The 46,301-nt window shown below is 35.5% G+C and carries 42 protein-coding genes, 1 pseudogene and 1 other annotated feature; of the genes and pseudogenes, 5 read left to right on the top strand and 38 right to left on the bottom strand.

Annotated features, from left to right (window positions below):
* From CD036_RS08750 to CD036_RS08780, 7 genes are all read right to left on the bottom strand, one after another.
* Positions 1–736 (bottom strand): polysaccharide biosynthesis protein (locus tag CD036_RS08750; protein WP_373364868.1); only part of this gene is annotated, 736 nt, incomplete at its 3' end.
* 10 nt (positions 737–746) lie between these two features.
* Positions 747–2,504 (bottom strand): polysaccharide biosynthesis protein, encoded by a 1,758-nt coding sequence (locus CD036_RS08755; RefSeq protein WP_239441202.1) that lies wholly within the window; start codon positions 2,502–2,504, stop codon positions 747–749.
* Positions 2,505–2,567: 63 nt separating this feature from the next.
* A complete protein-coding gene (locus CD036_RS08760; RefSeq protein WP_002509434.1) occupies positions 2,568–3,335 on the bottom strand; it encodes a tyrosine-protein phosphatase in 768 nt (255 codons plus the stop codon).
* A complete protein-coding gene (locus CD036_RS08765; protein ID WP_103388461.1) occupies positions 3,328–4,020 on the bottom strand; it encodes a polysaccharide biosynthesis tyrosine autokinase in 693 nt (230 codons plus the stop codon). The genes CD036_RS08760 and CD036_RS08765 overlap by 8 nt, the downstream gene beginning before the upstream one ends.
* A 16-nt stretch (positions 4,021–4,036) precedes the next feature.
* Positions 4,037–4,705: a Wzz/FepE/Etk N-terminal domain-containing protein gene (locus CD036_RS08770; RefSeq protein ID WP_021459836.1), complete on the bottom strand. Its 669-nt coding sequence runs from the start codon at positions 4,703–4,705 to the stop codon at positions 4,037–4,039.
* A 237-nt stretch (positions 4,706–4,942) separates the two neighbouring features.
* On the bottom strand, positions 4,943–5,449 hold the full coding sequence (locus CD036_RS08775; protein ID WP_021459835.1) for a GNAT family N-acetyltransferase: 507 nt from the start codon (positions 5,447–5,449) through the stop codon (positions 4,943–4,945).
* Positions 5,450–5,465: 16 nt separating this feature from the next.
* A complete protein-coding gene (locus CD036_RS08780; RefSeq protein WP_021459834.1) occupies positions 5,466–6,038 on the bottom strand; it encodes a GNAT family N-acetyltransferase in 573 nt (190 codons plus the stop codon).
* 230 nt (positions 6,039–6,268) lie between these two features.
* On the opposite strand from CD036_RS08780, the gene CD036_RS08785 reads away from it, so the two are divergent.
* Positions 6,269–6,766 (top strand): hypothetical protein, encoded by a 498-nt coding sequence (locus CD036_RS08785; protein ID WP_021459833.1) that lies wholly within the window; start codon positions 6,269–6,271, stop codon positions 6,764–6,766.
* A gap of 105 nt (positions 6,767–6,871) precedes the next feature.
* Here the strand turns inward: CD036_RS08785 and CD036_RS08790 are convergent, their stop codons facing one another.
* Entirely contained in the window at positions 6,872–8,062 is a 1,191-nt protein-coding gene (locus CD036_RS08790) for a glycine C-acetyltransferase (RefSeq protein WP_021459832.1), read from the bottom strand.
* A gap of 189 nt (positions 8,063–8,251) precedes the next feature.
* On the opposite strand from CD036_RS08790, the gene CD036_RS08795 reads away from it, so the two are divergent.
* A complete protein-coding gene (locus tag CD036_RS08795; protein ID WP_103388462.1) occupies positions 8,252–9,427 on the top strand; it encodes a M20 family metallopeptidase in 1,176 nt (391 codons plus the stop codon).
* Between the two features lie 105 nt (positions 9,428–9,532).
* On the opposite strand, the gene tuf is transcribed toward CD036_RS08795, so the two are convergent.
* The 28 genes and pseudogenes from tuf to CD036_RS08940 all read right to left on the bottom strand — a co-directional run bounded on the left by tuf (position 9,533) and on the right by CD036_RS08940 (position 40,817).
* On the bottom strand, positions 9,533–10,720 hold the full coding sequence (gene tuf / locus CD036_RS08800; RefSeq protein WP_002509426.1) for an elongation factor Tu: 1,188 nt from the start codon (positions 10,718–10,720) through the stop codon (positions 9,533–9,535).
* A 215-nt stretch (positions 10,721–10,935) separates the two neighbouring features.
* A complete protein-coding gene (gene fusA, locus CD036_RS08805) occupies positions 10,936–13,026 on the bottom strand; it encodes an elongation factor G (protein WP_103388463.1) in 2,091 nt (696 codons plus the stop codon).
* A gap of 120 nt (positions 13,027–13,146) precedes the next feature.
* Positions 13,147–13,617, bottom strand: a complete 471-nt coding sequence (rpsG, locus tag CD036_RS08810) for a 30S ribosomal protein S7 (RefSeq protein WP_002509425.1) — start codon at positions 13,615–13,617, stop codon at positions 13,147–13,149.
* A gap of 70 nt (positions 13,618–13,687) precedes the next feature.
* Complete coding sequence (gene rpsL, locus CD036_RS08815) at positions 13,688–14,101, bottom strand: 30S ribosomal protein S12 (protein ID WP_002509424.1); 414 nt, start codon at positions 14,099–14,101, stop codon at positions 13,688–13,690.
* Positions 14,102–14,197: 96 nt separating this feature from the next.
* A pseudogene (locus CD036_RS08820) lies at positions 14,198–14,453 on the bottom strand (ribosomal L7Ae/L30e/S12e/Gadd45 family protein).
* 141 nt (positions 14,454–14,594) lie between these two features.
* Positions 14,595–18,185, bottom strand: a complete 3,591-nt coding sequence (gene rpoC, locus CD036_RS08825) for a DNA-directed RNA polymerase subunit beta' (protein ID WP_167868140.1) — start codon at positions 18,183–18,185, stop codon at positions 14,595–14,597.
* 187 nt (positions 18,186–18,372) lie between these two features.
* A complete protein-coding gene (rpoB, locus tag CD036_RS08830; protein WP_103388464.1) occupies positions 18,373–21,924 on the bottom strand; it encodes a DNA-directed RNA polymerase subunit beta in 3,552 nt (1,183 codons plus the stop codon).
* Between the two features lie 201 nt (positions 21,925–22,125).
* Positions 22,126–22,737 (bottom strand): class I SAM-dependent methyltransferase, encoded by a 612-nt coding sequence (locus tag CD036_RS08835; protein ID WP_002509419.1) that lies wholly within the window; start codon positions 22,735–22,737, stop codon positions 22,126–22,128.
* 231 nt (positions 22,738–22,968) lie between these two features.
* Positions 22,969–23,337 carry a 50S ribosomal protein L7/L12 gene (gene rplL, locus CD036_RS08840; RefSeq protein WP_002509418.1) on the bottom strand — a complete coding sequence of 123 codons (369 nt, stop codon included), beginning with the start codon at positions 23,335–23,337 and terminating at the stop codon, positions 22,969–22,971.
* A gap of 40 nt (positions 23,338–23,377) precedes the next feature.
* On the bottom strand, positions 23,378–23,878 hold the full coding sequence (gene rplJ / locus CD036_RS08845) for a 50S ribosomal protein L10 (RefSeq protein WP_002509417.1): 501 nt from the start codon (positions 23,876–23,878) through the stop codon (positions 23,378–23,380).
* Between the two features lie 73 nt (positions 23,879–23,951).
* Positions 23,952–24,094, bottom strand: a sequence feature (ribosomal protein L10 leader region).
* Between the two features lie 87 nt (positions 24,095–24,181).
* Positions 24,182–24,877, bottom strand: a complete 696-nt coding sequence (rplA, locus tag CD036_RS08855; RefSeq protein ID WP_002509416.1) for a 50S ribosomal protein L1 — start codon at positions 24,875–24,877, stop codon at positions 24,182–24,184.
* Positions 24,878–25,094: 217 nt separating this feature from the next.
* On the bottom strand, positions 25,095–25,517 hold the full coding sequence (gene rplK / locus CD036_RS08860; RefSeq protein WP_002509415.1) for a 50S ribosomal protein L11: 423 nt from the start codon (positions 25,515–25,517) through the stop codon (positions 25,095–25,097).
* Between the two features lie 157 nt (positions 25,518–25,674).
* Positions 25,675–26,223, bottom strand: coding sequence for a transcription termination/antitermination protein NusG (nusG, locus tag CD036_RS08865; RefSeq protein ID WP_002509414.1), 549 nt, complete (start codon positions 26,221–26,223; stop codon positions 25,675–25,677).
* Between the two features lie 14 nt (positions 26,224–26,237).
* Complete coding sequence (secE, locus tag CD036_RS08870; protein WP_103388465.1) at positions 26,238–26,417, bottom strand: preprotein translocase subunit SecE; 180 nt, start codon at positions 26,415–26,417, stop codon at positions 26,238–26,240.
* Between the two features lie 93 nt (positions 26,418–26,510).
* Positions 26,511–26,654, bottom strand: a complete 144-nt coding sequence (gene rpmG / locus CD036_RS08875; RefSeq protein ID WP_002509412.1) for a 50S ribosomal protein L33 — start codon at positions 26,652–26,654, stop codon at positions 26,511–26,513.
* A gap of 126 nt (positions 26,655–26,780) precedes the next feature.
* Positions 26,781–27,347 (bottom strand): sigma-70 family RNA polymerase sigma factor, encoded by a 567-nt coding sequence (locus CD036_RS08880; protein WP_167868137.1) that lies wholly within the window; start codon positions 27,345–27,347, stop codon positions 26,781–26,783.
* A gap of 81 nt (positions 27,348–27,428) precedes the next feature.
* Complete coding sequence (locus CD036_RS08885; RefSeq protein WP_103388467.1) at positions 27,429–27,956, bottom strand: NYN domain-containing protein; 528 nt, start codon at positions 27,954–27,956, stop codon at positions 27,429–27,431.
* Positions 27,956–28,702 (bottom strand): 23S rRNA (guanosine(2251)-2'-O)-methyltransferase RlmB, encoded by a 747-nt coding sequence (gene rlmB, locus CD036_RS08890; protein WP_002509409.1) that lies wholly within the window; start codon positions 28,700–28,702, stop codon positions 27,956–27,958. Before rlmB ends, CD036_RS08885 begins: the two co-directional genes overlap by 1 nt.
* A 4-nt stretch (positions 28,703–28,706) precedes the next feature.
* The gene (locus CD036_RS08895) at positions 28,707–29,057 is read right to left on the bottom strand and encodes a Mini-ribonuclease 3 (RefSeq protein WP_082435643.1); all 351 of its coding nucleotides are present in this window, start codon (positions 29,055–29,057) and stop codon (positions 28,707–28,709) included.
* A 40-nt stretch (positions 29,058–29,097) separates the two neighbouring features.
* Entirely contained in the window at positions 29,098–30,498 is a 1,401-nt protein-coding gene (gene cysS / locus CD036_RS08900) for a cysteine--tRNA ligase (RefSeq protein ID WP_002509407.1), read from the bottom strand.
* A complete protein-coding gene (cysE, locus tag CD036_RS08905; protein ID WP_002509406.1) occupies positions 30,482–31,132 on the bottom strand; it encodes a serine O-acetyltransferase in 651 nt (216 codons plus the stop codon). Before cysE ends, cysS begins: the two co-directional genes overlap by 17 nt.
* Positions 31,133–31,432: 300 nt before the next feature.
* Positions 31,433–32,890, bottom strand: coding sequence for a glutamate--tRNA ligase (gltX, locus tag CD036_RS08910; protein WP_002509405.1), 1,458 nt, complete (start codon positions 32,888–32,890; stop codon positions 31,433–31,435).
* Between the two features lie 377 nt (positions 32,891–33,267).
* Positions 33,268–34,329 carry a PIN/TRAM domain-containing protein gene (locus tag CD036_RS08915; protein ID WP_103388468.1) on the bottom strand — a complete coding sequence of 354 codons (1,062 nt, stop codon included), beginning with the start codon at positions 34,327–34,329 and terminating at the stop codon, positions 33,268–33,270.
* Between the two features lie 64 nt (positions 34,330–34,393).
* Complete coding sequence (gene radA / locus CD036_RS08920; RefSeq protein ID WP_103388469.1) at positions 34,394–35,761, bottom strand: DNA repair protein RadA; 1,368 nt, start codon at positions 35,759–35,761, stop codon at positions 34,394–34,396.
* Between the two features lie 530 nt (positions 35,762–36,291).
* Positions 36,292–38,763, bottom strand: coding sequence for an ATP-dependent Clp protease ATP-binding subunit (locus tag CD036_RS08925; protein WP_021459824.1), 2,472 nt, complete (start codon positions 38,761–38,763; stop codon positions 36,292–36,294).
* A 13-nt stretch (positions 38,764–38,776) separates the two neighbouring features.
* On the bottom strand, positions 38,777–39,787 hold the full coding sequence (locus CD036_RS08930; RefSeq protein ID WP_103388470.1) for a protein arginine kinase: 1,011 nt from the start codon (positions 39,785–39,787) through the stop codon (positions 38,777–38,779).
* Entirely contained in the window at positions 39,780–40,337 is a 558-nt protein-coding gene (locus tag CD036_RS08935; protein ID WP_103388471.1) for a UvrB/UvrC motif-containing protein, read from the bottom strand. The genes CD036_RS08930 and CD036_RS08935 overlap by 8 nt, the downstream gene beginning before the upstream one ends.
* A gap of 18 nt (positions 40,338–40,355) precedes the next feature.
* Positions 40,356–40,817: a CtsR family transcriptional regulator gene (locus tag CD036_RS08940; RefSeq protein WP_103388472.1), complete on the bottom strand. Its 462-nt coding sequence runs from the start codon at positions 40,815–40,817 to the stop codon at positions 40,356–40,358.
* A gap of 157 nt (positions 40,818–40,974) precedes the next feature.
* Between CD036_RS08940 and CD036_RS08945 the strand changes: the two genes are divergently transcribed.
* Together CD036_RS08945 and CD036_RS08950 are read left to right on the top strand one after the other, a co-directional pair.
* A complete protein-coding gene (locus tag CD036_RS08945) occupies positions 40,975–42,189 on the top strand; it encodes a NupC/NupG family nucleoside CNT transporter (RefSeq protein ID WP_103388473.1) in 1,215 nt (404 codons plus the stop codon).
* A 379-nt stretch (positions 42,190–42,568) separates the two neighbouring features.
* On the top strand, positions 42,569–42,757 hold the full coding sequence (locus CD036_RS08950; protein ID WP_002509397.1) for a hypothetical protein: 189 nt from the start codon (positions 42,569–42,571) through the stop codon (positions 42,755–42,757).
* A gap of 114 nt (positions 42,758–42,871) precedes the next feature.
* Here the strand turns inward: CD036_RS08950 and pdxT are convergent, their stop codons facing one another.
* Together pdxT and pdxS are read right to left on the bottom strand one after the other, a co-directional pair.
* On the bottom strand, positions 42,872–43,447 hold the full coding sequence (pdxT, locus tag CD036_RS08955) for a pyridoxal 5'-phosphate synthase glutaminase subunit PdxT (RefSeq protein ID WP_103388474.1): 576 nt from the start codon (positions 43,445–43,447) through the stop codon (positions 42,872–42,874).
* A gap of 1 nt (position 43,448) precedes the next feature.
* Complete coding sequence (gene pdxS, locus CD036_RS08960) at positions 43,449–44,336, bottom strand: pyridoxal 5'-phosphate synthase lyase subunit PdxS (protein WP_002509395.1); 888 nt, start codon at positions 44,334–44,336, stop codon at positions 43,449–43,451.
* A 97-nt stretch (positions 44,337–44,433) separates the two neighbouring features.
* On the opposite strand from pdxS, the gene pdxR reads away from it, so the two are divergent.
* Positions 44,434–45,807, top strand: a complete 1,374-nt coding sequence (pdxR, locus tag CD036_RS08965; RefSeq protein ID WP_002509394.1) for a MocR-like pyridoxine biosynthesis transcription factor PdxR — start codon at positions 44,434–44,436, stop codon at positions 45,805–45,807.
* Positions 45,808–46,301 lie beyond the last annotated feature (494 nt).

Raw genomic sequence — 46,301 nt, forward strand, 5'->3', positions numbered from 1 at the left:
TATATGCTTCAAATAATTGTAAAAGTGCTGTCGCAAGGTCTCCAACTGTTGAACTCGGTGCTTTTTGAACCATAATGTCTCCATTTTGTGCGTGCTCAAATGCATAAATCACTAATTCAACGGCTTCTTCTAAAGTCATTAAAAACCTTGTCATATTTGGATCTGTTATTGTTAATGGTTCTCCAGCTTTAATTTTTTCTATGAAGAGAGGAATGACTGAGCCTCTTGAAGCCATCACATTACCGTACCTAGTACCACAAATTAATGTTTGCTCACTATCCACATTTCTAGATTTAGCTACAAATATTTTTTCCATCATTGATTTAGAAATGCCCATTGCATTAATCGGATAGGCAGCTTTATCTGTAGATAAACAAATTACTTTTTTTACATTATGACGAATAGCATTTTGTAGTACATTTTCAGTACCGAGTATATTTGTTTTAACAGCTTCTATTGGGAAAAATTCACAAGAAGGCACTTGTTTTAAAGCTGCTGCATGAAATACAAAATCTACATTTCTCATAGCAGTTTCTACACTACGTGAATCTCTCACGTCACCTATATAAAATTTTAATTTAGGGTGATTGTACTTTTTTCTCATATCGTCTTGCTTTTTCTCATCTCTTGAAAACACTCTAATCTCTTTAATATCTGTTTCAAGAAATCTATCCATAACGGCATTACCAAATGACCCTGTTCCACCAGTGATTAATAGCACTTTATCTTTAAACATATTAATTCTCCTATTCATTAGCAATCTGGATAATTTTTTCTTTAGAAAAGTTATTTACTAAATCATTTATGATTTCGTCTACTTCTACTCGAGAGAAGAATTTCACTTTACCTCGATAGATTTTTTCATATACTTGTTCTGGATGTATTTCACCCTCATTCAGTAACTCTTCGTATAGCTTTTCTCCTGGTCTTATACCAGAAAATTCAATACCGATATCTTCTTCTTTTTTACCGCTTAACCTAATAAGATTACGCGCTAAATCTACTATTTTTACTGGTTTTCCCATATCGAGTACGAAAACTTCTCCGCCTTGTGCTAAGGCACCAGCTTGTAATACTAATCTTGATGCTTCTGGTATCGTCATAAAATACCGCGTCATTTCTGGATGCGTTACAGTAACCGGGCCACCCGCTTCTATTTGTTGCTTAAATAATGGAATTACTGAACCTCGCGAACCTAACACATTACCGAAACGGACAGCGACAAAGTCTGTTTGTGATGTTTTGTCGTTCAAACTTTGTATAACCATCTCTGCAACTCGCTTTGTCGCTCCCATAACGTTCGGTGGGTTTACTGCTTTATCTGTAGAAATCATGACAAACTTTTTCACAGCTGCATGTTTCGCTGCTTCTGCAGTATTTTTCGTTCCTAGTACATTATTACGTAATGCTTCTTGTGAATTATATTCCATCAGTGGAACGTGTTTATGTGCTGCTGCATGATACACGGCATACGGTTTGTAGTAATTCATCACTTCAAATAATCGCACTCTATTTTGCACATCGGCTATTACAGGTTCAAACTCAATTTCCCCTGCATACTGTTTGGACAATTCTTGGTGTATTAAATAAATACTATTTTCACCATGTCCTAACAACACGACTTTGTTCGGGCTAAATTTACAAACTTGGCGACAAATTTCTGAGCCTATAGAACCACCTGCACCGGTAACTAATATCGTTTTATGCGTTAACTCCTGTGATATCATTTGCATATTTAGTTCTACTGGGTCCCTCCCAAGTAAATCTTCAACTTCTACCTTTTTCAGTTGATTAACTTCAATTTCTCCTGCCATAACTTCCTCAATATTAGGCATTCTTAATAACTCAACACCTTCAATATTGCAGATATTATTAATTTCTTTTAGTCTCTTTTGATTAACTGTAGGTATTGCTATAATAATTTTTTTGATGTTAAATTTCTTTACTAACTCCGGAATATCAGCTATCGTTCCCTGTACTTTAACTCCTTCAGTAATTGCTATTTTGTACTTTTTCGGATCATCGTCTACTGCCAATACTGGTTCTAATTTCATCTCAACACTTTTCAACATTTGACGAATCAACATCGAACCTCCTTGGCCAGCACCGACAACTAATGTAGGTTTTTTATTATATGCTTTGCCACCAAAGTGTTTACTTGATACTCTCCAACATAAACGAGAACCACCAATAAATATTAAATGCATCATCCATGTAATAAAATACAACCTAATAAATGGACTTTGCGCTGTTAAGATTGCTACGATAATCATTGTGCTCACAATAGATGAAGTTACCGCTTTCACAACTAACAAGAGTTCACCCACACTAGCATACTCCCATGCCCGATGATATAAGTTAAAAGCCAAGGCAAAAATGTGATGCGATATTAACAACGACAGCGCTGATAACATTAATAATTTAATAGAATAACTTTCAAAATATGGCTGTAAGATAAAATAACTTACAAAGACTGAGAAAGTTACTATTATTGAATCAATCATAATTAATATTAATAACCGTAATCTTGCAGAAATGTGCGTCACTATAATCCCTCATTCAATTTACTAAGTTAGTCCAAACCATTTTTTCTCTTTATATCCCTGAGTTGGCTTAAATTTGGATATGTGTACATCCCTAACCACCTTTTGTGCATTTGTTAAAAAATTAGTTAATTCACCATGATACTGCTTCACCTTACGGTCCTGAAATAAGCTACGCATCAAAAATGGACGATGTATGGCATGATGTGCATCGGAACCTACAAAATGTACTAAATTGTTATCTATCATTTGAAATGCTAACTTTTTAACGTTTTTACCAAAAACACCTACTAACGATCCAGAAGTCAATTGACTTAAAGCTCCCATGTTAATTAGCTCAAATAATACATCAAGATTTTGACTCATTTCTTTATTTCTTTCTGGATGTGCAATGATTGGTATATATCCTTTATTTTGTAATTCATAAAATAGCTTATGCGTATAATACGGCACTTCGTTCGATGGAAATTCAATTAATAAATAACGTGAATCATTAATTCCTTTAATAGTTCCTTGTTCTAGCTCAGTAATAATTTGATCTGTCAATCGAATTTCCTGTCCCGCATAAAAGTTAATGTTCAATTGTTTTACTTCTTCATGATTTTGTAATTCCAACAACTTTTCTTCAACACAGTGCATAGTCGTTGAATATTTAGGATGTAAATGATGAGGCGTCACTATTATTTCAGTTACTCCTTCTGTACGTGCTTGTTGTAGCAGTTTACTCGCTGCTTCAATATTTTGTGGTCCATCATCAACATCAATTAACACGTGATTATGAAAATCAATCATTACTATCATCTCCGTAATAATAGTAATTTGACGATTTATCTTTCGGCATTTTATTTAATACAACACCAATAACTTTTGCTCCTGATATTTCTATTAATTCTTTAGCTTTTTTCACTTCATTTTTATCATTCTTTTCGCTATCAATGACTAAAATACAATTCGCCACATTGATAGCGTATAGTTGAGCATCAGTCACACTCGTTACCGGTGGTGTATCGATCACAATAAAATCAAACTCTTGCTTTAGTTGCTGGTATACTGTTTTAAATTTTTCTGAACCAATTAACTCAGATGGATTCGGTGGTATCGGACCAGAAGTTAGTACAAACAAATTTGCAACGAACGTCTCTTTGACAGCATCTTGATACATTGCCCTACCTAACATATAGTTTGATAATCCATTATTGTTCGTTACATCAAAAACATAATGTTGCGTCGGTTTACGCATATCACCGTCTATAAGTAATGTTTTATAACCTGCTTGCGCATATGTAATTGCAATATTTGCTGCAATCGTACTTTTTCCTGCTGCAGTTTTTTCTGAGGCAACTATGATATCTGTAATTTCAGCATTTGCATTCGAAAACATAATATTCGACCTTATTCCTCTAAACTTTTCACTAATCGTTGATTTGGGTTGATCATATGTGTACAGGGGTGTTATATTTTTATTCTTTTTAGCCATAGCTGAGCAACCTTCCTTATTTGAATTTTTGTATAGCGCCTAGAACTGGTAAGTCCAATTCCGTTGCTACATCTACTTCTGTTTTTATACGTTTATCAAATAATTCTTTTAGCACAACAGCAAACAGCGCTACTAATAATCCCGATGTCCATCCGATAAATAAATTTACAAGTGGTTTAGGTGCAACTTGTATGGCGGTCCCATTAGCTTTAGATAAAATTGACACATTATCTATATTCATAATGTCAGTCACTTCATCACTAAATACCTGTGCAATAGTATTAGCAATTTTTTCCGTTTCCTTCTTATTTTCACTTTGTATATTAATGTTTAATAATTGCGTTTCAGCCTGATTTGACACAGTTAACATTGCAGCAATATCGTCCGCACTATATTTTTTGCTTAGTTTTCTGGCAGAGGCCTCTAAAATACGAGGACTTTTAATAATTTCATTATATGTATTTACTAATTGAATATTGCTTTGTACTTGTTGCGGATTAAATTGCTGACCATCACTTTCTTTTTGATTAACCAAGACTTGGGTAGAAGCTTCATATTTGGGAACCATAATAAAAAAAGTAATCATTGCACTACTAATTAAAAATAAAAGTGGCACTAAACATAAGAACTTTAAGTTTTTCTTTATTATGTCTTTTAACTTCATCAAATCTAATGTTTTTTCCATATTTACCTCCATTAATCATGTTTTACAATTGATTAAATGCCATCCATTTTGTAATATCAATATTTGCTCACAATTTTTATTGCGAACCATATTGTAATTTACAAATATGTTGCATTAAAATTTTACCTGAATATACTTTCAAGCTGTGGTAAATTTTAAAATAAGCAAAAAAAAGGAAGCACTTAATAAAAAAGTGCTTCCAAAAAAATGTGTAATTCTTATTTTGTTGTAAATTTATTATGCAATGTCGAATAAGAAACGTCGTGTTGTTGTACCATCTTCTTTTGTATATGGTTCGATTTCTTCGCCACCGTTATGCTCAATGACTGACAATGAAATTTCATTATCTGCATTGCAAGTAATTAAGGCTTCTTGTACGCCAATACGTGATAAATAATCTAAAGCTTTCTTCAAGATTTTATTACCATAACCTTTACCACGATATTTTTTGCGTATGCCGTAACTAACGTGACCACCGACTTTTTTCAATGAATCATTTAAATGATGTCTAATATTAACTGCACCGATAATTTCTTCATCATCAATTAAGAAGAATGTTGTGTTATCCACTGTTTCATCGTGTGTTTTATTATGTGCTAGTTCATGCACTAATTCTTCGAAACAACTATATTTTGTAATACTTGTAATCGATGGAACGATTTGCTCATCATTATCTATCCATTCCTTCATATAATTACAATATAAAGATTCATCTGACATTGCCAACTCTCTAAATTCAGCCATGCTGATGTGCCTCCTTCTAACTACTTATATCATTATTATGTGTGTTTAAATAATAAACAAAATGATCCGTCCATTGACCATTTTCAAATATAAATCCCTTACGTATACACTCAAAATGGAAGCCCACTTTTTCTAATAGCTTTTGTGATGGTTCATTATCAAGATTGACATGTGCTTCTATTCTATGAAAATGTAATATCTGTTGTGCTTGTGCCACGATTTCAACTAGTGCTTCATAGGCATAGCCACGTCTCCAAAATTGGTTGTGAATAAAGTAGCCTAATTCTGCCCATTGAAAATTGTCCCTACTTAATGTTTTCAAATCTATCATTCCGATATGTTGCCCACGTTTATCAAAGATAGCAAAATAATAAATATCATCTTCTTTTATCGCTTCTTGTTGGTTACGCACAAGTGTGTAAAACCATGATTCGGTCTTCTCTAATAAATCAAGTTGTCCCTTATCATATTTATATTGTGCTGGCTTACTGTTACTATAACCGTTATACCATGAATGATAGTCATTTTTTTCCAACGGTCTAATGATAAGACGTTGTGTCTGAAAATGCAACCTTAAATTGTATTTCATTTAGTTATTCCCCTTTTAAAATAAAAAACCACAATTTTCTGTATATTGCACACCGTTAATTAAGCTAGTTGACCCTATCATACTACTTTCTAATTTGTTAGTAAAAAATTCCGCCATGCTTACTTTTTTTCGAGATGGGTATACTGATAATAAGTAATTTTACACTTATAAACATTGATATTTTCCTTGTTATAACATGCTAGAACCAAGCATTTAAGGAGGTTGTTACAATGAATAAACATCTGTCTAATATTTTATTCACATTCTTTGGAATTTTAGCTTGGTTGGCAACGATGCTGATTTTTATTTTACCAACACTAACACCATATCAATCTTACATCGAGAGTCAAAGTGGCTTATCTGAAGGTTGGATTGTTGTATTGCTTGTACTCATTACATTATTTTATATCTTTATCTTAGTGTTAGACTTATTTAACTCAGTCGCTACACAAGCATTACAATTTGTGTTACTTACGTTAGTAATTGTATGTGCGTTACCATCCATCACAGCATTTATTATCATTTCATTTATTGTTGATATCAGTATCATTCAAATTTTCATACCAATCGTCCTCATTATATTTACGATTTTATTGCATGTCGTGTGGTGTACTATACCATTTCTACAAACTAAAGAGGCAAAAGAAGCTAAAGCACAACAAGATGCAAAACAACGTGACGATACTAATACTGCCAAAGATTCCATTACTAAACGACATGCCCATTAGTCACATGATAACAAAGAAGCTAGAACAATTGTCTGTTCTAGCTTCTTCTTATAGTCATTATTCATTTATTACAGCAAAAATTTCTATGAAATATGCTCAATTAATCTATTCAATAATATTTAATTCTTTTCCAACTTTTTCAAATGCTGCAATGGCATCATCTAACATCTCTTTAGTATGTGCTGCAGTTGGCATATTACGTACACGTCCTGTGCCTCTTGGTACAGTTGGGAATACGATTGATTTTACATAAACACCTTCTTCTTTCAGTTTATTACTGAAATCTTGTGTTTTCTGTTCATCACCAATAATGACTGGTGTAATCGGCGTTTCTGATTGACCAATATCAAAGCCTAATTCTTTTAAACCTGCTTTTAAATAATTGCCATTTTCCCATAATTTATCATGTAATTCAGTTGAAGCCATTAATTTTTTAACAGCTTCTGTGATCGCTTTTGTATCTCCAGGAGCTAATGAAGTAGAGAATAAGAAAGGTCTTGATTGTACTTTTAACCAATCGATTAATGATTGAGTACCTGCCACATAACCGCCTACAACACCAATTGCTTTTGATAATGTGCCGATTTGGAAATCAATTTTGTCTTGTAAACCGAAATGTTTTACAGTACCAGCGCCGTTACCCATAACACCTGAACCATGTGCATCATCAACATAAGTTAACAATCCAAATTCTTCAGCGATTTCTACGATTTCTGGTAATTTTGCAACATCTCCATCCATACTAAAGACGCCATCTGTAATATACATTACTTTATTATATTGTCCTGATTCCACTGCTTCTTTTGCTTTGGCACGTAAGTCTTCCATATCAGAATGATTCACACGGATAATTTTAGCTTTTGATAAACGGCAACCATCAATAATAGAAGCATGGTTTAATTCATCTGATAAAATAGCGTCATTTTTATTCATTACTGCAGATATCGCAGCCATATTACAATTAAAGCCAGATTGATAAGCAATAGCTGCTTCTGTTCCTTTAAATTGCGCCAATGTTTGCTCTAATTCATCATGTAAATCTAATGTCCCATTGATTGAACGTACTGCACCTGCACCCACACCATGCGTATCAATGGCATTTTTAGCTGCTGTTTTTAAGTCTTCATCTGTCGCTAGTCCTAAATAGTTGTTTGATGATAGATTAATATAGTTTTTACCATTAATTTTAATTTCAGCGCCATTCGCACCTTCAATTGTGTCTATTTCGTTGTAGAGTCCATTATCTTTTAAATAATTAATATTCTCTGTTAAAAAGTCATTCAGTGATTGTACCACTGTGATTCCCCCTTTGAGTTGTCTATGTACTTAACCCCATCATATCGCATTTTGATTTAAGTTAAAAGTACTAAATACGGCATTGAAAATTAATTCTAAAGATAATATTTTAACTCGTGCTCTATAGGCTTTAGAAGGAAAATGTTATACTGAAGTCATATGAAAATAGAATAGGAAGAAGGGTTGAAATTGTTTGATTGGTATCAACTAGCAAATATGAAAGAAAATAGAATGATTCAAATTCGCAGATATCTCCATCAATATCCTGAGTTATCATTCGAAGAAGAACATACGTATGATTTTATTTTAAATCAATTAAGCCAATTATCGTGCGATATACAATCACCTGTTGGCCGTAATGGTATCGTTGCAAGATTTTCAGGCAAAGGTGATGGTCCAGCAATCGCTTTACGTGCCGATTTTGACGCTTTACCCATAGATGAATTAACGAATTTAGACTTTAAATCAAAGCATCCTGGAAAAATGCATGCATGTGGACATGATGGCCATACAGCTATTTTATTAGGTGTGGCTGAACTTATAGACGAACACCGCAATAACCTAAATGGAGATGTCGTACTGATTTTCCAATATGGTGAAGAAATAATGCCTGGTGGTTCTCAAGAAATGATTGATGCTGGCTGTTTACAAGATGTAGATCGTATATATGGAAACCATTTATGGAGTGGCTATCCTACTGGTGCTATCTATTCACGCAATGGCGCGATGATGGCTTCACCTGATGAATTTAATATTAAGATTCAAGGACAAGGTGGTCATGGCGCTAAACCACACGAAACAATAGATCCTGTAGTCGTTATGGCTGAATTTATTTTAAGCGCACAAAAAATCGTTTCACGTACGATAGACCCGGTTAAACAAGCCGTAGTGAGTTTTGGAATGATTAAAGCTGGCGATGCTGACAATGTTATCCCTGACGCTGCTTATTGTCGTGGCACAGTACGCACTTTTGATACAGAAATACAGCAACATGTTATTGAACGATTGGAAAAAATATTAGAAGGTTTAGCAGTCGCGAACGACATCACATATACCTTTGATTATATTAAAGGGTATTTACCAGTGCATAATCATCCACAAGCTTATGATGTCGTACAAGCTGCTGCAGATCAATTAAATTTCCGTTTTAATAATGCTGAGTTGATGATGGTCGGAGAAGATTTTTCTCATTATCAACGCGTACGTCCGGGTGCTTTTTTCCTCACTGGTTGTGGAGACGAAACCAAAGGCACAACTGCGCCACATCACAGTCCGTATTTTGATATTGACGAATCTGCGATGAAATATGCAGTCAGCACCTTTTTAAAAATTTTAGAACTAGAGCAAGTCATTATAACTAAATAATACTTCAGAAGATAGGTACAACAATGCTACCTATCTTTTTTGAATACAAAAAAAGCCTCCAATAATGGAGGCTTCAAACTACATCTATATTAGATAAAGTTTAAATTATTTTTCGATTACAGTAACAACGCCTGATCCAACAGTACGTCCACCTTCACGAATTGAGAAACGAGTACCGTCTTCGATAGCGATTGGAGAAATTAACTCAACGTCCATTTCAACGTTATCGCCAGGCATAACCATTTCAGTACCTTCTGGTAAGTTAACAACACCAGTTACGTCAGTAGTACGGAAATAGAATTGTGGGCGGTAATTACTGAAGAATGGAGTATGACGTCCACCTTCGTCTTTAGATAATACATAAACTTCAGCTTTGAATTTAGTATGTGGTGTAATTGATCCAGGAGCAGCTAATACTTGACCACGTTGGATGTCTTCACGAGCAACACCACGTAATAAAGCACCAATGTTGTCACCAGCTTCAGCGTAGTCTAATAACTTACGGAACATTTCTACACCAGTAACAGTTGTTTTGCTTGAATCTTCTTGCATACCAATGATTTCAACTTCTTCGCCGACTTTGATTTGTCCACGTTCAACACGGCCTGTAGCAACAGTACCACGACCAGTGATTGAGAATACGTCCTCAACTGGCATCATGAATGGTTTGTCAGAGTCACGTTCTGGAGTTGGGATGAAATCATCAACTGATTGCATTAAGTCTAAGATTTTTTGCTCGTAGTCAGCGTCGCCTTCTAGAGCTTTAAGAGCAGAACCAGCGATTACAGGTACATCGTCACCTGGGAAGTCATATTCGCTTAATAAGTCACGAACTTCCATTTCTACTAATTCTAATAATTCTTCATCGTCAACCATGTCAACTTTGTTTAAGAATACTACTAATGCTGGAACACCAACGTTACGTGATAATAAGATGTGTTCACGAGTTTGTGGCATTGGGCCGTCAGCAGCAGATACTACTAAGATACCGCCGTCCATTTGAGCAGCACCAGTGATCATGTTTTTAACATAGTCAGCGTGTCCTGGGCAGTCAACGTGAGCATAGTGACGTTTTTCAGTTTGATATTCGATGTGTGAAGTATTGATTGTAATACCACGTTCTTTTTCTTCTGGAGCGTTGTCAATCATGTCATATGATTGAGCTACAGCGTCACCATTTTTTGCTAATACAGTTGCGATAGCAGCTGTTAATGTTGTTTTACCATGGTCAACGTGACCGATAGTACCAATATTGGCATGTTCTTTTGAGCGATCAAATTTTTCTTTAGCCATTATAAAATCTCTCCTATTCTCTTAGAAAATATATTTAATAATTATCTCTCATGACAGTTTCTCACCATCATGAGAAGACAGATAACAAGTTGATGCAAAGGAACATAGTTCCTTTATAATGCATTTAGACCAAAAAATCAATTCAAACAATTGGATGGCTTATAATTAAGCTTATTTTGTATTTTACCGACGTTTGTCGTACAACACAAGTTTAATTATTCAGCTTGGTTTCCACTGTTTTTCTTGATAATCTCTTCAGAGATTGATTTTGGAACTTCTGCATAGTGGTCAAAGTACATAGTATAAGTACCGCGACCTTGAGTGTTTGAACGTAATGATGTTGCATAACCGAACATTTCTGAAAGTGGTACAAATGCGTTAACAACTTGTGCGTTACCGCGTGGTTCCATACCATCTACACGTCCACGACGAGATGTTACGTCACCCATGATGTCACCCATGTACTCTTCAGGCATTTCGATTGTTACTTTCATCATTGGTTCTAAGATAACTGGATCACATTTTTTAGCAGCTTCTTTAAGTGCTAATGATGCAGCAATTTTGAAGGCCATTTCAGATGAATCGACATCGTGGTATGAACCATCAAATAATTTAGCTTTAACATCAATTAATGGATATCCAGCTAATACACCATTTTCCATTGAATCTTTAAGACCAGCTTCAACAGATGGAATGTATTCACGAGGAACTACACCACCAACAATGGCATTTTCAAATTCGAAACCTGCGCCAGTTTCGTTAGGCGTAAATTCGATTTGAACGTCACCATATTGTCCACGTCCACCTGATTGACGAGCAAATTTACCTTGAACTTGTGCTGATTGCTTGAATGTTTCACGGTAAGAAACCATTGGCGCACCAACATTACATTCAACGTTAAATTCTTTCTTCATACGGTCTACTAAGATATCTAAGTGAAGTTCACCCATACCACCGATGATAACTTGTCCAGTTTCTTCATCTGTGTGAGCATGGAAAGTTGGATCTTCTTCTTGTAATTTAACTAAAGCAGTAGTCATTTTATCTTGGTCTGCTTTAGATTTTGGTTCTACTGATAAGTGAATAACTGGCTCTGGGAAGTCCATTGATTCCAAGATGATGTCATTTTTCTCACCACATAAAGTATCACCAGTACCTGTATCTTTAAGACCTACCGCAGCAGCGATATCGCCTGAGTATACAGTGTTTAATTCTTGACGAGAGTTAGCGTGCATTTGTAATAAACGACCTACACGTTCACGTTTATTTTTCGTTGAGTTTTTAACATATGAACCTGATGTTAACGTACCTGAGTACACACGGAAGAATGTTAATTTACCAACGTAAGGGTCTGTCATTACTTTGAATGCTAATGCAGCAAATTCTGCATCGTCATCCGCTCTAGCAATAACTTCTTCGTCAGGATCTTCAGCACGGTGACCAATGATTGGTTTAACATCTAATGGTGATGGTAGGTAGTCAATTACAGCATTAAGCATTAATTGAACACCTTTGTTTTTGAATGCTGTACCAACTAGTACTGGGTAGAATTCTACATCAGTAGTTGCTTTACGGATAGCAGCTTTCAATTCATCAATAGTGATTTCTTCATCACCAAGATATTTTTCCATGATGTCTTCATTAGTTTCAGCAACGGCTTCAATTAAGTTAGCACGTGCTTCATCTGCTCTGTCTTTTTGATCTTCAGGAATTTCAATTTCTTCAATTTCAGTTCCTAAGTCATTGTTGTATTTGAAACATTTCATTTCTACTAGGTCAATGATTGCTTCGAACTCATCCTCTGCACCAATTGGTAATTGGATAGGTTGTGCATTCGCTTGTAAACGGTCATGAATAGTGCTAACTGAATATTCAAAGTTTGCACCTAACTTGTCCATTTTGTTTACGAATACAATACGAGGTACACCATAAGTAGTAGCTTGACGCCAAACTGTTTCAGTTTGTGGTTCAACACCTGATTGAGCATCAAGTACTGTTACCGCACCGTCAAGTACACGTAAAGAACGCTCAACTTCAACTGTGAAGTCTACGTGTCCTGGTGTATCAATGATATTTACACGGTGATCATCCCACTGTGCTGTTGTTGCAGCTGAAGTGATAGTGATACCACGATCTTGTTCTTGCTCCATCCAGTCCATTTGTGAAGCACCTTCATGTGTTTCACCGATTTTATGGATTCGGCCAGTATAGTAAAGAATACGTTCTGTCGTAGTTGTTTTACCAGCATCAATGTGAGCCATAATACCGATATTACGAGTTCTTTGTAAAGTAAATTCTCTAGCCATGTATTTTTTCTCCTTCCAGTATTACTGCGAATAAATACTATAAATATGGCGATGCCCTAAGCACGAGCCACAGATAGTAAACTATCAAATTGGAACATACTCAGGGTAAAAACTACCATCTTACCAGCGATAGTGAGCGAACGCTTTGTTTGCTTCAGCCATCTTGTGTGTATCTTCACGTTTCTTAACTGCGCCACCTGAATTGTTAGCTGCATCTAAGATTTCGTTAGCTAAACGCTCTTCCATAGTTTTTTCACCACGAAGACGAGCATAGTTTACTAACCAACGTAATCCTAATGTAGTACGACGTTCTGGACGAACTTCTACAGGTACTTGATAGTTAGAACCACCAACACGACGAGCTTTAACTTCTAATACTGGCATGATATTTTCAATAGCTTCTTCAAATACTTCTAATGCATCTCTACCACTACGTTCTTGAACTAGTTCGAAAGCATTATAAAGAATTCCTTGAGCTGTTCCACGTTTACCATCTAACATAATTTTGTTGATCAATTTTGTAACTAATTTTGAGTTATGAATTGGATCTGGTAATACGTCTCTTTTTGGGACTGATCCTTTACGAGGCATAATGTAAGTCCTCCCTTCCTATTATAATATATTTTGAGATTTTATAAGTAAAATTTACGAAATTTTAAACTTATTTTTTAGGTTTCTTAGTTCCGTATAATGAACGACCTTTTCTACGTCCATCAACGCCTGAAGTATCAAGCGCACCACGTACGATATGATAACGCACACCAGGTAAGTCTTTTACACGTCCACCACGTACAAGTACAACACTGTGTTCTTGTAAGTTATGTCCGATACCAGGAATGTATGCATTTACTTCAATGTTATTTGATAAACGCACACGTGCATATTTACGTAACGCTGAGTTAGGTTTTTTAGGTGTCATTGTACCAACACGAGTACAAACACCACGTTTTTGAGGTGAATTTAAGTCAGTAAATTTTTTCTTTTTACTGTTAAAACCTCTGTTTAAAGCTGGTGAATCAGATTTTTTACCTTTACTTTGTCTTGGTTTACGCACCAATTGGTTAATAGTTGGCATTTAAAATGTCCTCCTCTCTTCTTTTTTAATCCCACACATCCAGGTGGTTCATTTTTAGGTTAAATAAAATTTAGTAAGAATATCTTCTCACTAATCTCATTTTAGTAATGCAACAATAGAAGCATTAACATTAATCCCTACACATTCTCCTAAAGCTTGTTTGCTCGCAAAAAAATGATATAGGCATTGTTTGTAGATTGATTTGGCTTAACACGCGAGAAAGTACATAAACTTCTACGTCTTCAGCGATAATCAATGATGTAACTTGATCGTTGCTCAGCGCTTTCAGCGTCTGTCTCTGACCAATAACATAGTGTTGTTTGTTAAAGCGTGCAACTTTTTCATTAGACATAAAATATCCTCCAAAGTTCTGCTTGCATCAACCTTAATAATAGTAACATCTACATGGTGTCACGTCAACTATAAATAGACTTTATTATCAAAAAAACAAGTGACCGATTAAGGCATCGGTCACTATGTTTTATACACCTTGTTATTCAGTAATAATAGCTTCTTCTATTTCTTGTTCCGGAGCAGCTTTATCGTATTTAACGTCTCTATAACGTCTCATACCTGTACCTGCTGGAATCAATTTACCGATAATAACATTTTCCTTCAAGCCAAGTAAGTTATCACGTTTACCTTTAATTGCAGCATCTGTTAGGACACGAGTTGTTTCTTGGAATGAAGCCGCAGATAAGAAGCTTTCAGTTTCAAGAGATGCTTTCGTAATACCTAATAATACTGGTTTAGCTGTTGCTGGACGTTTACGTTCTTTGAACGCTTCACGGTTAGCATCAGTAAAGTTGTGAATGTCTACTAATGAACCAGGTAATAGTTTCGTATCGCCTGCTTCAATGATACGTACTTTACGTAACATTTGTCTTACCATAACCTCAACGTGTTTATCGTCGATTTCAACACCTTGCATACGGTAAACTTTTTGAACTTCTTTTAGTAAGTAGCTTTCAGTTGCGTTCAAGCCAGCAACAGATAAGAAGTTTTTCGGTTCAATTGAACCTTCAGTTAATACTTCTCCACGCTCTACTGCTTGTCCAACTTCTACTTTCAATCTTGAAGTACCTGAAGCAAGGTAAGATCTAGTTTCATTATTACCTTTAATGACAATTTCTTGTTGACGGTCTTTCGCTAGTTTAATGTCTTCTACCGTACCTTCGATATCAGTGATTACCGCTTGTCCTTTTGGATTACGCGCTTCAAAGATTTCTTGGATACGAGGAAGACCTTGAGTGATATCGCTACCTGCTACCCCACCTGTGTGGAATGTACGCATTGTAAGCTGTGTACCAGGTTCACCGATTGATTGGGCTGCAATTGTACCAACTGCTTCACCAACTTCGACTTTTTCACCTGTAGCAAGGTTTTTACCGTAACATTTTTCACATACACCATGACGTGTATTACATGTAAATGCTGAACGGATATACATTTCTTCAATACCAGCATCTGTAATTTGTTTAGCGATATCTGCAGTAATTAATTCGTCTGGACGGATGATAATTGCATCTGTTTCAGGGTGACGAATTGTTTCTTTAGAATAACGACCTTCGATACGCTCGATGAATGGTTCAATCATTTCAGTACCTTCTTTGATGTCTGAAACAAGTAAACCACGGTCTGTACCACAATCTTCTTCACGGACAATAACATCTTGAGCCACATCAACAAGACGACGAGTAAGGTAACCTGAATCGGCAGTTTTCAGTGCTGTATCGGCAAGACCTTTACGCGCACCGTGAGTAGAAATAAAGTACTCTAATACTGTTAGACCTTCACGGAATGATGATGTAATTGGTAACTCAATAATTTTACCGGATGGCGCAGCCATGAGTCCACGCATACCTGCTAACTGTGTAAAGTTAGATGCGTTACCACGGGCACCAGAGTCACTCATCATGAAGATAGGGTTTGTTTTATCTAATGACTGCATTAATTCACCTTGAATCTTATCTTTGGCGTCTGTCCAAATTTCGACTACTCGGTTATAACGCTCATCTTCAGTAATTAAACCACGATTAAATTGTTTTGTAATACGTTCAACTAATTCTTCATGTTCATCTAAAATATCTTGCTTGTCTGGTAATACCACAATATCAGATACACCAACAGTAATACCCGCTTTAGAAGAGAACTTAAATCCTAAGTCTTTCATTCTATCAAGCATCATTGATGTGTCAGTGATGCTAAAGCGATTGAACACTTCGGCAATGATATTACCTAAGAATTTTTTGTTGAATGGATCAACAAGTGGTTGATCTTTGAAGTATTCTTGTAATCCGCCTTCACCTAGTTCAGTTGCAGAAACAAAGTACTTATCTGGTGTTTTATCTTCTAAATTAGCTTGTGAAGGTTCATTAATATAGGCGAATGAATCAGGAATAATCTCATTAAATATCACTTTACCTACAGATGTTGTCAAGATCTTACGATTTTGTTCTTCTGTAAATGTTGGATTATTAAATGATTGTGCGTGCACACCAATACGTGTGTGTAAGTGCACATAACCATTAGCATACGCTTTTAATACTTCGTTAGTATCGTTGTAAATTGTACCTGTATTCACAGCATCTGCACGTTCTAATGTTAAATAATAGTTACCTAATACCATATCCTGTGATGGTGTAACAACTGGTTTACCATCTTTAGGGTTTAAGATATTTTGTGCAGCTAACATTAACATACGTGCTTCAGCTTGTGCTTCTTTAGATAAAGGTACGTGAACAGCCATTTGGTCACCATCAAAGTCAGCGTTATAAGCCGTCGTTACAAGTGGATGTAAACGAATCGCACGACCTTCAACTAATGTTGGTTCAAAGGCTTGGATACCTAATCTGTGAAGTGTAGGCGCACGGTTAAGTAATACTGGGTGTTCTACGATAACATCTTCTAAAACATCCCATACTTCATCGTCCATGCGTTCAATTTTACTTTTGGCATTTTTAATATTCGTTGCAATTTCACGTTGTACTAATTCTTTCATAATGAATGGTTTGAATAATTCTAATGCCATTTCTTTAGGTAGTCCACATTGGTACATCTTCAAGCTAGGTCCTACTGCAATAACAGAACGGCCTGAATAGTCAACACGTTTACCTAATAAGTTTTGACGGAAACGACCTTGTTTACCTTTTAACATATGTGACAATGATTTTAATGGACGGTTACCTGGACCAGTAACTGGACGGCCACGACGACCATTATCAATTAAAGCATCTACTGCTTCTTGTAACATACGTTTTTCGTTTTGTACGATGATGCCAGGAGCACCTAAGTCTAATAAACGTTTTAAACGGTTATTACGGTTAATAACACGACGATATAAATCGTTTAAATCACTTGTAGCAAAACGTCCACCATCTAATTGAACCATTGGTCTGATCTCTGGTGGAATAATTGGTAATACGTCTAAAATCATCCAAGCAGGATTATTACCAGAATGTCTAAATGATTCAACAACTTCTAAACGTTTAATAGCACGAGTCAATCTTTGCCCTGTAGCTGATTCAAGCTCATCACGTAAGTGTTTTAATTCATCATCTAAATTTATTTCTGCTAATAAATCTTTAATACCTTCAGCACCCATTTTAGCGCTAAATTGGCCTGGGAATTTATCATAATACTCTCTGTATTCTGCTTCAGAAAGTAATGTTTTCTTCTCTAAACCTGTTGGTCCTGGGTTAACTACCACATAAGACGCGAAGTAAATAACTTCTTCTAATGCTCTTGGTGACATATCTAATAAAAGGCCCATACGACTTGGGATACCTTTGAAATACCAAATATGTGATACTGGTGCTGCTAATTCAATGTGTCCCATGCGTTCACGACGCACTTTAGATTTAGTTACTTCCACACCACATCTGTCACAAACCATGCCTTTATAACGCACACGTTTGTATTTACCACAACTACATTCCCAGTCTTTTGTAGGTCCAAAAATTCTTTCACAGAAAAGACCATCTTTTTCTGGTTTAAGTGTACGATAGTTTATTGTTTCTGGCTTTTTGACTTCACCAAAAGACCAAGATCTGATTTTTTCAGGTGAAGCAAGTCCTATTTTCATATAATGGAAATTATTTACATCAATCAAGGAGCCTACCTCCTTCAATTTAGATTAACTGTGCAAATTGATTGATTGGCTTATATCAACAAAATGAATAATAAAAGTGTCAAGTTGCGTATACATAGCACGATAAACGCGCTATGTACGACAACCTGTGAATTTATTCTTTATTTAGTCTTAAATACAATTAGTCAGTGATTTCTTTTTGTGATTCTGGCGCGCCTTGTTGTTGTAAGTCAACTTTACGCTCTGTTGCTTCTTCATCTTCTGTATCATGCATGTCGATTTCATTATCGTGTTCATCCATAATTTTAACGTCTAAACCTAAACTTTGTAATTCTTTCATCAATACGCGGAATGATTCTGGAACACTTGGTCTAGTGATATTTTCACCTTTAACAATAGCTTCGTATGTTTTCACACGACCTACTGTATCATCGGATTTATAAGTTAAGATTTCTTGTAATGTATAAGCAGCACCATATGCTTCAAGTGCCCATACCTCCATTTCACCGAAACGTTGTCCACCAAATTGTGCTTTACCACCAAGTGGTTGTTGTGTAACAAGTGAATATGGTCCAGTTGAACGCGCATGTAACTTGTCATCAACCATGTGCGCAAGTTTAAGCATGTACATTACACCAACTGAAATACGATTATCGAATGGTTCACCAGTACGACCATCATAAAGTACAGTTTTACCGTCTCTAGCCATGCCTGCTTCTTCAATAGTTGACCAAACATCATCATCGTTGGCACCATCAAATACTGGTGATGCAACATGAATACCTAAGTTTTTCGCAGCCATACCTAAATGTAATTCAAGTACTTGTCCAATGTTCATACGTGATGGCACACCTAATGGATTTAACATGATATCGATTGGCGTACCGTCTGGTAAATAAGGCATATCCTCTTCAGGAACAATTTTCGAAATTACACCTTTGTTACCGTGACGTCCACACATTTTATCACCAACGTGTATTTTACGTTTTTGAACGATATAAACACGTACCAATTGATTTACGCCTGGCGCAAGTGTGTCGTCTCCTTCTTCACGATTGAAGACTTTAACATCTAGCACGATACCGCCTGCACCATGAGGTACACGTAATGAAGTATCACGAACTTCTCGTGCTTTTTCACCAAAGATTGCATGTAACAAACGCTCTTCAGCAGTTAATTCTGTGACACCTTTTGGCGTTACTTTACCAACTAAAATATCACCGTCGTTAACTTCGGCACCAACATAGACAATACCGCGATCATCTAAGTTTTTCAGTGCGTTATCCGAAACGTTTGGAATGTCTCTCGTAATTTCTTCAGGTCCTAATTTAGTATCACGTGCTTCAGATTCATATTCTTCAATATGGATTGAAGTGTAAACGTCATCTTTAACAAGACGTTCACTCATGATTACAGCATCCTCGTAGTTATAACCGTCCCAAGTCATGAAACCAACAACTACGTTTCTACCTAAGGCCATTTCACCTAATTCCATTGAAGGACCGTCAGCTAGGATTTCACCTTTTGTCACAACATTACCTTTTGCAATGATTGGACGTTGGTTATAACAAGTACCAGTATTAGAACGTTTGAATTTAGATAATGGATAACGATCTAATTCACCTTCGTATTCTTGACCATTTTCTTCAATCAAGCGACGAACTAGGATTTCATTAGATTCAACGTGCTCAACGCGACCTTTGTATTTTGCAATAACTGCAGCACCAGAGTCACGAGCAGCTACGTGTTCCATACCTGTACCTACGAAAGGTGATTCAGGGTTCATCAACGGTACTGCTTGACGTTGCATGTTCGCACCCATTAATGCACGGTTAGAGTCATCGTTTTCTAAGAAAGGAATACATGCCGTTGCAGCTGAAACTACTTGCTTAGGTGATACGTCCATGTAGTCCATTTTTTCTTTAGCCATAACTGTGTTATTACCGCGGAAACGACAAACAACTTCGTCATCTAAAAACTTACCATTTTCATCTAAGTTAGAGTTGGCTTGTGCTACCACATAGCTGTCCTCTTCATCAGCAGTTAGGTAATCAATTTGATCTGTAATTGAGTTTGTTGCTAAATCTACTTTACGGTACGGCGTTTCGATAAAGCCAAATTCATTTACACGTGCATAACTTGATAGTGAGTTAATTAAACCGATGTTTGGTCCCTCTGGTGTTTCGATAGGACACATACGGCCATAGTGAGAATAGTGTACGTCACGTACTTCCATTTGAGCACGTTCACGTGTTAAACCACCAGGTCCTAATGCTGATAAACGACGTTTATGTGTTAACTCAGCTAATGGGTTAGCTTGGTCCATGAATTGTGATAATTGTGAACTACCAAAGAATTCTTTGATAGATGCAATAACTGGACGAATGTTGATTAATTGTTGTGGTGTGATTGAGTCTGTATCTTGAATAGACATTCTTTCTCTAACCACACGTTCCATTCTTGATAAACCAATACGGAATTGGTTTTGTAATAATTCACCTACTGAACGTAGACGTCGATTACCTAAATGGTCAATATCATCAGTAAAGCCAATACCACTTAATAAGTTAAAGAAGTATGACATAGATGCGATAATATCTGCTGGTGTAATACATTTAACTTCTGAATCAGGGAACGCGTTACCAATTACTGTAGTAGTACGTTCTTCTTCATCATTTGGTACATATACTTTGATAGATTGAATTTCAACTGGTTCATCAATTACTGTACCTTCTAATTCAAATACTTCACTATTTGCATTTGCTTCTAAAACATCCATGATTTCATCTAAGCTACGACGATCTAAAACTGTGCCTTCTTCAGCTACAATTTCACCTGTCTCAGCATTAACAATCGGTTCTGCTAATTTTTGATTAAACAGACGATGTTTTAAATGTAGTTTTTTGTTTGCTTTATAACGACCTACACTTGCTAAATCATATCGTTTTGGATCAAAGAAACGTGAATATAATAAGCTTTTAGCATTTTCTACTGTAGGTGGCTCGCCAGGACGTAAACGTTCATAAATTTCTAGTAAAGCTTGGTCTGTATTTTCAGTACCATCTTTTTCTAGTGTGTTACGTAAATATTCATTATCTCCTAATAGATCGATGATTTCTTGATCTGTAGAGAAACCTAAAGCACGTAATAACACAGTTAAAGGTAGCTTTCTAGTTCTGTCGATACGTACATATACAACATCTTTTGCATCTGTTTCATACTCTAACCATGCACCACGGTTAGGAATGATAGTTGCATCATAGTTCGTACGACCATTTTTATCTAGTTTTTCGTTGAAGTAAACGGATGGTGAACGAACAAGTTGTGATACGATAACACGTTCTGCACCGTTAATCACAAATGTACCTGTATCTGTCATTAATGGGAAATCTCCCATAAACACTTCTTGCTCTTTTACTTCGCCAGTCTCTTTAATAATAAGACGTACTTTCACTCGAAGTGGTGCAGCATACGTTGTATCACGGTTTTTCGATTCTTCTAAATCATATTTTGGTTCACCAAGTCTGTAATCTACAAACTCTAAAGACAGATTACCTGTGAAATCTTCAATCGGTGAAATATCACGGAACATTTCTAGTAACCCTTCTTTTAAGAACCACTCATATGATTTCGTTTGAATTTCGATTAAGTTCGGTAATTCTAATACTTCTGAAATTCTCGCATAATTTCTACGTTTACGATGTCTTCCATATTGGACAAATTGACCTGCCAAACAGATTCACCCCTCAAAAATTGTGTGTTTACTTTTGATAAATAACCAAATATAATAAGACAAAAAGAAAACGGTAGCACTCCTTATGACACCATTTTCTATTTACTATATTAGCAATATACATTGTTATTTTATACGTAAAAGTACACACTTATTGAACATAAATTTTTACATTCTATAACTATATCAGAATCAAGTATTTTAATCAAGCTTTACACTTCGCAAAATGTAATAGCCTTTACTTTTTTCTACTACTTCTACGTTTTCAAATACTTCTTGCATTTTCTTCTTCGCTGAAGGCATTCCTTGTTTTTTCTGAATAACAACATAGAGCGCGCCTTCTTGTTTCAACTTACTACTGGCGTCCGTTAGTATTTGATGCACCACAGTTTTTCCTGCTCTAATAGGTGGATTAGTTAACACAAAGTCAAACGTAGCGTCCTCTACTTGAGTTAAACCATCACTTTCTACAATTTCAACATTTTCGATGTGATTTTTTTGTTTGTTGCGCTTTGCTAATGCTAACGCACGCTGATTCACATCTACCATTGTAACCTGATGATGTGGTGCTACTTTAGCAACCATTAAGCCAATGGGCCCATAGCCACATCCAACATCAATTATATTTTTCGTAGGTCCAGGGGGATTTGCTTTCAAAAATGTTGTAACTAACAAGTCAGAACCAAAGTCTATCTTCCCTTTCGAAAAGACACCTGTATCTGTTGTTAGTTTTAAATTATGATTATCGTAGGAGTAGGTAAAAACAGTTTCATCACTTTCAACTTCAGGATTCGCATCATAATAGTGGCTCATGACTACACCTCATTTTAATCCACAAATTGCGGATTATGTATTATCTTAGCTAGTGCTTAGTTCAAATGATAACGTAGACCTTTAAAGATAATCAAAAGATAAAACCCCGTTATAGTGATAACGGGGTTTTCATTTCTCAAAAATCTCAGACTGCAAGTTGCTTACATATCACTTTGATAATGTAACTCTCGGCCTGCAATATAAAATTATTCATTAGTTAAGAGGCTAGAATTATTTTAATTCTACTGTAGCGCCTACTTCTTCTAATTGTGATTTAAGCTCTTCAGCATCTTCTTTAGATAAGCCTTCTTTAACTACTTTAGGAGCTCCGTCTACTAATTCTTTAGCATCTTTTAATCCTAAGCCAGTTGCTTCTTTAACAGCTTTAACAACTTTGATTTTAGATGAACCAGCTGAAGTTAACTCTACGTCAAATTCAGTTTGTTCAGCAGCTGCATCTGCGCCGCCTGCTGCACCTGCTGCTGCTACTGGAGCTGCTGCAGTTACACCAAATTCTTCTTCAATTGCTTTTACTAAGTCGTTTAATTCTAATACTGACATTTCTTTAATTGCTTCAATGATTTGTTCTTGATTAGCCATTTTAATATTCCTCCATTAAGTTAAGTTTTTTTATGCGCAATTATTCAGCGCTTTCTTCTTTTTCTTCACCAACAGCTTTAACTGCATATGCGAAGTTGCGGACTGGTGCTTGTAATACAGATAATAGCATTGATACAAGACCGTCGTGTGATGGTAGAGATCCAACTGTTTTAACTTCTTCAGCTGAGATAACGCTACCTTCCATAATACCTGTTTTAATTTCTAATGCTTCGTGTTCTTTAGCGAATCCTGCAAGTACTTTTGCTGGCGCAACGACATCTTCAGTAGATGTTGCAACAGCTGTAGGTCCTACTAAGAATTCATCTAATCCTTCGATACCAGCTTTTTCAGCAGCACGACGAACCATAGTGTTTTTGTAAACTTTGTACTCAACACCAGCTTCACGTAATTGTGAACGTAGTTCTGTCACTTCAGCTACACTTAAACCACGGTAGTCTACGATTACAGTAGATACTGAGTTTTTAAGTTGTTCAGCAATAGTATCAACTTGTTGTTGTTTTGCTTCAATGATAGCAGACATTTAGACACCTCCATACAATTTATTTTGGTGCTTTTAATTTTGAATAATACTCTAGCTTAAGAGTTAAAAGCATCACTCAATAAAAAAAGCACTTTCTACCCACGGCAAAAAGTGCTTGAAAGTTTCTTCACGTTCAAGTCAATTTTAGCCTCGGCAGGATGTAATTTTAAGTTAATGTATAACTCCTACTGTCTTAGGTAAAATAATCACATAAACCAATATAACTGGTTTATTGTAATATGTCAATATTTATTTATAGACTGAAAGGAATACTTTCAGTCTATTTATATTAGATATGATTTATTATAGTTTAAAGCCTGAAGTATCAACTTTAACGCCAGGACCCATTGTTGTAGTAATACCAACAGATTTGAAATAAGTCCCTTTAGCTGAAGATGGTTTAGCTTTTGCTAATACATCTTGTAAAGCTCTGAAGTTTTCAACTAATTTATCAGTATCAAATGAAGTTTTACCAATAGATGCATGTACAATACCAGCTTTTTCAGCGCGGTATTCTACTTTACCAGCTTTGATTTCTTCAACAGCTTTTTTCACATCCATAGTAACTGTACCTGTTTTAGGGTTTGGCATTAAACCTTTAGGTCCTAATACACGACCTAATTTACCAACTTCACCCATCATGTCTGGTGTTGCAACAACTACATCGAAGTCAAACCATCCTTGTTGGATTTTGTTTACGTAGTCGCCTTCGCCTACGTAATCAGCGCCTGCTGCTTCTGCTTCTGTTGCTTTGTCACCTTTAGCAAATACTAATACACGTTGTGATTTACCAGTACCGTTTGGTAATACTACTGCACCACGGATTTGTTGGTCATTTTTACGTGTATCAATGCCTAAACGGAATGCTACTTCTACTGAAGCATCAAAGTTAGCGATGCTTGTTTCTTTAGCTAATGCGACAGCTTCTTCAACATCGTAATGTTTTTGGCGGTCTATTTTACTAGCTGCTTCTTGATACTTTTTACTTTTTTTAGCCATTTATTGTTCCTCCTTTAGTGGTTTTAGCGGAATTTCCTCCCACGTTTACTTGCCTGCGCAAGTTAAGAGCAGATAACAGTGAAGTGTGTATGGACTTTGGGAGACTTCCTCAACAGTTCTACTTCTTCATTTACGACAATGTTGAATACTGCGATCATGTTTGTCATCTCTGTCATCTGCTACTATCCGTCTATCTGTTTCATGTTAATTGTTATAATTATTCTACTGTGATACCCATACTACGTGCAGTACCTTCGATAATACGTATAGCTGCTTCTTCGTCTGCAGCGTTTAAGTCTTGCATTTTGCTGTTAGCAATTTCGCGTACTTGATCTTTAGTTACTGTAGCAACTTTGTTTTTATTAGGTTCGCCTGAACCTTTTTCAACGCCAGCTGCTTTTTTAAGTAGTACTGGAGCTGGTGGTGTTTTAGTAATAAATGTAAATGAACGATCTTCATAAACACTGATTTCCACCGGAATGATTAAACCTGCATCTTCTTGAGTACGTGCGTTGAATTCCTTACAGAATCCCATAATGTTCACACCTGCTTGACCTAATGCTGGACCAACTGGTGGTGCTGGGTTTGCTTTACCTGCAGGAATTTGTAATTTAACTACTTTTTCTACTTTTTTAGCCACGATGTGCACCTCCTTGATATCGTGATGTGGTCACAGGACTGAGTTTTGCCCTCCCACTCTTCTACATTTCGTGACGAAATGGAACGCTCTAAAGCGCGACCACAGTATTATACCATCAATCTATATTAGAAATCAATAGTAATTTTCCTTTTAATTATTATAATTTTTCTATTTGATCAAATTCTACTTCTACCGGAGTTTCTCTTCCAAACATGTCTACTAAAACTGTTAATTTGAATTTATCCGCTTCAATTTCTTGTACTTCACCAACTTGGTTAGCAAACGGACCAGATTTCACTCGTACTTGTTCACCTAAATCAACTTCAACATCAATCGTTTTTTCTTTCATGCCCATTTGTTTTAAGATGAAACGTACTTCATCAGGCAATAAAGGATTAGGTTTTGAGCCTGCACCAGCAGAACCAACGAAACCAGTTACACCTGGTGTATTCCTTACAACATACCAAGATTCGTCGGTCATCACTAATTCAACTAACACATATCCTGGGAATGTTTTTTTAGTTAGCTTTTTCGCTTTACCATCTTTAACTTGTGTTTCTTCCTCTTCTGGTATGACAACTCTAAAAATTTGTTCTGTCATATTCATAGATTCTACACGTTTTTCTAAATTCTTTTTAACTTTATTCTCATAACCAGAATAAGTATGCACTGCATACCAATGCTTTGCACTAACTTCTTCAGACATGTCGTCACTCCTCACTATTTAATTAATTCTATAAGTCTGCCAATTCCTAAGTCTAAGGCATAGAAGAAAGCTAGAAAGAAGATTACTGTAGCAACCACAATTACTGTGTACTTAAATAAATCTTCTTTAGTTGGCCAACTTGTCTTTTCCATTTCAGACTTTACGCCTTGAAAGAAACCATCTTTTTTAGCCATTATAAACCCTCCATCTCATTATACTCGAGTCATCCATTACTACTATGTTATCCGTTCGCGTTTGCAGCTACTTAATATGAAATACACTAACATTTATTTTGTTTCTTTATGCAGTGTATGTGTATTACACCTAGGGCAATATTTTTTCAATGTAAGTCTCGTAGTTGCATCGTTGTGTTTGGGTAAATTGTAATTTCGGCTGCCACATTCTTCACAATTCAACGGTACTTTTTTCAATAAACCTCACCTTATTCATTATAATACCAATCTACTATACATAAGTCATATAGCAATTGTCAAACATCAATACTATTGTAAAATGTATCACGTGTTGTCATATCACCATATTCAGTGTACTACATTTTATTGCCACCAGAGTAGTAAATAACGCTTAATTTTGCGTTTTGCTCTTTGAATCCCGTTATAGACTACTTTGTGTTCTATATTAAAACGCTGTGCAATAGAATGCGGTTTATAGCCATTTACCATATCAGTCATAATAGTACGTTCTAATATGGTCAGTCGTTCGAAGCTCTGATTTAATATTGTTTTCAACTCATTACGTAATATAATCACTTCAATATTTTGCTGTTGTGTACGTGATTCATAATTCACACGAAACTCTTGCACTAATGCTTGCCGTTGCACATTTTGTAACGCGCGTCGTCGAAAGTAATCTGCTTTTGTTGTTTTCACTATTTTATTGATGTAATGTTCAATTGGTGTGTCTTGCTTAAAGTCAAAATGCGCTATATTGAGTAAAAGCTTCAGGATAATGTCTTGAAACAAATCATCTTTACTATCTTTAGTAATTGAGCTGCAATTTAAACTTGCTTTAATCTTAGGTGTGACCTGTGCAATGATGTGGTTTACTAATGTTTGATTATGTTCATTAGTGGCATGGGCTACAGATTGCTTTTTAGTTGTCATATGGTCTCTCATGATATGTTCCTTTCCGTTAGAATATTCATATCATACAAAGCGAGATCACTAAAAAGCAAGAGGGCAAAATTAGTCTTTCTTGTGGTTACCACGCCTAATTTTTTCGAATTCTTGCAATATCTCATTTGATAATGGGATACGTGTTCTTGGTTTAGTTTCATTGAAGCCATCTAATGACTTAGAAATAGTCGTTTCGTTTTCTTCTAAATCGCGCCACATTTCTCTCGATGAGATGCGATAGGCGCCTGTGCCAAAGATTGCATGTTGTTCACTCATGTCACTCGTTACTACTGTAATATGTGTCGTATGTTTATTATACAAATCGTAAACATACTTTTCGATGTAGCTATCAGCTGTTTCCTTTTCTTTCGTAAACACTGTTTTAACACCATGATACTCATACTCAGAGTGCAAACCAGATTGGTCGTAAGCATCAAATACACAAATGACTTCATCAGCAACAACCGCACTGAAGTTTGCAATAGCAATCAATAATTGTTCACGAGCCTCTTCTAGATTTTCCTGTGCGAGTTTGCTTAACGTTTTAGATTGGCCAATCATATTATATCCATCTATGATTAAGTACCTTTCCTTCATTATGCATCTCCAATCTGATTCCGTTTACGATAAACTTCGTACATCAGTAAACTTGCTGCTACAGATGCATTCAAACTATTGACGTGTCCAACCATAGGAATCTTGATATAAAAATCACATTTATCTTTCACTAATCTACTCATACCTTGGCCTTCACTACCGATAACTAACGCAAGTGGCATGCCAGCATCCAACTCACGATAATCGGTTGCGTTATCTGCTTCCGCTCCTGCTACCCAATAGCCATGTTCCTTTAACGACTCGATCGTTTGTGCTAAGTTTGTCACGCGCATAATCGGCACATGTTGGATAGCACCTGTACTTGCTTTTACAACTGTTTGTGTTAGAGCAACGGAACGACGTTTAGGTATAATAATCCCATCTACACCCGAAGCGTCAGCCGTACGAATAATCGATCCTAAATTATGTGGATCTTCTAACCCATCTAAAATCAACACTGTGGCTAAAGTATCTTTGTTGTCTTGTTGCGCTATAAAGTCATTAAAATCAGTATACTCATAAGGCGCTACTAATGCAGCGACACCTTGGTGTGGTGATTCTGACAAACCGTCTATCTTAGATTTAGGAACGGTTTGTACAATGATTTTCTCGTTTTTAGCTTTTTTTAATATCTCATTGATTTGTTGTTTTCTAATTCCATCTTGAATTAAAATTTTATTAATTGTATGGCCACTGGTAATAGCTTCTTTTACCGCATGTCGACCGACGATAACGATATCTTCCAACATGTCACTCCCTTTCATTTACACTTTCTACAATTGCCTCTAATAATGCTGTCAGACGCTCTTCTTGTGTGTCTAAATATAAAAAGCCAATGACTGCTTCCAAGCCTGAACTTTTCTTATATGTTTGTATATCTGTATTTTTAGCTTTAGTATAACTTTTAGCATTGCGTCCACGACGTACTATTTCTAATTCTTCATCTGTAAACCAAGTGTTCTCAATCAAATATTCTAGTGTTTGTGCTTGGCTTTTAGCAGAAACATATTGTTTTGCCACCTGATGTAAACGATTGGGCTTACTTTGTAATTTCAAAACGATATAGGTTCTAATGTGTTGATCTAACACAGCATCTCCCATATACGCTAATGTCAATGGGTTCAAAAGTTTAGGATTAGTATTAGCCACGTTTAAACCTCACACCTTGAGGCGTATCTTCAAGTATAATATTTTGTGCTTTTAAGTCATCACGAATTTCGTCTGCGCGTGCGAAATCTTTATTTTTTCTAGCAGCATCACGTTCTGCTATTAATGCTTCAACATCTTCATCTAATAATTCATCAGTTGAAGCACCTTCTAATGGCACGCCTAACACATCGCTAAAGATATGGAACACTTCTTTAAAACGTTCTAGTACCGCCAGTGAAGTGGTATTTTCCAATACAAATTTATTTGCTAATTTAACTAAATCGTACCATGCCGTGATAGCATTCGCGGTATTAAAATCGTCATTCATTACAGTTTCAAATTGTGTTAATATGCTATCAATTTGCTCTAAATAGTCACTTTGATCTGTTATATCTGTAGCAATTGCTGCACGCTCTAACACAGCATTATAACTATTACGTATACGCTCTAATCCACTTCTAGCTGCATTAACAAGTTCCATATTGTAATTAATTGGGCTACGATAATGTACGCTAATCATGAAGAAACGTAATACGTCAGGATCAATTTCTTTAATAATGTCATGTACTAACACAAAGTTACCTAACGATTTACTCATTTTTTCATTATCAATGTTAATAAAACCATTATGCATCCAATAATTCGCAAATGGTGCATGGTTGTGTGCTTCTGATTGCGCAATTTCATTTTCATGGTGTGGGAATTGTAAATCTGTCCCACCAGCATGAATATCAATTGTGGCACCTAATTCTTTATATGCCATTACAGAACATTCGATATGCCAACCTGGACGTCCCTCTCCAAATGGACTCTCCCAACTAATTTCACCGGGTTTTGCTTGTTTCCACAATGTAAAATCAAGTGCATCTTCTTTCTGTTCACCTTGCTCAATACGAGCACCTACTTTTAAATCATTGAGTGATTGATGACTTAATTTACCATAATCTTCAAACTTACGTGTTCTAAAATAAACATCGCCACCACTGACATAAGCATAACCTTCATCAACTAATTCTTGAATAAATTGAATAATGTCATCCATATGATTCATAACACGTGGATTCGACGTTGCTTTCTTAACATTCAATGCTGACGTATCTTCATAAAATGCTTCAATATAGCGATCAGCAATCGACTGTACTGATTCGTTCAATTCGTTTGAACGTTTAATGAGTTTATCGTCTACATCGGTAAAGTTAGATACATATTCTACCTCATAACCTTTGTATTCAAGGTATCTGCGTACTACATCATAGTTAATTGCTGGTCGAGCATTCCCTATATGAATATAGTTATAAACTGTAGGTCCACATACATACATCTTCACTTTACCCGGTTCAAGAGGCTCAAAAGTCTCCTTTTGGCGTGTTAATGTATTATATAATGTAATCATCTTGAATCTCTCCATTTCTTGTTTTTTCAAGTTGTTTCTCTAACTCTTTCATTTGCTCATAAATCGGGTCAGGTAAATTTAAATGATCGAATGTTTTACCGATACGTTTACCATCTTGTTTTACTATATGCCCTGGTATACCTACTACAGTTGAAAAACTTGGCACAGAAGTTAGTACTACAGAATTAGCACCAATATTTACATCTGAATGAATTTCAATATTACCTAGTACTTTAGCTCCCGCTGCAATCAGTACGTTATCTCCAATGTCTGGATGTCTTTTGCCTTTCTCTTTTCCAGTTCCGCCTAGTGTCACACCTTGATATATAGTTACATTATCTCCAATTCGACATGTCTCACCAATTACTACTCCCATGCCGTGATCGATAAATAAACGTCTCCCTATCTTTGCACCTGGATGTATTTCTATACCAGTAAAAAACCGCGTAATTTGTGATATTAATCTTGCAAGAACATATTTTTCCTTTTTATATAATGTGTGCGCAATGAGATGACTCCATACAGCATGTAAACCTGCGTATGATGTCACAACTTCAAACGTCGTTTTTGCTGCTGGGTCTTGTTCAAAAACCATATTTATATCATCTTTTACTCTTTTTAAAACTTTAAACAAGATTTTTTCCTCCCTACTAAAAAAGCACCTCTAACACAATATGCTAGAGGTGCTTTGGCACGGTCCCACTCTTCTTTATATATAAGTTTAATTTTGATATTTCATCCCAAAATTGCACTTATATACACTCATTTACATCATTTAATTGTTAGCAACAAAGGTGCATTCCATAGTATTAGTGATGTACTCGCAGCTCCCGTACACTCTCTGAACACTTTTACTACTTACTAATCCTTTGCATTGTCAATTCTTATCATAGGGGTTCTCGTACTGTATTTCAAGTTTCTAAGTGCCACAGATTTATTTTACGTAATGTTGTAATCTTGTTAACACTTTATCTTTACCTAATACTTCAATTGTATTAGGTAATTCCGGTCCATGCATTTGCCCAGTAACCGCAACACGAATCGGCATAAATAATTGCTTACCTTTAATTCCAGTCTCTTTTTGTACTTCTTTAATTGTTTTTTTAATTTCTGTCGCTTCAAAGACTTCTAACGCTTCTAATTTGCTATATAAATGTTCCATCAATTCTGGCACTTGTTCTCCAGCAATGATTTCTTGTTCATCATCGCCTAGTGCTTGCTCATCACGGAAGAATATTTCAGATAACGGAACAATTTCTCCAGCGTAACTCATTTCTTTTTGATATAACGCTACTAATTTACGTCCCCAATCTAGGTCCGCTTCTGTTGGTTGTTCTGGTAATAAGTTAGCTTTAATTAAATGAGGTAAAGCTAATTCAAATACTGTTTCAGTATCTTTTTGCTTCATATATTGGTTGTTTACCCAAGCTAATTTGTGTTTATCAAAGAAGGCAGGTGATTTAGATAAACGTTGTTCATCAAAAATCTTAATAAATTCTTCTTTAGAATAAATTTCTTCCTCGCCCTCTGGTGACCAACCTAGCAAAGTAATAAAGTTAAATAACGCTTCTGGTAAATAACCTAAATCACGATATTGTTCGATAAATTGTAAAATTTTACCATCACGCTTACTTAATTTTTTACGTTCTTCATTAACTATTAATGACATGTGCGCAAAACGTGGTACTTCCCAACCAAATGTTTCATAAATCATAATTTGTTTTGGTGTATTAGAAATGTGGTCATCGCCACGAATAACATCTGAAATTTCCATGTAATGGTCATCAACTGCTACTGCAAAGTTATAAGTTGGCACGCCATCTTTCTTCACAATAACCCAGTCACCTATATTATTGGAATCAAATGAAATTTCACCTTTAACCATATCATCAAACTTAAATGTTGTATCTTTAGGTACTCTGAAACGAATTGATGGTTTACGACCTTCCGCTTCAAATTGTTGTCTTTCTTCTTCAGTTAAATGTGCGTGTTTTCCACCGTAACGTGGCATTTCATTGTTTGCTATCTGTTCTTCACGTTCAGCTTCTAATTCTTCTTCAGTCATATAACATTTATATGCTTTGTCTTCGTCTAATAATTGTTGAATTAATGGATTATAAATTTCTGCACGCTCTGATTGGCGGTATGGTCCATAGCCTTTATCTTTATCTACTGATTCATCCCAGTCAATGCCTAACCATTTTAAGTTATCAAATTGAGAAGATTCGCCATCTTCTAAATTACGTTTACTATCTGTATCTTCAATACGAATAATAAAGTCTCCATCATAATGTTTTGCAAATAAATAGTTAAATAAAGCTGTTCTAGCGTTACCTATATGCAAATAGCCCGTTGGACTAGGGGCATATCTAACTCTTACGCGATCACTCATTATGTTCACTCCTGTTTACCATTTTAATATTATCAATTAACATGCGTGCGTATTGACGGCACATCAAAAAAGTTGAAACATGCTGTAACAACTTATACTTGTTATACCTATACCCACACCATTAACTATGAATATGCTTTGTTATATTTTCTAATTAATAATACCATAGCTCAGCATATTTTGCTTATCACTTTTTTCTAATTTATAGATAATTATCGAAGTAATAGCTTACTTCGCCAATACATAGCTAAAGGCATTTTTCGCTATCTATTGTAGCACGATACAGTATAAATTGATAACACCATGCCTATATCTATGTATTAAAAAATCTATGTAACACCCTATCAATTACATGGCATTACATAGATTATAATTTATTATGCACTAATTTTTTTGGCGAAAATAATACGACCTGATGAAGTTTGTAATAAGCTAATCACTTCTAAATCAATATGTTCTCCAATATGCTTTTTGGCATTGTCTACTACGACCATCGTACCGTCATCTAAGTAACCTACAGCTTGTCCACTTTCTTTGCCCATTTTCGTTAATAATAAGTTAAAACGGTCACCTTGATGGACAGTTGGCTTAATTGCTTCAGATAAGTCATTCACATTTAATGCCTGTATCCCTTGCACATGACATACTTTGTTCAAATTAAAATCAGTCGTGATAATATGACCCCTATAATGTTGAGCTAATTTAATGAGCATTGCATCAATATCACTATGTGATTTTGTAGGATGGATGATGCGTGTCGGATGATCCGTATCATAAAGTTCATTTAATATATCTAATCCACGTTGTCCTTTTTCTCGTTTCACACTATCATTGGCATCAGCAATAATTTGCAACTCATTTATAACGCCTTGTGGTATTAAAATTTCACCGTCAATAAAACCACATTTTATAATATCAACAATACGACCATCGATAATGGCACTCGTATCAATAATTTTAGGTACTGCATTTCTAGCATTAATAGACATCGAACGCGCCATGTTTTCAGGTAAAAACAACAACATTTCATCTCGTTTTTTCAAGCCAAATTGGAAACCAAGATAACCTAATATAATAGTAATAATAATCGGTACAAAATGATTTAATACATTATTACCAATTATTTGGAAAATAAAAGAAATCATAACTGAAATTAATAGTCCTATCATTAGACCAATTGTGGCAAATAAGATTTCAATTGCACTTTGACGCATAATCGTTTGCTCAACTTCTCTTAAGCCTAAGGCGATTTTTCGTATAAACCACCCAAACAAAAGGAAGAAAATAACTATGCCTAATAGACCAGTAAAATAACTATTTTTTAATAGTGGATAATGACTTAGTCCTGTATCATTTATAATTTCTGGTATAAAATAGACGCCCAAACTTGCACCTAATATGACATAGCACAAGATTACAATGACTCTTATCATATTCAATAATACTTCCTTTCCATAGTGACTACATATCGGTGGCAGTACTATTCATTTTCCTTATTTATATTTATTGTTTCAATGCATATTTTAATGCATCATGAACGCTAGAAACACCGATAACTTGAATATTATCAGGGAAAGTCCAGCCTCCAATATTTGTTTCAGGGATAACAACCCTTTTAAAACCAAGCTTTGCAGCTTCTTGTACACGTTGTTCGATTCTGGATACACGACGTACTTCACCAGTAAGTCCAACTTCTCCGATGAAACAATCGAGACCATCAACAGCTAAATCTTTAAAACTAGAAGCCGTAGCCATTATAATTCCTAAGTCAACAGCAGGTTCTGTTAGACGTACACCACCAGCAACTTTAATATATGCATCTTGTTGTTGTAATAAAAAATTCTCTTTTTTCTCTAACACTGCCATCAATAAACTAAGCCTATTATGATCAATACCTGTCGCCATACGTCTCGGGTTATTAAAGGTCGTTGGTGTAACTAATGCTTGTACTTCAATCAATAGTGGTCTTGTCCCTTCCATCGTTGATACAATAGTTGAACCTGGCACATTCGTCGAACGCTCTTCTAAAAACATCTCTGAAGGGTTTTTGACACCTTTTAGTCCGCTTTGTTTCATTTCAAAAATTCCCATTTCATTGGTTGAACCAAAACGGTTTTTGACCGCACGTAAAATACGATAGGCATGATGTTCATCACCTTCAAAATACAACACTGTATCTACCATATGTTCTAACAACCGCGGCCCAGCAATTTGGCCTTCTTTAGTTACATGTCCTACGATAAAGGTCGCAATATTCATTTGTTTAGCAATGTTCATTAAACTTTGCGTACTCTCTCTCACTTGTGACACAGAGCCAGGTGCAGAACTAATTTCAGGATGGAATATCGTTTGGATCGAATCTACAACGATTAAATCAGGTTTCATTTTTTTTACAGTATCATGAATAATTTCTAAATCTGTTTCAGCGAATACGTTTAAATGACTTGAGTCTTCATCTAAACGTTCAGCTCGTAACTTAGTTTGATTTAATGATTCTTCTCCCGTAATATAGAGCACATTGTGGCTTTGTGATAACGTTGCACATATTTGTAACAGTAACGTTGATTTCCCAATTCCGGGATCACCGCCAATGAGCACTAACGATCCACTAACTATGCCACCACCCAATACTCTGTTAAACTCTGCAGATTTACTTTCTATTCTAGGTGCTGTTTCATTATTTACTTCATTAAGTTTCTGCACTTTCGATGCAGTATCTTTACTTCTCACTCCATGTTTTGGGCTTGAAGCTTGTTGCTCTATACTCTCCTCCATTTGGTTCCACGCACCACAACTTGGACATTTCCCCATCCATTTCGGAGACTGATAGCCACAAGCCATACATTCAAATATCACTTTCTTTTTGGCCAAATTTGCACCTCCAACTTTACTTGAACAAATCTATTCTATACCTCTGTTGCTGTAAAAACAATTAAAATATTAAGTGATTCATAGGGCTTATATCACCGTATCTAACTTACTAGTCAATCCTACATTGATTATTTCTTAAAGCTAACAGTTATTAATATGACATTTCCTATTCAATGTTACGCTTACACATTTTACTACTTTATCATATTCTGTCATAAATTGAGACACTATTATTATGCCTAAATAGTATCTCAATTATAGATAAATCAGTGTGCTGAATACTAAAGTAAGCAAACGCAAGATTAACTAAGTATCTCAATTAAGAGCCTTACATCATCGTTTACATAAAAAAGAAGTAGGACAGAAATCTAATTTTATTAAAAAGATTTCGTCGCCCTACCTCAACAATGATGACTCGGATTGAAACACGCATGATTTGAAACGCATGTTTAGTCATCTACTGGCAATATAAAATTAGGCTGAGACATAATTAATTTGTCCCAGCCTTCAAACTTACACACGGAATTCTCTTAAGATTCTGTTGTTTCTGTTTGTTCTTGTTCTTCTGTTTCATTTACACGATCTTTGATATCATACTTAAATTCTTTACCATCATGATCAATAACTACGTCTTTACCTTCGATTTTGTTACCATCTAAAATTAATTCACTTAAGTTATCTTCGACCGTTTTTTGAATAGCTCTGATTAATGGTCTAGCACCATATTCTGGATCATAGCCTTCTTCAGCAATTTTTTCCTTCGCTGTATCAGTAACACTGATGCTAATATCTTGTTCTGACAGACGTTCTGTTAGTTTATTAACCATCATTGTTACAATTTCTTTCAATTCATCTTTATCCAATTTGTGGAAGACGATAATGTCATCGACACGGTTTAAGAATTCTGGACGGAAGGCATTTTTCAATTCTTTCAACATTGTTTTACGAATTGTTTCATAATCTTGTCCTTCTTCTGCACCGCCAAAGCCAGCGAATTTCTGATCTTGTAATTCTTGAGCTCCAACGTTTGAAGTCATAATAATTACAGTATTACGGAAATCTACGCGACGACCTTTAGTATCTGTTAAATGTCCATCATCAAGGACTTGTAATAAAATGTTAAAGACATCTGGATGTGCTTTTTCAATTTCATCAAATAAAATAACAGAATATGGCTTACGTCTAACTTTTTCTGTTAATTGTCCACCATCGTCGTGACCAACATAGCCTGGAGGTGCTCCGACTAAACGACTCACAGCATGTTTCTCCATGAATTCACTCATATCAACACGAATCATTGCGTCTTCTTCACCAAACATTGACTCAGCTAATGCACGTGCTAATTCTGTTTTACCTACACCTGTAGGTCCTAAGAAAATAAAGCTACCGATTGGACGTTTAGGATCTTTCAAGCCTGCTCTGGCACGTCTTACTGCTTTACTGATAGAGTTAACCGCTTCTTTTTGGCCGATAACTCTGTCGTGTAACGTATCTTCTAAGTTGAGTAAGCGTTGTGATTCTGTTTCGTTAATTTTAGTTAATGGAATACCTGTCCAACCAGCGATAACTTCTGCAATATCTTCTTCTGATAATGCTGTGTTTTCGCCATTTTGAGCATTTTTCCAGTTATTTGTTGCTTCTTCATATTGTTTTTCTAATTTTGTTTGTTTATCTCGTAAATTAGCTGCATTTTCAAATTCTTGAGCATGTACAGCTGCATCTTTTTCATTTTTCACTTGTTCAATATGTTGTTCAATCTCTTTTAAATTTGGTGGTGTTGTATGACTTTTGAGTCGTACTTTTGAACTTGCTTCATCTATTAAATCAATCGCTTTATCTGGTAAGAAACGATCTGAAACATAACGATTACTTAATTGTACTGCAGCTTCAACTGCTTGGTCTGAAATGTTGATGCGGTGATGCGCTTCATAACGATCACGTAATCCTTTTAAGATTTCTACAGTATCTTCTACTGTTGGTTCATCTACTTGTACAGGTTGGAAACGACGTTCTAATGCTGCATCTTTTTCGATGTTTTTACGATATTCATCCAATGTAGTTGCACCAATACATTGTAATTCGCCTCTAGCTAAAGCAGGTTTCAAGATGTTGGATGCATCGATAGCACCTTCTGCGCCACCTGCACCTACAAGTGTGTGTAACTCATCAATGAATAGAACAACATTACCTGCTTGGTGAATTTCTTCCATAACTTTTTTCAAGCGCTCTTCAAATTCACCACGGTATTTAGTACCAGCAACTACCGTACCCATGTCTAATGACATGACACGTTTATTTTTCAATGTTTCAGGTACTTCATTGTTAACGATTGCTTGTGCTAACCCTTCAGCAATTGCAGTCTTACCAACACCTGGCTCACCAATAAGCACTGGATTATTTTTAGTACGTCTACTTAATACTTCAATCACTCGTGTAATTTCTTGATCTCTACCAATGACAGGGTCTAAAGTACCGTCTTTAGCAATAACAGTTAAGTCTCTCGCTAAACTGTCTAATGTTGGTGTGTTATTAGATTTATTAGCTTGTGCATTTTTATTATTCATTTCTGGACTACCTAAAGCTTTCACTACTTGTGCACGTGCTTTAGTTATATTTAAGTCTAAGTTTGCAAATACACGCGCTGCAACGCCTTCATTTTCACGAATAAGTCCTAATAAGATGTGCTCTGTACCTACAAAGTTATGGTGTAACTTACGCGCCTCATCCATAGATAATTCGATGACTTTTTTAGCCCGTGGCGTGTAATGGAGTGCGCCCATTTGTTCTTGACCATGTCCAATAAGTTTTTCCACTTCTTCGACTACTTTTTCTTCAGTGATTTCGAATGATTCTAGCACTTTTGCTGCAATCCCTTCTGGTTCTTTCATTAAACCTAAGAGTAAATGCTCTGTACCTATATTTGAATGATTTAAACGGATTGCTTCTTCTTGTGCATGTGCTAATACGCGCTGCGCACGTTCAGTTAATCTACCAAATAACATAAAACGAGACCTCCTATTTTATATATGTTCTCAAGATATCAGCTCTTTTTTCATTCACTGATTTTTCATCTTCATCATCTATTAAAAATGGTGATTGAATGGCAATCATCAGCTCATTGAACTTAAAATCTTCTAATATGATATATCCTAAATCTAAGCCTAATTTAACTTCACTTAATCTAAACGAAGCTTCTTCCATTGATATCAGTCTACTATACTTTAAGATTCCTAACGAACGATATACTCTATCTTGTGTTTCAACGTAATTATGACGATTTAACTGCTCTCTAATTTGCAATTCTTCATTAATAATTTGTTGTACTACTTCAGTTAAACTATCGATAATTTCCGCTTCTGTTTTACCTAACGTTAATTGGTTAGATACTTGATAGATGTGACCATATACTTGTGAACCTTCACCGTATATCCCACGCATTGTAAATCCAAAGCGATTAATAGTCTGTGCAATGCGGTTCATCCTTTTCATAATGGATAACCCAGGTAAGTGTAGCATCACGCTAGCACGCATTCCTGTACCAATATTCGTCGGACATGTTGTTAAATAACCTAAGTTTTCATCAAAGCTGATGTCTAACTTAGCATCTAGCTGATCATCAATTTGTGAAGCTTTTTCAAACAATGATTGTAGTGATAAATCATTACCCATTGCTTGAATACGTAAGTGATCTTCTTCATTCACCATTAAACTTAATGATTCATCTTCATTTAATAATACTGCTGCCGCTGGTTGTTTAATTAATTCAGGGCTAATAAGATGTTTCGCAACGAGTTTAAATTTACTGCGCTGATCCATTTGATCTAAATGTTGCACTGCTAACTCGGGAAGCGCATCTTGAACTTCATTAACTACTCTATAACCTTCTTGTTCAGATGGAAACATTAACGGGTGTACGTGATTTTCCAAATTTCGTGCCAACCTAATCCTCGATGACATAATGACTGGTGATTCAGTACCTTCACGCATCCACTCACTCATATGTGCATTTAAGTCTTTATTACTCATCACGTGACACCTCGCTATCTCTGTCTGCTTTTAATGCTGTGATTTCATCTCTGACAACAGCAGCTTCTTCAAAGTTTTGCTCTTCAATTAGATGTGTTAAATAGTTGTTTTTTTCTTCTATTTGTTTTTTTAACGCTAATTTTTTATGGGACGAATGAGGTGTTTTACCTGTGTGTTCAAATTGACCCCCTTGCACACGTCTTACAATATCTACAATATCTTCTTTAAATGTATCGTAACATTGTGCGCAGCCAAACTTACCTACATGTGCGATATCACGTAAAGACATTTGACATGTTGGACAACGTTTAGCTTCTTTAATCGTAATTTCATCAAAATTGATACCGTGTTTAGCTGCTAAGTGTTGTAATATTTGTTTTACAACAAAGGCACCTTCTATATCATCTTGTTGTTCTACTTGACTATCTTGTGTCCAAGGGTTGTTCCCTTTAGCGCAAGTGGTACATACCCATTTTTCTTGAATACCGTCTTTTCCTTTTACTGCTACCTTCACTTCGGCTTCATTTAAATGACAATTCTCACACAACACGGTAATCACCTCGCTCTTTTAATAATAATTTATGATCGGTAATAGTCTTTTCATAATATTAGCTCTAATAATATCACGTGCTACTACATCCATTTTTAATGTTTCTCTATCTACTACTGCATTAATCATTTTAGCTTCTCTATCGCTAATATAACCTTTTTCTAATAAGCCATCTACAATATAGTACGCTTGTTGTTGAGATATTGAAGGACCAATAATTTGGAGTAGATGATTAATATATCCGCTTGCGTCATTATTTTCAATTTTTGTGATTCGAATATAGCCTCCGCCACCTCGTTTACTTTCAATTTCATAACCATGTTTATTCGTAAAACGTGTTTTAATTACATAATTGAGCTGCGAAGGCACACAATCAAATTGCTGTGCTACATGTGCACGCTGAATTTCTACAGCATCTTCATTGGAGTCTTCAAATAACTTTTTAATGTATTGCTCTATGATGTCAGACATATTGTGCATGATTATCACCTCTTTTTGACCTTCTTTGACTATATTATATGACCAACTTTGACCTTTTTCAACCAATATGATTTAAAAATTTAAAAAATCCATGTTACTTATATAACTTTTATTGTATTATAGATATTAAGAAAAAATTAAAGGGATGAAAAACAATATGCATATTATTATTGGCTTAATTGGTATCGTAGTATTTTTAGCACTTGCCGTTGTGTTTAGCTCAGACAGAAAAAATATACGTTGGAATTATGTCGGTTTGTTACTTGGAATACAGTTAGTTTTTGCTTTTATCTTACTTAAAACAAAATTTGGTATTACTGTTATTAGTGGTATTTCAAATGGTTTTAATTATCTATTAGCACAAGCAGCAGAAGGGGTAAATTTTGTATTTGGAGGATTTGAATATATAGATCCTGAAAACCCTCCATTCTTCTTTAATGTTTTATTACCTATTGTGTTTATTTCAGCATTAATTGGTATCTTACAATATACAAAAATTTTACCATGGATTATTAATGTTTTAGGATTTCTTATTTCTAAAATCAATGGCATGGGACGATTAGAATCATACAACGCAGTTGCCGCTGCTATTTTGGGACAATCAGAAGTTTTTATATCACTAAAAAAAGAATTAGCATACATACCTAAACAACGTTTATATACATTAACAGCTTCTGCTATGTCTACAGTATCAGCGTCTATCATTGGTGCGTACTTTGCATTAATCGAACCTAAATACGTTGTTACTGCAGTAGTCTTAAACTTATTCGGTGGTTTTATTATCGCTTCTATCATCAATCCATATCGTGTGGATGAAAAAGAAGATAAATTAATTGTGCAAGAAAGTGAAGCTTCAAAACAGTCATTCTTTGAAGTATTGGGAGAATACATCTTAGACGGATTTAAAGTTGCTGTAATCGTTGGTGCAATGTTAATAGGGTACATTGCTATAATCGCTTTACTTAACGGACTTGTTGCCGGTATCTTCTCAGGCTTGTCAGGTGGACAAATTGATTGGGACTTCCAAACAATTATCGGTTTTATCTTTGCGCCATTTGCATTTTTAGCTGGTATTCCTTGGAGCGATGCAGTACAATCTGGTTCTGTTATGGCAACAAAACTACTATCCAATGAATTTGTTGCGATGCAAAGTTTAAGTAAAGTTAAAGGTATGAGTGAGCATGCTAAAGGTATCGTTTCAGTTTTCTTAGTATCTTTCGCCAACTTCAGTTCAATCGGAATTATTTCCGGTGCAATTAAATCATTAAATAACGAAAAAGGTGACATGGTAGCCCGCTTTGGTTTGAAATTATTATTCGGTGCTACATTAGTTTCATTCATTTCATCAGCAATCGCAGGCTTCTTTATTTAGTGATACAATTTAAAATAGCTTAAATCAATTTTTTACAACAACAAACCTAACAAACACACTCATCGCCTAATATCGTTGAGTGTGTTTTCATTTTAAATAGGTGTAGCATATTAAAATGTTGCCACTTGTAAATTTACATCTAAACATGTATCATTCAATAAGTAGGTGCATTTATTCATACCTATGAACAAGAAGTGCAGTATCAAATTTTAATTCAAAGGAAGTAACACAATTTATACAATGTAACACTCTAACTTACAGCTATAGTTCGTGTACTTTCGCTTTTGTTTTATAGCTATTAAGCACTACAATTAGTACTTTAAATTGACACAATACTCAAATACTGCACTGATTATTATATATTAAGGGGAGATGTTCCATGAAAATGGCTCATGACGTAATTAATTTTGATTCACGAGAAGATTTTGAAATTCAAGTACAAAGGGAATTGGAATTTTCATCCAAACGTAAAAAGAAAATAATTAAACAAGTGGCATCTTTAACATCTGTATTAGTTGCAGGAGCTACGACATCATTTGTTCTTTATAAAAAATATTCAGCAGCATAAAAAATGTAAGGACCTAGAACATATTGCAATGTTCTAGGTCCTTTTTTATTTATACTCTTCTAACATGTTATTTCACTATGATATAAAGTTTTGTATGGACTTAAATACATTTTGTCATACTTGGTGTGTTTGTTGTCCTTGCACAATATGGTCAATGAAATATTGTGTTACTCGGTAATCATCCGTCAATTCTGGATGGAAAGATACTCCTAAATACTGCCCTTCTTGTACCGCTACAATTTTCTCACCTACTGTACACAGTACGTTTACGCCTGCTTGCACTGATTCAATATGTGGTGCTCGAATAAACACACCCTCAATATCTTTAGCAATCCCACGAATATCCAATTCAGCTTCAAAGCTATCTACCTGACGCCCAAATGAATTACGTTGTACTGAAATGTTCAACTTGTTTAAATAACCACTTTCACCAACAATATCGTTAGCTAAGACAATTAAACCTGCACAAGTACCAAACATTGGCAATGTTGATTGTTGTAGTGCTTCTTTAAATCCATACAAGTCCATTAGACGACGCAATGTTGTCGACTCACCACCAGGTAGTATTAAACCGTCTATCTCATCTAATTGATCTACACGTTTTATGGCTACACCTTCATGTCCACTCAGTTCGATGTGACGAATATGTTCTCTAACTGCACCTTGTAATGCCAGTACGCCAATTTTCATATTACCAACCACGCTCTTGCATACGTTCTTCTAAAGAAAGTTGATTTATATCTAAACCTTTCATAGCAGTACCTAGCTCTTTTGATAAACGACCAATTAATTCATAATCTTGATAATGTGTTGTCGCTTGAACAATGGCTTTTGCGAATTTTTCAGGGTCTTCTGATTTAAAAATACCTGAACCAACAAAGACACCATCAGCGCCTAACTCCATCATTAAAGCAGCATCTTGAGGTGTTGCTACACCACCCGCTGCAAAGTTTACAACTGGTAAACGTCCATTGTCTTTAATTGATTTTAATACTTCATATGGTGCACCAATATTCTTAGCTTCAGTCATGATTTCATCATCATTCATTACAGTTAAACGACTTACTTCTGAATTAACTTGACGAATATGTCTAACTGCTTCCACTATATTACCAGTACCTGGTTCACCTTTAGTACGTAACATCGCAGAACCTTCACCAATACGGCGAGCTGCTTCTCCTAAGTTACGACAACCACAAACAAATGGTACTGTGAATTGATCTTTTAATAAATGATATTCTTCATCTGCAGGTGTTAACACTTCAGATTCATCAATGTAATCTACGCCCATTGATTCTAAAACACGTGCTTCTGTAATATGACCAATACGTGCTTTAGCCATTACAGGGATAGACACTGCTTCCATTACTTCTTCTACAATTTTTGGATTAGCCATTCGTGCTACGCCACCAGCAGCTCTAATATCAGAAGGCACACGTTCTAAAGCCATTACAGCAACTGCGCCTGCTTCTTCAGCAATTCTAGCTTGTTCTGCATTAACAACGTCCATAATAACGCCGCCTTTTTGCATTTCAGCCATTCCTCGTTTTACTCTATCTGATCCAGTAATTTTTGACATATTACTTACCCCTTTTCATAGTTGATTAAATTCATTTTAAGAGATAAACTGGTATTTAAAAAGGTACAATTCTCAATAAAATTAAGGGGTCAGTTATATGCCGAAACAACCGCTTTACCTCAATCTTTATGAAACTTTAAAACAACAAATCATTGAAGGTCAATATCATGCTGATGATAAATTCCCTTCTAAACGTGCTTTAGGTGCACATTTGTCAGTCAGTAATACTACTATCGAACATGCCTATCAAATTTTATTAGATGAAGGGTTTATTTATGCTAAACCGCGTTCTGGTTATTATGTGTCAGATATTGAATCTTTACCTGTTATTTATAAAAATGATACACCACAACCTCCCCATGTCGATAATCAAGAAAAAAACGAAGAGACTATACATCACAAATACGCTTTTAATATGGCAGAAATTGACGCTGAATATTTTCCAATGCAACAATTTAGACGACATGCGCGTGATATCTTTGAAGATGATCAACGTGCTTTGCTACAACATCGTGATTCACAAGGCTTAAAAGAATTAAGACAAGAAATAGCACATTATTTATTTAATAGCCGTGGCGTGACCAGCCATCCAAATCAAATTATTATCGGTTCATCGACTGAACAACTCATTAATTTATTAACAGATATCTTAGATGATCAATCATTTATTATAGAACAACCTAGTTATCCTCCAATTAAGCAAGTGTTGGATAAAAAACAAATACCTTATTTACAAGTTCCTGTTACACCTACTGGAATTGATATTGACGCATTTAAACAAAGTAAGCATCATGTTGCCTATGTTACGCCATCCCATCAGTTTCCAACTGGTTATGTCATGAACCTAAAAAAAAGAACCCAACTGATTCATTGGGCTCAAAAAGATGACAATCGTTATATTATTGAAGATGATTATGATTCTGAGTTTCGTTTTTCCGGGAAACCTATTCCGGCCTTACAAAGTCTAGATACTAAAGATAAAGTGATATATATTAGTACTTTCTCGAAATCTTTATATCCGAGTTGTCGAATTGCATATGTCGTTCTACCTAACCCATTACTCACACGATATCAGCAACTTCCGTACAAAGAAGGTAATACCGTACCAATGCATTTACAACAATTAGTAGCGAATTTCATGCACTCTGGCAGCTTTGAACGTCACCTTAATAAAATGAGAACTGTTTATAGTGATAAGCTCAAATTTATTTTAGAACGACTTAAACCCTATGCAAACCAATTACAAATTGAAGGCGCATTAACAGGAATGCATTTTACCTTAACTATTACTAACGGTAGCACATTAGAAGAATGCTTAAAACAAGCGTCTGATCACCAAGTAAAGGTCGTTCCAATGAACCAATATAATCCAAAAGAGACACAACCCAAATTTATCATTGGATTTGGAGGTATACCAAAAGCAGCACTCCAAAGTCATACAGATGCATTAATTAATGCCTTTGTAAAATAAAATTAGTAGTACTTTACATGTAATGCATTTAAAGTAGTACTAATGCAATTGCTCCAGCAATTGTATACCTTTTTACCTCGTAACTTTCTACTTTTATAATAAAGACCTTACGGTCTAGTTTGTATATTTTTCAACATAAAAAAAGAGACCTCTCGGTCTCGGCTCTAAAGTAGTACTTTGCATGTAATGCATTAGTACTACTTATGCAATTGTTTTAACAATTGTATACATTTGCCTGGCAACGTCCTACTCTAGCGGGATGTTAACCACTACCATCGGCGCTAAGGGCTTTCGGCTTGTGGCAAGCGTTCGCATCTATCCTCTTTCAACTTGCTCCTGACTTGCTTACCTCTCGTAAGCGCGTTGCGTCACAAGTTTCATTCGTCAGCTTCAATCGCTTTCACTTCGCCTCGTTTCTACTTTTATAATAAAGACCTTACGGTCTAGTTTGTATATTTTTCAACATAAAAAAAGAGACCTCTCGGTCTCGGCTC

It is taken from the genome of Staphylococcus arlettae, assembly GCF_002902345.1.
Taxonomy (GTDB): Bacteria; Bacillota; Bacilli; order Staphylococcales; family Staphylococcaceae; genus Staphylococcus; species Staphylococcus arlettae.

Coding starts and splice junctions, on each gene's coding strand:
- CD036_RS08755 (WP_239441202.1), bottom strand. CDS start 2,504: ATGATTGATTCAATAATAGTAACTTTCTCAGTCTTTGTAAGTTATTTT.
- CD036_RS08760 (WP_002509434.1), bottom strand. CDS start 3,335: ATGATTGATTTTCATAATCACGTGTTAATTGATGTTGATGATGGACCA.
- CD036_RS08765 (WP_103388461.1), bottom strand. CDS start 4,020: ATGGCTAAAAAGAATAAAAATATAACACCCCTGTACACATATGATCAA.
- CD036_RS08770 (WP_021459836.1), bottom strand. CDS start 4,705: ATGGAAAAAACATTAGATTTGATGAAGTTAAAAGACATAATAAAGAAA.
- CD036_RS08775 (WP_021459835.1), bottom strand. CDS start 5,449: ATGGCTGAATTTAGAGAGTTGGCAATGTCAGATGAATCTTTATATTGT.
- CD036_RS08780 (WP_021459834.1), bottom strand. CDS start 6,038: ATGAAATACAATTTAAGGTTGCATTTTCAGACACAACGTCTTATCATT.
- CD036_RS08785 (WP_021459833.1), top strand. CDS start 6,269: ATGAATAAACATCTGTCTAATATTTTATTCACATTCTTTGGAATTTTA.
- tuf (WP_002509426.1), bottom strand. CDS start 10,720: ATGGCTAAAGAAAAATTTGATCGCTCAAAAGAACATGCCAATATTGGT.
- fusA (WP_103388463.1), bottom strand. CDS start 13,026: ATGGCTAGAGAATTTACTTTACAAAGAACTCGTAATATCGGTATTATG.
- rpsG (WP_002509425.1), bottom strand. CDS start 13,617: ATGCCTCGTAAAGGATCAGTCCCAAAAAGAGACGTATTACCAGATCCA.
- rpsL (WP_002509424.1), bottom strand. CDS start 14,101: ATGCCAACTATTAACCAATTGGTGCGTAAACCAAGACAAAGTAAAGGT.
- rpoC (WP_167868140.1), bottom strand. CDS start 18,185: ATGAAAATAGGACTTGCTTCACCTGAAAAAATCAGATCTTGGTCTTTT.
- CD036_RS08835 (WP_002509419.1), bottom strand. CDS start 22,737: ATGAGCCACTATTATGATGCGAATCCTGAAGTTGAAAGTGATGAAACT.
- rplL (WP_002509418.1), bottom strand. CDS start 23,337: ATGGCTAATCAAGAACAAATCATTGAAGCAATTAAAGAAATGTCAGTA.
- rplJ (WP_002509417.1), bottom strand. CDS start 23,878: ATGTCTGCTATCATTGAAGCAAAACAACAACAAGTTGATACTATTGCT.
- rplA (WP_002509416.1), bottom strand. CDS start 24,877: ATGGCTAAAAAAAGTAAAAAGTATCAAGAAGCAGCTAGTAAAATAGAC.
- nusG (WP_002509414.1), bottom strand. CDS start 26,223: ATGTCTGAAGAAGTTAGTGCAAAGCATTGGTATGCAGTGCATACTTAT.
- secE (WP_103388465.1), bottom strand. CDS start 26,417: ATGGCTAAAAAAGATGGTTTCTTTCAAGGCGTAAAGTCTGAAATGGAA.
- CD036_RS08880 (WP_167868137.1), bottom strand. CDS start 27,347: ATGACAACTAAAAAGCAATCTGTAGCCCATGCCACTAATGAACATAAT.
- CD036_RS08885 (WP_103388467.1), bottom strand. CDS start 27,956: ATGAAGGAAAGGTACTTAATCATAGATGGATATAATATGATTGGCCAA.
- CD036_RS08895 (WP_082435643.1), bottom strand. CDS start 29,057: ATGGGAGATGCTGTGTTAGATCAACACATTAGAACCTATATCGTTTTG.
- cysS (WP_002509407.1), bottom strand. CDS start 30,498: ATGATTACATTATATAATACATTAACACGCCAAAAGGAGACTTTTGAG.
- gltX (WP_002509405.1), bottom strand. CDS start 32,890: ATGAGTGATCGCGTAAGAGTTAGATATGCCCCTAGTCCAACGGGCTAT.
- CD036_RS08925 (WP_021459824.1), bottom strand. CDS start 38,763: ATGTTATTTGGTAGATTAACTGAACGTGCGCAGCGCGTATTAGCACAT.
- CD036_RS08930 (WP_103388470.1), bottom strand. CDS start 39,787: ATGAGTAATAAAGACTTAAATGCACATATGAGTGAGTGGATGCGTGAA.
- CD036_RS08940 (WP_103388472.1), bottom strand. CDS start 40,817: ATGCACAATATGTCTGACATCATAGAGCAATACATTAAAAAGTTATTT.
- CD036_RS08945 (WP_103388473.1), top strand. CDS start 40,975: ATGCATATTATTATTGGCTTAATTGGTATCGTAGTATTTTTAGCACTT.
- CD036_RS08950 (WP_002509397.1), top strand. CDS start 42,569: ATGAAAATGGCTCATGACGTAATTAATTTTGATTCACGAGAAGATTTT.
- pdxT (WP_103388474.1), bottom strand. CDS start 43,447: ATGAAAATTGGCGTACTGGCATTACAAGGTGCAGTTAGAGAACATATT.
- pdxS (WP_002509395.1), bottom strand. CDS start 44,336: ATGTCAAAAATTACTGGATCAGATAGAGTAAAACGAGGAATGGCTGAA.
- pdxR (WP_002509394.1), top strand. CDS start 44,434: ATGCCGAAACAACCGCTTTACCTCAATCTTTATGAAACTTTAAAACAA.